The organism is Paraburkholderia sp. SECH2, from assembly GCF_030464795.1.
In the GTDB taxonomy this organism is placed as follows: Bacteria; Pseudomonadota; Gammaproteobacteria; order Burkholderiales; family Burkholderiaceae; genus Paraburkholderia; species Paraburkholderia aspalathi.
In genome coordinates this window covers 1-57,081 of sequence record NZ_JALPRH010000020.1, presented here as the reverse complement: position 1 = coordinate 57,081, position 57,081 = coordinate 1, and the positions used below count along the sequence as shown (strand labels likewise).

The window sequence follows — 57,081 nt, the reverse complement described above, 5'->3', positions numbered from 1 at the left end:
GCCGGCATCACGCTCTTCCTCGTGCCGCGCGACGCCGCGGGTGTCAGCGTGCGTGGCTATCGCAAGATCGACGGCGGCCGTGCGGCCGAGATCACGTTCGACAACGTCATGCTCGCAGACGATGCGGTGCTCGGCGCAGCTGGAGAAGGCTTTGCGACGCTCGAATACGCGATCAGTTGCGGCGTGCTTGCGTTGTGTTCCGAAGCGGTCGGCGCGATGGATGTCGCGAAAGACTACACACTCGAGTACCTGCGCACGCGCAAGCAGTTCGGCGTGCCGATCGGCAGCTTCCAGGCGTTGCAACATCGGATGGCGGATCTGCTGCTCGAGATCGAGCAGGCGCGATCGGCGGTGATCAATGCCGCGGCCGCGCTTGGCGCTGAGCGTACGGCGCGGGAACGCGCGGTGTCAGCGGCGAAATACAGCATCGGCAGGATAGGGACGATGGTCGCCGAGGAATGTATTCAGTTGCATGGCGGTATCGGCATGACGTGGGAGTTGCCGATGGCGCACTATGCGAAGCGCCTTGTGATGATCGACCATCAGTTGGGCGATGAGGATCATCATCTCGAGCGGTTTATCGCGCTTGGTAGAGGGTGAGAGCTGGTTTCCAGGCTTGCTTCGAATCGGCGCCGCTGTGGTGGTTTTCCGGCGGCGCTGCCCTCGTCCGTTTGCATCTGTCAAAATCGCAACACCTCATCCGCCTTGATGATCGCCTCGGCGACGGTTTCGATGTGTTCGCGCTTCACCATGGCTTGTGAGCGCAACAGGTCGTAGGCCTCCTGCTCGGAAAGATTGCGCGTTTCCATAAGAATGGTCTTGGCCCGCTGGATCTGTCGTTGCTCGGCGAGCTTGTCCTCAACGCGCCGCACATAGCGCTCCATTTGCAGGCGGTTGCGGTGCTGATTGAGCGTGACGGCAATCGCCGTCAGCAGGCCGAACGAGCGCACCGGTGACGGCACCACGCAATACGCGCCAAGCTGCATGACCGCCTCGATGATGATCGGATTCTCATAACTGACGACCGGAATCACCGGGGGGGCACCCTTCGCATTCATCCACGGCAGGCTAACCGAAAGTGTCTCCGGACGGACCGCGAGAAACACGACATCGGTGGCGTCCGGCAATGTGTCGAGCGCGGGCCAGGTCATCTGGACCTTGCAGCCGATACGGCACAGCTGCCCCAGCAGTTCCTCCCCGTCCTGATCCTGAGGGTGGATGGCCAGCACGCTTAGCGAGCGGATATCGCGAAGCGCCTGAGGGGTGCGGGAAGACGAGCGCTGCTTCATGAGCGCACCTCGTCTGGTCCACCGTGCGATTCCGCCTCGTCGACTAGCGAGTGCGAAATGACAAACGGATCCGCTCGCGTCCACCCGGGTGAATCGCTCAGGATATCGAACTGGCCATGCCGGTTCAGGCGCCCGATCCGAGGATGCAGATAGGTATGGTGATTGTGTTCGTCAATCCGGATACGCCCCTGCGGCGCATTCAGCTCGAGCCCCGGCAGCGTCTTGAGCAAGGCATTGGTGTCATCCCCGCCTGTGATACGCATTGCGTTGGCGAGCACATGCATCTGGAAATAAGCCGCTTCCCAGCACATATCGGTCACGACGCCACTGCCGAAGCGCTGGTGATAGTTGGCGAGGCAACGCTGATTGACGGGGTCGCTCACCGATTGAAAGTAAGTCGCCGCGGTGATGTGCCCTTCGCCCAGCGCGGCGCCCATCGCGGCGACTTCCGTTTCACTGGTTGTCAGGCTCGCGATCGGCGTCTTGTAAGGATCGAGCCCTGCCTCCGCAAACGCGCGGTACATGTGCGAGATACCGCTGCCCACCACGGTCGAGAAGACAAAGTCCGGCGCCTGCGCCGCGATCTTCTTCGCCACGCTTAGATAGCTGGACCAGCCGGCATCGAGCGGCAGATAGATCTCTTCGAGTTTCTCGCCACCCCGCTCGAACACGAGATCGCTCATGATACGGTTCGACTCGTAAGGGTAAATGTAATCTGAGCCCACCATGAACACGCGTGAACCGAAGTGGCCCAGCATGTAGTCCGCGAGCGGCAAGCTGTTCTGGTTCGGCGCGGCGCCGGTGTAGATCACGTTGCGGCTGTACTCGAAGCCTTCATAGAGCGTCGGATAGAACAGCAATGCGTTGTGCCGCTCGACGATCGGAATCACCGCCTTGCGCGTGCTCGACATATAGCAGCCCACCACAACACGGATCTGCTCCTCGACGATCAACTGTTCAATCAGTGCGGCGTAACGGGCCGGCGTCGAAGCCGGATCGCGAAACACCAGTTGCAGCTCACGACCATTGATGCCACCGGCGTGGTTGATTTCTTCGGCTGCCAGGATCGTCGCGCGCTGCTGCGACAACTCGATCGGCGCGGTCACACCGGACGAAGAGAACAACACGCCGACCTTGATCGGTTCATTGGGTAATGAGGTCATAGTTCAGCCAGAGAGTGACGGCAGGTTGAGCGGCCCACCAGCGCGCAGCGCTGTGCACGACTCCGGTTCCATGCACGGGCATTGTGCGTGTTCACCCCAGCTTGGGGAACGCACTGCGCGGCGAAGAATGAAACCGGAACGACGATCACGGCCTGCGAGCTGACGGTAATGTACTGTTCCAAAAGGCATTGCGCGCGGATTGCCTGCATGAGGCCATCAGAAATTCGCATGCACGCTGCCAATGGCACAGCTTTTGCGTTATCGCTGCTCGTGATCGAGTGTGAAGCCGAGACCTGCACCCTCGATCCTAACGAGTTTCGTTGTGCGAGACAAAGGCGTCTTGCATGACACCGGCCAAAAAAGCCCGAAAACCAGCTAATCGCTGGTTTCGGGCTTTTTTTTGTCTTTAACTTTTGTGAAGGGCGCCATGAAGAACAACAGACGTGACTTTTTGAAGACCGCGATCGCCACCGCCGCAGCTGGTGCAATTCCCGGGTCGCTGATGCTGGCCTCGCGTTCTGCTGCGGCAGCGGACCCGGTGAAGGTCGGCATCCTGCACTCGCTTACGGGGACGGTTGCGATTGCTGAAGCCCACGTCGTCGACGCCGAGAAGCTCGCGATCGACGAAATCAACGCCGCGGGTGGCGTCCTCGGCCGCCCGATCCAGGCAATCGTTGAAGACGGTGCGAGCGATTGGCCGACCTTCGCGGAGAAGGCGCAAAAGTTGATGGAAAGCGACAAGGTCGCCGCTGTGTTCGGCTGCTACACATCAGCGTCGCGCAAGGCCGTACTGCCTGTGTTCGAACGCTATAACGGCCTGCTCTACTATCCGACGTACTACGAAGGGCTCGAGATGTCGAAGAACATCATGTACACGGGTCAGGAAGCCACACAATCGGTGATCCCGGCCGTCAACTGGCTGGCCAAAAACAAGGGCAAGAAGTTCTACCTGATCGGTTCGGACTACATCTGGCCGCGCACGACCAACCGCATCGCGCACCCGACCATTGCGAAAGCAGGCGGCACTGTTGTCGGCGAAGACTACTTCCCGCTCGGCACCGTCGAGTTCTCCTCGGTCATCAACAAGATCAAGGCCGCCAAGCCCGACGTGATTCTTTCGACGATCGTGGGCGGCTCGAATGTGGCGTTCTACAAGCAACTGAACTCGGTCGGCATCACCGGCCAGAATCAGCCGATCATGGCGCTCGCGGTGACCGAAGAGGAAGCCATCGGCATCGGCCGCGACAACCTGACCGGCGTGCTCTCGTGCATGGGCTACTTCCAGAGCGTGCAGAACCCGGTGAACGCGAAGTTCGTTCCTGCGTTCAAGGCAAAGTACGGCGCCGACCGCGTGATCGGCGACACGATGGAAGCGGCCTACACGTCCGTCTATCTGTGGAAGCTGGCGGCGGAAAAGGCCAAAAGCTTCGCCGTGGAGAAGGTGGTAGCGGCGTCGTCGAATCTCAGCTGGGACGCACCGGAAGGACAGATCCATTTCCACGTCAGCAACCATCACCTGTGGAAGCACGCGCGGATCGGCGCCTTCAAACCGGACGGACAGGTCGACATTCTGTACGAATCGCCGCTCATCGAACCGAATCCGTTCCCGAAACTCGGCTGAGCGAATTCTCATGTCATACCCGGCGCCGATGGGTCGCCCCTGCCTATCGCGCCTTGTTTTCCAGGCATCCTTTCCGGCAAAAGAACTGCGATGACTCTCGATACTTTTCTGACCCAGGTCTTCAACGGCTTGTCGCTCTTCACGGTGCTGGCGCTGATGGCCATCGGTCTTGCGATCGTGTTCGGCCTGATGGGCGTCATCAACATGGCGCACGGCGAATTGATGGCGCTCGGCGCGTATATGACTTATCTCACATCGCTCGTGTTCGCCCGCTATCTGCCTTCGCTGATGGGCGCGTATTTCCTCGTCGGTATCGTGGTGGCGTTCGTGGTAACGGGGGCAGTCGGTTTCGTATTGGAACGCTCGATGATCCGCTTTCTCTACCACCGGCCACTCGACACGATGCTGGCAACCTGGGGGTTGTCGCTGGTGTTGCAGCAGCTCTACCGTCAACTATTCGGACCGATCGATGTGAGTGTGCCCACCGTGACATGGTTGCAGGGTGCATGGAATCCGACGCCTGGGATCGCGATTCCGCTCTCCCGCATCTTCATCATTGGTCTCACACTGGCGGTGGCGCTCGCGGTGTATCTCTTTCTGTTTCGCAGCCGCTGGGGGCTGCGCATCCGCTCGGTGATGCAGAACCGCGCGATGGCAGGCGCCGCCGGCATCAATACCGAGCGCGTGGACGCAGTGACCTTCGCAGTGGGCTGCGGCCTCGCCGGAATTGCAGGCAGCGCCCTCACGATGCTGGCCTCGACCGGACCGGTAACCGGGCAGCAATACATTGTCGACACCTTCATCGTTGTCGTGTTCGGCGGCGTCGAGAGTCTCGTCGGCACATTCCTCTCGGCGTTTTCGATCGGACAGTTGCAATCGATGTTCGAGCTGGTGCTGAGCGGTTCGATGGCGAAGGCGGCCATTCTGCTGCTGGTGATCGTCGCACTGTACTTCCGGCCCAATGGGCTCTTCGCACTCAAGGTTCGCCGCTAACCATGAAAGACCTCCCTATTTCATCGCCGCGTGCTTCGAGTCCCGCCGCGTCGACGCATAGCGCTGGATTGCGTGCCACGCTGCTGCTCGAACGCTATTCCGTGGTGATCCTCGCGCTGCTTCTGCTGGTCGCCATTCCGGCGGTGTCCGGCTCGTTCCGCCTCGGCCTGTTCGCGAAGTATCTGAGCTTCGCGTTCTGCGCGGCGGGGCTCGTGCTCACCTGGGGCTACGGCGGCATTCTGAGTCTCGGACAGGGCATTTTCTTCGGCCTCGGCAGCTACATGATGGCGATGTACATGAAGCTCGAGGCGACCTCCGCCGATCCGGCGGCGGCCGTGTTCGGCAATGGCGGGCCGCCTGTGCCCGACTTCATGACCTGGAACAGCATCGACAAGCTGCCCTGGTGGTGGGCGCCCTTCGAGCACGCGTGGTTTGCCCTGCCAGCCATCGTGATCCTGCCAACGCTGCTCGCCTTCATCCTGGCCTACGCGAATTTTCGGAAGCGCGTGGGCGGTGTGTATTTTTCGATCGTGACACTGGCGCTCGCATCGATCATGTCGATCGTGATCATCGGGCAACAAGGCTACACGGGTGGCATCAACGGCATCACGAATCTGCCCACCTTCATGGGTTACAGCGTGCAGAGCGACACCGCCGTCTACGTGCTGTACTACGTGAGCGCGTGCCTGTTGCTGGCCGCGATCCTTGCCGGCCGGTTCATTCTGAAAAGCCGCCTCGGCAAGGTGTTGATCGCGATCCGCGACCGCGAGGACCGCATCCGTTTCTCGGGCTATGACCCCGCCCTCTTCAAGGGCTTCATCTTCGCCGTGGCAGCGTTGTTCTCGGCGATCGGCGGCGCGATGTTCACGCTGCAGGTCGGCTTCGCGTCGCCCTCGGTATGCGGCATCGTGCCATCGATCGAAATGGTGATCTACGCAGCGGTGGGTGGACGGCTATCGCTGGTCGGCGCGGTTTATGGCGCGATCCTCGTCGGTGCCGCCAAGAGTTTCCTGTCCGAGAACTTTGTCGGCTTCTGGCTGTACCTGATCGGCGCCCTCTTTATCTTCGTGCCGATGTTCCTGCCCAAGGGACTCGCCGGCGTCATCGAATGGCTGCGCGAGCGCCAGGGAGCGGCCCAATGAGTCAGATGATCCTTTCGGTCGAGAACCTGACCGTGTCGTTCGACGGCTTCAAAGCAGTCGACGATCTGAATTTCTACGTCGAAGAAAACGAGTTGCACGTCGTGATTGGCCCAAACGGCGCCGGCAAGACGACGCTGCTCGACATGATCTGCGGCAAAACGAAACCCACCTACGGAACGATTGCGTTTAAGGGCTTGAACCTCGAACGCTTGCTCGAATATCAGATCACCCGTGCGGGCGTCGGCCGAAAATTCCAGAACCCGCTCGTCTACGAAGATCTGACCGTGGCCGAGAATCTGGAAATTTCCTACCCGAAGAAACGCGATGTGATCGGCTGCCTGTTCTTTCACCGCGACGATACCGTGCGCAACGAAATCGACCGGGTCGCGCAAATGATTTTCCTCGCCGATCAACTCGACCGCAAGGCGGCACAGTTATCGCACGGCCAGAAGCAGTGGCTCGAAATCGGCATGTTGCTGATGCAGGATCCCGAACTGCTGCTGCTCGACGAGCCTGTTGCCGGCATGAGCGCGAAGGAGCGCGAACAGACCGGCGCGCTGTTGCGCGAGATTGCAAAGGGGCGCTCAGTCGTGGTCATCGAGCACGACATGGAATTCGTCAAAGCCGTCGCACACAAGGTCACCGTTCTGCACCAGGGCAAAAAGCTCGCCGAAGGCACGATGGACCAGGTGCAGAACGACCCGCGCGTCATCGAAGTCTATCTGGGACACTGAACATGCTCGCTATCCAGAACCTCAACGTGTTCTACGGCGAAAGCCATATTCTTCACGATCTCAGTTTCGAGCTGACGGCGGGCGAAACGATCGCCGTGATGGGCCGCAACGGTATGGGCAAGACCACCTTGCTGAAGTCGCTGATCGGCATGATTCCGTCGCGCAGCGGCGAAATACGTCTGGGCGGGCGCGATCTCGCGGGCACCAAAAGCTACGAGCGGGTTGCCGCGGGCTTCGGCTATGTGCCACAGGGACGGATGATCTTCCCTTATCTCAGCGTGGAAGAAAATATCCTCACGGGCATGGACCGGATGCGCAAGCCGAAGATTCCCGAGTACATCTACGACTCGTTTCCGGTGCTCGCGGAAATGCGCAACCGGCGCGGCGGCAATCTCTCCGGTGGCCAGCAACAGCAGCTTGCGATTGCCCGCGCCCTCGTCTCCGAACCCAAGGTGCTGATCCTCGACGAGCCGACGGAAGGCATCCAGCCGTCGATCATCAAGGACATCGCCCGCGCGCTCAACCGCCTGAAGAAGGAACGCAACTTCGCCCTGATCGTATCGGAGCAGGTGTTGACCTTCACGCTCGAAATCGCCGATCGCTTCCTCATCATCGAGAAGGGGCGCTTCGTGCATGCCGACCGGCGTGAGAACGTCGACGCGGAACGGATCATGCGCTATCTGACCATCTGAGTCGACCAACTGGATTCATGACGCTCCCGCACGGGAGTTCATCCTTACCCAAAAGGAGTACTTATGTTACACGGCGACATTTCAAGCAGTCTCGACACGGTTGGCGTAGCGGTGGTCAACTACAAGATGCCCCGTCTTCACACCAGGGCGGAGGTGCTCGCGAACGCGCGCAAGATCGCCGAGATGGTCAAGGGCATGAAGATCGGCTTGCCCGGCATGGATCTCGTGATTTTCCCCGAATACAGTACGCACGGCATCATGTACGACCAGCAGGAGATGTACGACACCGCGGCGGCCGTGCCCGGCGAGGAAACGGAAATTTTCGCCGAAGCATGCCGCAGCGCCGGCGTGTGGGGCGTGTTTTCGCTCACGGGCGAGCGGCACGAGGAGCATCCGCACAAGGCCCCGTATAACACGCTGATCCTGATGAACGACAAAGGCGAGATCGTGCAGAGGTACCGCAAGATCATGCCGTGGGTGCCGATCGAGGGCTGGTATCCCGGCAACTGCACGTATGTGTCCGATGGTCCGAAGGGACTGAAAATCAGTCTGATCATCTGCGACGACGGTAACTACCCGGAGATCTGGCGCGACTGCGCGATGAAAGGCGCCGAGCTGATCGTACGCTGTCAGGGCTACATGTACCCCGCCAAGGAGCAACAGGTGCTCATGGCGAAATCGATGGCGTGGGCAAACAACGTCTACGTGGCCGTCGCCAATGCCGCCGGCTTCGATGGCGTCTACTCCTACTTCGGCCACTCGGCAATCATCGGCTTCGACGGCCGCACGCTGGGCGAATGCGGTGAGGAGGAATTCGGCATCCAGTACGGCGCGCTCTCGAAGAGCCTGATCCGCGATGCGCGCAAAAACATGCAGTCGGAGAACCATCTGTACAAGCTGCTGCATCGCGGCTACACCGGCAAGATCAATTCGCGCGAGGACGCCGACGGAGTGGCCGACTGTCCGTACGACTTCTACTCGAAGTGGATTACCGATCCGGAAGGCACCCGCAAGATGGTCGAGGCACTGACGCGCGGCACGCCGGGCACCGAGGAGTGTCCGATCCCCGGCATTCCTAACCCGTCCGATCTGGCACACCGCTAAACCGGCCGGCGGGAGCGACACGCGATGATTACCTACACGTCGATCATAGGCAGTGCGGCCGAACCGCGCATTGCCGATCTGTTGCACTCGCTCGAGCATCACGGGCGGGTGGATTATGTGACGCTCGCCGCCGACGATATCAAGCGGCATCGCCTGCGCGCGCGCACTCAGCGCGGCGATGAGTGCGGCATCGCGCTCGATCGCGATATGCATCTGTTCGACGGCGCGGTGCTGCGGCTCGACCGCGACGCGGCGCTTGTCGTGCGCACCGAGGACACGCGCTGGCTGCGGCTTGCGCCACGCGACGCGGCGGCGGCGCTCGAACTCGGCTACTTCGCGGGCAATATGCACTGGAAGGTGCGCTTCGATCGAGGCGCACTGGAAATCGCGGTGAAAGGCGCGCTCGACGACTATCTGCAAAGGCTCGCGCCGATGCTGGCGGATCAACGTATTCGCCTCGCGAACGACGTGTCTGACGGCAGGGAGCATCACCATGTCTGACCTGTCCTCCGCCCGGGCAACCGGCGCAAACCATGGCATCACGGCGTGCCCCGTCAGCCTGCTTGCCAGCTTGCAACAGTCGGACAGCTTCTTTCCGGGCGGCACGATGGCTTTCTCGTGGGGTCTCGAAGGCCTCATGCGTGACGCGCTTGTCACCGACGCTGCAACGCTGTTTGCATTCGTCGAGTCGCAGGCACTGTCGCGCTGGGCCAGTCTGGATCAGGGACTTGTGTGCGCCGCCTGGCGTGCCGGGGATTCATTCGACGCATGGCGTGAGGTCGATGCCCTCGCCGAGGCTACCGCCTTGCCGCCGGCCCTGCGCAATGGCTCGCGTCGGCTCGGGCGCACGCTCGCCGATGTGCACGCGCGGCTCGGCTCGGAAACCGCGAGCCGGATCCGCGAGGCCATCGTGGATGGCCGCACGCGTGGCCATCTCGCCGCTGTTCAAGGTGCCATATGGCGAAGCCTGCACATCACTGAGAACGAGGCGCGCGCCATCTCCGCGCACATGACCTGTACCGGCGCGGTGAGTTCAGCCGTGCGCCTCGGCATCGTCGGGCATCTCGACGCGCAGCGTGTGCTCGCGCTCCTGCGCGCGCCGCTTGCACAAGTCCTCGCTCAGCCGGCGCCGCCTCTCGACGACCTGCATGCCACCACCTTCGCGGCCGACATTGCCGCGCTGCGCAGCCAGACCCACGATGCGCGGCTCTTTGCCAACTAACAGGAAGGAAGACCGCGATGCTGCTGACCCCGACCGAATACGAGCGCCTGACACTCTTCACCGCCGCGCAACTCGCCCGCCGTCATCGCGACAAGGGCCTGAAGCTCAATCATCCGGAAGCCGTCGCGCTGATCGCCGATGAGATTCTGGAGGGCGCGCGCGAAGGCCGCAGCGTGGCCGATCTGATCGCGTACGGATCGACGCTGCTTTGCGAGGACGATGTACTGCCCGGCGTCGCCGATCTGGTACCGATGCTGCAGGTGGAAGGCTCGTTTCCCGATGGCACCAAGCTCGTCACCGTGCATCAACCGATCCGGCCCGGCATGCACGCAAGCGCCGCCGACGCCGTGGTCCCCGGCGAAATCCTCGCCGCGGAAGGCGAGATCGAACTGAACGCAGGCCGCGTTCGCACCACCGTGCGTGCCGTCAACACGGGCGACCGGCCCATTCAGGTGGGCAGTCATTTCCACTTCTTCGAAGTCAATCGTGCGCTGCGCTTCGACCGTGCCACCGCATTCGGCATGCGGCTCGATATTCCGGCGGGCACGGCCGTGCGCTTCGAGCCCGGCGATGCGAAGGACGTAACGCTGGTCGCCTTCGGTGGCACACAGGAGATTTTCGGTCTCAATGGTTTGACCGACGGTGCGCTCGACGACCCCGGCCGCCGCGAGGCTGCCATCGCACGCGCCGCACAGCGCGGCTTCGAAGGAGCCTGAATGGTTACGATGACACGCAAGGCCTACGCCGAGATGTTCGGCCCGACCACCGGCGACGCAGTGCGGCTAGGCGACACGTCGCTTCTCGCCGAGATCGAGCACGACTATGCGGTGCCGGGTGACGAATGCCTGCACGGGGGCGGCAAGACGCTGCGCGACGGCATGGGCCTGAAGGCCGGACACGACAGCGCAGACGGCGCACTCGACATGCTGATCTGCAACGCGACGATCATCGATCCGGTGCTCGGCATCGTGAAAGGCGACATCGGCGTCAAAGACGGCCGGATCGTGGCGATCGGCAAGGCGGGCAATCCACAGGTGATGGACGGCGTCGATCCGCGCCTCGTGTGCGGCGTCGCAACGACCGTCAAGGACGCCGAGGGGCTGATCGCCACCCCAGGCGGTATCGACGTCCACGTGCATTTCGATTCGGCGCAGCTCTGCGAACACGCGCTCGCCTCCGGCCTCACCACGTTGATTGGCGGTTCGCTTGGCCCCATCACGGTCGGCATCGATTGCGGCGGCGAGTGGAACGTGGGGCGCATGATGCAGGCCTCCGAGCAGTGGCCACTCAACTTCGGTTTTCTCGGGCGCGGCAACTCGAGCAAGCCGGGTTCGCTCATCGGCCAGCTGCGGGGCGGCTGCCTCGGGCTGAAGATTCACGAAGACTGGGGCGCCATGCCCGCGGTGATCGACACGTGTCTGACGGTCGCCGATGAATACGATTTTCAGGTGCAACTGCATAGCGACACGTTGAACGAGTCCGGCTTTCTCGAAGACACCGTTGCAGCGATGAAGGACCGCACGATCCACATGTACCACACCGAAGGCGCGGGCGGCGGCCATGCGCCCGACATCATCGCGGTGGCGGGACGTATGAACTGCCTGCCCTCGTCAACCAATCCGACCAATCCGTACACCGTGAACACCTTCGATGAGCACCTCGACATGATCATGGTGTGCCATCACCTGAACCCGGCGGTGCCGGAAGACGTCGCGTTCGCTGAATCGCGCATCCGCGCGCAGACGATTTCCGCCGAAGACGTATTGCACGATCTCGGGGCGATCTCGATGCTCGGTTCGGACAGCCAGGGGATGGGGCGTATCAATGAGGTGATCTGCCGGACCTGGCAGCTGGCCTCGAAGATGAAGGACCAACGCGGGCGTCTTTCAAGCGAGCGCACGGCGCGCGGCGACAACGAGCGGATCAAGCGCTACATCGCAAAGTACACGATCAACGCAGCGCGCACCTTCGGTATTGCCGACACGGTCGGATCGCTCGAAGACGGCAAGCTCGCCGACATCGTGCTGTGGCGGCCCGCGTTCTTCGGCATCAAGCCCGAGGTTGTGATCAAGGGTGGCTTTATTGCCTGGGGGGCGATGGGTGATTCGGCAGCATCGCTCATGACCTGTGAGCCGCTTGCGATGCGTCCGCAATGGGGGGCGTTCGGACGCGCGCCCGCCTCGCTCGCGGTCAACTTCGTGAATCCGCTTGCGCTCGGCGCCGATTTGCACGGCCGGCTAGGCATCACGCGCAGGCTGGTCAGCGCACATGGCACACGAAGCCTTAGCAAGCGCGACATGCTGCATAACGACGCGTGTCCGTCCATCTCCGTCAATGCGCAGACGTTCGAAGTGTCGGTGGACGGCCAGGTGATCCGCTGCGACCCCGCACGCGAAGTGCCGCTTAGCCGGCGTTACATGTTGCGTTAGCGGCATCGGACGCGATAGAGGAGGTTTTCGATGAGCACCGATTCTGATTTCTCCGGCGGCATGCAGCTTGCAACGAATCCCTTTGAGAACGCCGCGCGGTCTACTGTGCATGCCGCACGTGCGGCCCGCGTCGGCATAGGCGGTCCAGTGGGATCGGGCAAAACGCGCCTGCTCGAGCAGTTGATTCCGCGTTTCGCCGCACGCGGGATCGACCTCGCGGTGATCACCAACGATCTCGTCACGCGCGAAGACGCCGAACGCGTGCGTCGCAGCGGCCTGATCGATCCAGCACGCGTGCTGGCCGTCGAAACGGGCGCGTGCCCGCACACTGCGATCCGCGAAGACCCGACCCTCAACCTGCAGGCGGCCGACGAACTGGACGCGCGCTACCCCGGCTTGCGGCTGGTACTGATCGAATCGGGCGGTGACAATCTCGCGTCGTCGTTCTCGCTCGATCTGGTCGACTACTGGATCTTCGTCATCGACGTCGCGGCCGGTGACGACATCCCACGCAAACGCGGCCTCGGTGTGCTGTCCTGCGATCTGCTCGTGATCAACAAGTTCGACCTTGCGCCTCACGTGGGTGTCGATCTGCAACGGATGGTCCGCGAGGCGCGCGAAGTGCGCGGCGAGCGGCCCGTGCTGTTGACCAACTGCGCAACAGGCGACGGGGTCGATGCGGTGGCCGATGCCATTATCGAGAACGTGCTCTTCGATGCGCTCTGAAACACTGCCCGATCACGCCGGCGCGGGCGCTTGCACGACGGCCGGCATGGGTGCCGGCTTGTGCGCTCCTGGCGCCCTTGCAGCGGTCCACGGCCATGCGGATGCCGCGCAACTCGATCTGTGTTTCGAACGCGCACCGTCCGGAAAGACGTGGCTCTCGCGGCAACGCAGCGGTTATCCGTTCCATGTCGGCCGTATCTTGCCGGTAACACGATGTATCGATCGTGCGCCGGCCTCGGATGCGACAGCGGAAGTGATCGTGCAGTCTTCATCGGGCGGCCTGTTCGAGGGCGACCGCGTGTTTCAGCGCTTCGTGGCGATGCCGCGCGCGCAAGCTGCCATTCGCACAGCGGCAGCAACCATCGTGCATACGATGACACACGGCATCGCGCATTCGCGGGTCGCCATTGAAGCGCATCCGCAATCGCGATTCGACTATCTGCCGCAGCCGACCATCCTGTTTCCCGCCGCCCGGCTTGTGAGCACCATCGATGTCGTGTTGCATGGCGGCGCGACGGTTCTCATCGCCGATACGTGGCTCACTCACGACCCCACGCGTCGCACCGCGGGCTTCGGCATGCTGGATGCGACCATCAACATACACAACGCCGACGCACAACTGCTGGCGCGCGACCGTTTTCGCCTCGCGCCTGGCGCATCACGCGGTTCGCTCTCCGGCGTGCGCCAGATGTATGGCGCGCACGGCGGCCTGCTCGTGCTCAGGCTCGACGACGGCGATGCAGGCAGCGAAGCACTGGCGCACGCCATCAACGCAGCCCTTCAGACACTCGACATGCCCCTCTCAACGGCCTATGCCGCAGCCGGTGTGCTGCCGGGCGCATGCGGCACGTTCGTCAGGATGCTGGCCGCCGACAGCGTCGCGTTGCGCGCGATCTTTTCCACCGCCGTCGAGGCTGTCCATCGGACGCTCGACGGTGTCCACGAAGGGGCGCCGCGCGCGTCCCATTCGTCCCAGAACCGCAACCGAGAGGTATGCCCGTGACACTGCGCCGTCCGTCAAAAACCGATCTGATTGAAATCAGCCGAGCCCGTCATCTGTCTCTGACCGAAGTCGAACTCGACGAGTACTACGAACTCGTCTGCGAAAACCTGTCGCTTTACGACACGCTCGATCAGTATTCCGAACCTGCATTCGACGTCCTGCCGGCGGTGCGTGTCGCGGGCACGCGTCCGGCTCCGCACGACGATCCGCTCAACGCAGTGGTGCGCAACTGCTCGGTGCATCTGCCCGGCGCGCAGGGGCGGCTCTCCGGGAAAACCGTCGGGCTCAAGGATACGATCAGCGTCGCCGGCATTCCAATGTCGTGCGCGTCGCGCCTGCTGTACGACTACGTGCCCGAGCGTGACGCAACCATCGTGAAGCGGCTGCTCGCCGACGGCGCGCACATCAGCGCGATTCTCAACACCGACGACTTCGCGTTTTCGGGCGGCGGCCACACGAGCACTTACGGCCCTACTCTCAACGCAGCGAACCCGGCGCATCTCGCGGGCGGCTCGTCATGCGGCTCGGCCGCGGCGGTTGCCAGCGGTCTGGTCGATCTCGCGATCGGCGGCGATCAGGGTGGCTCGATCCGGATTCCGTCGTCGTGGTCGGGCACCGTCGGCCACAAACCGACGCACGGCCTCGTGCCGTATACAGGCATCGTCGGCTTCGACCTGACGATCGACCATATCGGTCCGATGACGCGTACCGTCAGCGATGCCGCCCTGCTGCTCTCGGTCATCGCCGGGCTCGACGATGCCGACGCCGACCCGCGTCAGACGAAGCCAGTTGAAAAGTGCGACTACACGCGTGCGCTGACGGGCAGCATTCATGGCCTGAAGATCGCGGTCGTGTCGGAAGGATTCGGCTCGGAGGAAGCGCTGCCTGAAGTCGACGAAGCCGTACGCGTTGCGGTGCAGGCGCTGATGCGTCTCGGCGCGACGGTCGACACAATCTCCGTGCCGGAACACCGGATGGTCGTGCCGGTGTGGAACGCGGTCGCAATCGAGGGAGGCGTCGCCAATTTCTATGCGGGGCATCACGCCTACCAGAACAAGGGGCTCTACGACCCACGCCTGATGTCGGCAATGGGACGCGGCATCAAGACTCACGGCGGCGACTTCTCGCCGACCGCAAAGATGGGTGTCCTCGTCGCCGCATACATGACGGACTACTACCAAGGCGTGTTTTATGCGCGTGCCCGCAATCTGGCGCGCCAACTGAACGCTGCGTACGAGCGCGTGTTCGGTACGTACGATCTCGTCGTCATGCCGACTACGCCGCAGACGGCGCATGCGCGGCTTGCCGGTCAGGAGACCGATCGCAAGACCTTTGTGAGGCAAGCGCTCAACATGTGCGCCAATACAGCCGCGTTCGATCTGACGGGTCATCCTTCGATTTCGGTGCCATGCAAAGCGGTGGATGGTTTGCCCGTGGGTCTGATGATCACGGGGCGGCATTTCGCCGATGCCACCGTACTACGGGCTGCGCATGCCTACGAGCAGGGGGGCGCATGACGAGACCGCAACTCGCGCCGGCCGGCGCACCGCTGGATGCGTGGCGCGTCACGCAGGAGCCGTGGTATGAACCGGTCGACCATGAACTGGCGTGGTTCGAAGCGGCTTACCATGCACGGCTGCCGATCATGCTCAAAGGACCGACCGGCTGCGGCAAGACGCGCCTGGTCGAACACATGGCGTGGCGGCTGAAACGCCCGCTCGTGACCATTGCCTGTCACGAGGACATGAACGCAGGCGATCTCGTCGGGCGCTACCTGCTCGACGGCAACGGTACCTACTGGCAAGACGGGCCGCTCACGAACGCCGTCAGGCATGGCGCGATCTGCTACCTCGATGAAGTGGTCGAAGCCCGTCAGGATACGACCGTTGTCATCCATCCGCTCACCGATTCGCGCCGCATTCTGCCGATCGACAAAAGCGGCGAGCTGATTACCGCGCATCCGGATTTCACCCTGGTGATTTCGTTCAATCCGCACTATCAGCATGTATCGAAAAATCTGAAACCGTCGACACGTCAGCGCTTTGTCGCGCTCGACCTCGGCTGGCCGGGTGCGCAGACGGAAGCCGCAATCGTCGCGCATGAAGGCAATGTGCCGCACGAAGTGGCTGAAAAGCTCGTGACAATTGCGGCGCGGACCCGCGTACTCGACGATCCCGCCTTGCCGGAAGGGGCTTCGACGCGCATGCTGATCTACGCTGCGACGTTGATTGCACACGGAATGGATGCACTGGCCGCGTGCCGGATCGGCATCATCCAGCCGCTCAGCGACGACACCGATCTGTGCGCCGCGCTGACGGCAATCGCCAGTGGCGTGTTCGGATGAACGCCGGCACGGCGGTAGCGGCCAGCCTCGGCATCGACGAGGCACCCTGTGCGATCGCAACGCGTGAGGTCTTTCCGTTCACGCGCTTCGAGCGGACGCTCGGTTTGTATCTGCGCGCGGCGTGGCAAATAAGCACTCCCGTGCAGGCGCTCGCGCGCAGCGAACAGACAGTCGCCGCACGACCATGTCCGATCGTGACGGGCACCGCGCTGATGTTGCCGCGTGAGTATGAGGCCGATGGTCCGGACGACGCGCGCCGCTTCTACCTGGCGTGTGCGGCACATGCGGCAGCCCATCTGACTTATTCGACAGTGCGTTTCGATCCCGCCAGACTGCGGCCGCTGCAGTTGACGCTGGTTGGTGTAATCGAGGACGCACGGGTCGAACGGCTCGCGATTGCGCGCTATCCGGGACTGCGGCGCTGGTGGCTGCCGTTTCATCGAACGGGCTCAGAAAGCAGCGGCACCGCGGCCGCTTTGATCGCGAGACTTGCACGCGGTCTGCTCGACCCTGGCTATGTCGATCGCGACGGTTGGGTCATAAAGGGTCGCACGCTATTCGAAGCGGCGTTCAGCAGAACCGCTGGAACGGACGCGGGTATCTCACGCCATCTGGGCAACTTGCTGGGCAACGACCTCGGGCAGATGCGGATCCAGTTCAACGCGAAGACTTACACCCCAGCCGCCATCTATCGTGACGACAACAGCGGATTGTGGGACTTGCCGCCGACAGCGGTCGCGCCGGTATCCGGCGATGTCGCGCCCGAGCGCAATGTTGCGCCACAGGAAAGCGAGGGAGTCGGCGAGATTCCACCAGATCAGCCAACGCCGCCCAGGCGGATTGCGGATAGACCCGGAGACACGCCGGCAGCCGCTGCCCCACACGATGAAGAACTGCCCACACGCGTCGTATCTTTGCACCGCTATCCGGAGTGGGACTACGTGATTCGACGCTATCGCAGCAACTGGTGCAGCGTCGAGTCATTGAGTCTGGATACCGCTTCGCCAAACTGCCCTGCCCTTCACGATTACGCCGCGCCGGCACGGCGCGTCAGGGCGGTGCTCAATACGACACGGCAGCACGCCGTCACGGGCAGGACGCGCGAGTTCGAAGGCGATCTGCTTGATCTCGATGCATGTATCGCGGGACGCATTGATGCCCTGCGCGGCGAGCGGGACCGCTTCAAAGGCTTCGTGGCGCCCCGCCGCGAGGCGCGCGGTGTGCCGCTCGCGATACTGCTCGACCTCTCGGCATCGAACGCGTTCGACGGGCGCATCGATACCGTGCTGGACGTCGCGCGCGTAGTTGGGCAAGCGCTGCGCACGGGCGATCGACCTTATGCGATGTACGGCTTTCATTCCGATGGGCGGCAACGGGTGCGCTTTCACGTGTTCAAGGATTTCGACGAGGCGTGGAGCGCGTCGACCGAGGCCTATATTGCGCGGATTCGTCCAGGGCTTTCCACCCGCTTTGGTGCTGCGCTTCGGCATGCCGGTGCGCGGGTGAGCCGCGAAGCCGCGCGTATAGGCTTGTTCAGGGCCAGCTTGTTGACCGTGTCCGATTGCGTTCCGTTTGATATCGATGTCTTCGATCCTCGCTATTTGCGCGAAGACATGCGGCGGGCATTGAACGAGCTCGCTGTGCGCGGGATCGAATGCGGGTGCCTCGCTCTTGATCCGCAGACGCTTGAGGATGCGAAAGCGCTATTCGGCCGACGCCGGGTTGCGCCTCTCAGTGACCTGCGTGGTTTGCCATCGGCGCTGGTCGCGGTTGCTTCACGATAAGAATGACCAGGCGAGCGAGTCCAGAGGAACCGTCAGGTTGTTGGTGCGGGCACGTAAGAGCCGACCGTGGTGTGAGAACAAACGTGGGGGCAAAATCCACGCCAAAACGAAAAAGGCCTTACAAGCATTGCTTGTAAGGCCTTGATTTCTTTGGTCGGGGCGAGAGGATTTGAACCTCCGACCACCTGCACCCCATGCAGGTACGCTACCAGGCTGCGCTACGCCCCGAACAGCTAAAAATTATAACAGACACTTCAATCGATTAGAACCGCTCTGCGCTAACAAAGAAAACTAGTGACCCAACAGGTCGATCACATGCAGCAATTCCTTGCGCAACTGCTCCACATCTACCGCAGCCGTTGCTGCGGCCGGAACCGCCGCGCCCTCGCCTTCCTCGACCAGGTCAGCCGGTCCACCCTGCGCACCGCCGCCATGCGAATCGAGCCGATTGCGTGCACCGTTGATCGTGAAGCCCTGCTCGTACAGCAACTCACGAATCCGCCGGATCAACAGCACCTCATGATGCTGATAGTACCGACGATTGCCGCGCCGTTTGACCGGCCTCAACTGCGTGAACTCCTGTTCCCAATAGCGCAGCACATGCGGTTTCACGCCGCATAGTTCGCTGACCTCACCAATCGTGAAGTAGCGCTTCGCCGGAATCGGAGGCAAGACGACTTTTTCGATCGTCGCTGTCATCGTCAGTTAGCCGTCGTGGTGGGTTGCGCAGGGACGCGCCAGTCGATCAGCGCGCGAAGCTCGCTTCGGCGCCGTTCTCGACCAACGCTTTCAGCTTTTGACTTGCATGGAACGTCACAACGCGGCGCGCGGCGATCGGAATCGCCTCGCCGGTTTTCGGGTTTCTGCCGGGACGCTGGGGTTTGTCGCGCAACTGGAAGTTGCCGAACCCCGACAGCTTCACGCTGTCGCCACTCTCCAGCGCATCGCGGATCACCTCGAAGAATGCTTCGACCATGTCTTTCGCTTCCCGCTTGTTGAGCCCGACATTGTCGAACAGCAACTCGGCAAGTTCAGCCTTGGTAAGCGTCGGCGTTTCGGTGGAAACGGCCGCGGGTGATGTCGGAATATCGCGAATCATGGCGCTGCGTTGCGCCGTAAGAAGGGCTTCGAAATCACTCGAGTTCATTTCATTCATATCTATCAAATGGCGCGCCAAGCAGAAACGGAGGTTGCGAAAAAATGCCGTGCAAATGTTAAATGCGGGTTATCCACGCAACCGTGCGCCATATACTCGAGCCAGACGTTCCACCAGAGTTTGAATGGCCAGATCGACCGTTTCATCCTGAAGGGTCCCGCCAGTATCTTGCAAGGTCACACGGAACGCAAGGCTTTTCTCGTGAGCAGCCAAGCCACCGGAAGTGTTTGATTTTGGACGGAATTCGTCGAAAAGCACAACCTTCTGAACAGTCTTGCAGGCCTCTTCGGACTGAGCCTTCTGGAGCTCGTCCAGCAGCGCCTGCACCTCGATTTTCTGATCGACAACCACCGCGATATCGCGACGCACCGGCGGGAATTTAGACACATCCGCCGGAGTCGGCAATACGCGCTGCATTAATGCTTCCGATTCGATTTCAAACAGAATCGGCGCATGCGGCAAATCATATTTCTGCATCCAGCGCGGATGCAATTCACCAATCCAGCCCACTGCGCGGCCATTCAGTTCAATACGCGCGCTGCGGCCCGGATGCAATGCCGGATGCTCCGCTTTCACGAAGCGCGCCACTGCCGGCGCGAGCACGGCTTCCAGATCGCCCTTCACGTCGAAGTAGTCGACTGTGCGCGTTTGCGCGCCCCACTGCTCTTCGAGCACGGGACCGTAGGCGAGGCCGCCGATCATCTTCGGCTGCGCGAAACCCTCGACGGTCAATTCACCTGCCTTGATCGACGGATCGTGCAGGAACACGCGGCCGGCTTCGAACACGCGCACGCGATCGGCCGCGCGACGGTTCAGGTTCGTGCGCAGGACCTCGATCAGGCTGCCGAACAGCGTGGTGCGCATGACCGACAACTGGCTCGCAATCGGATTCAACAGACGAACAGGCTTGTCGTTGCCGGCGAAGTCCGACTCCCACTCGGCATCCACAAAGCTGAAGTTGACTGTTTCTGCGTAATCGCGTGCGGCGAGTGCATGACGGATAACGTGAATCGAGCGCTGCGTTTCGTTGGTCGGCAGCATCTCGCTGGTCGCGACCGGCGGACGTGCAGGGATCTTTTCGAAGCCGTAGATACGCGCGACTTCTTCGATCAGGTCTTCTTCGATTTCGATATCGAAGCGGTACGACGGCGGGATCACCGAGAACGTATCGCCGTCGCGTTCGAACGTGAGGCCGAGGCGCGTGAAGATCTGCGCAATTTCGTCCACGTCGATCTTGATGCCGATGATGCGGTTCGCACGCGAGACACGCATCTTCACCGGCTCGCGCTTCGGCACGTTGACGATCTGATCGTCGACCGGTCCGGCTTCGCCACCGCAGATATCGAGGATCAGTTGCGTGATGCGTTCGATGTGTTCGACGGTGGTCGCGTAATCGACGCCGCGCTCGAAACGATGACCTGCATCAGTCGAGAAGTTGTACTTGCGCGAGCGGCCACGAATGCTATCCGGCCACCAGAACGCGGCTTCGAGATAGATGTTCGTGGTGTCGAGCGTAACGGCCGTGCTGTCGCCGCCCATGATGCCGGCGAGGCTTTCGATGTGTTGTTCATCGGCGATCACGCCGACGGTTTCATCGAGTTCGACGGTGTTGCCGTTCAGCAGCTTGAGCGTTTCGCCCTTACGGCCCCAACGCACGTCCATGCCGCCGTGGATCTTGTCCAGATCGAACACGTGCGACGGACGGCCCAGTTCGAGCATCACATAGTTCGAGATGTCGACGAGTGCGGAAATGCTGCGCTGACCCGAACGCTCGAGACGCTGCACCATCCATTGCGGGGACTTCGCGCGCGCATTCACGCCGCGAATCACGCGACCCGAGAAGCGGCCGCACAAATCGGGCGCCGAGATTTTGACGGGCAACGTTTCGTTCAACTTGACTTCGACCGGCTTGATCTCGAGCGGACGCAGCGGTGCGCCGGTGATAGCCGATGTTTCGCGCGCCACGCCGAACACCGACAGGCAGTCCGCCTTGTTCGGCGTCAGCTTGATTTCGAAAACCGTGTCGTCGAGATTGAGCGTTTCGCGGATGTCCTGGCCGATCGGCGTAGCTTCCGGCAGGATCATCAGGCCGCTATGATCTTCCGAGAGCTTCAGTTCGCGTGCCGAGCACAGCATGCCCTGGCTTTCCACGCCGCGCAGCTTCGAGAGCTTGATTGCGAACGGCGCGCCGCCCTCTTCAGCCGGCGGCAGTTGCGCGCCGACCAGCGCGACCGGCACCTTGATGCCTGGCGCGACGTTCGGCGCACCGCACACGATGTTCAGCGTCACGCCCGTGCCGGCGTCGACCTGGCACACGTTGAGCTTGTCCGCGTCCGGGTGCTTGACGACTTCCAGCACCTGGCCGACGACGATCTTCGAGGTCGGCGGCGCGGCCGGCCGCAGGTCTTCGACTTCGAGACCCGCCATCGTCAACGCGTGCGACAGCTCATCGGTCGTCAGTTGCGGATCGACAAAGGTTCTCAGCCAGGATTCCGGGAATTGCATGGTTCTGTGTACGTTCTGATCAGGTTAGGTCCAGGTCCGGCAGGCGGCCCATTGATTCACTGGGCACTGCCGGGGACGCTGCTGCGGCACTGCGTGCAGTGCCGCGCTCTATGCTTGTCGCGTTCGTACGCGCCAGTTCACGCGAATTGACGCAGGAAACGCAGGTCGTTTTCGAAGAACAGACGCAAGTCTTGCACGCCGTAGCGCAACATCGTGAGCCGCTCGAGGCCGCTGCCGAAAGCAAAACCGATGTAGCGCTCGGGGTCGAGGCCCATATTGCGGATCACCGTGGGGTGAACCTGGCCGGAACCCGAAATTTCGAGCCACTTGCCGGCGTTCTTGCCCGTTTCGAACAGCATGTCGATTTCAGCCGACGGTTCGGTGAACGGAAAGTACGACGGACGGAAGCGCACCTGAATATCGTCGCGCTCGAAGAATTTCTTGAGGAAGTCTGAGTAGACGCCCTTCAGATCCGCGAAGCTGATGTTCTCGTCGATCCACAGGCCTTCGACCTGGTTGAACATCGGCGAATGCGTTGCGTCGCTATCCACACGATACGTGCGACCCGGCACGATCACCTTGATCGGCGGCGTATTGGTACGGGCGTAGCGCACCTGCATCGGGCTGGTGTGCGTGCGCAGCAGCAGTTGACGGCCGTCGGCATCTTTGCCGTCGACGTAGAAGGTGTCCTGCATCGAACGCGCCGGATGGTTTTCCGGGCTGTTCAGCGAGGTGAAGTTGTACCAGTCGGTTTCGATTTCGGGGCCGTCGGCCACGTCGAATCCGATCGTACGGAAAATCTGTTCGACGCGTTCCCATGTGCGCATCACCGGGTGCAGACTACCTGCGCCGGTGCCGCGGCCTGGCAACGTAACGTCAATGGCTTCAGCGGCGAGGCGCTGGTTCAGCAACGCGTCGGCGAGCGCCTGACGGCGGGCCGTCAACGCGGCCTCCACTTGTTGCTTGACGAGGTTGATCCGTGCGCCTTCGGTCTTGCGCGTTTCGGGATCGAGTTTGCCAAGGCCCTTCAATAGCTCGGTCAACGCACCCGATTTGCCGAGAAAGCGCGCTTTCTCGTTCTCGAGGGTGGTGACGTCGGAGGCTTCTGCGAAGGCTTTTTGCGCGTCGGCGACAATCTGGTCCAGATCCATTGATCCCATCATTTCAACGTCAGTGTTCTATCGAAGCAAATCCGGTTCTACCAACAAAAACGGGGCTCGGTGAGGAGCCCCGTTTTTGCTGCAGCGTCACCGAGACTACCGGATGTTCGCTGCAACGAACCACGCAGTTTAATTGCCCAAAGCGCAATCAGGCTGCAACGGCGGCTTTCACCTGCTGAACGATCGCAGCAAAAGCAGCCTTGTCGAACACAGCCATGTCGGCCAGCACCTTGCGGTCGAGTTCGATCGAAGCCTTCTTCAGGCCGTTGATGAACACGCTGTACGTCATGTCGTGCTGACGCACCGCCGCGTTGATACGCGTGATCCACAATGCACGGAACACACGCTTCTTGTTGCGGCGATCGCGGTAGGCGTATTGGCCTGCGCGCATGACCGCCTGCTTGGCGATGCGATAGACGTTATTGCGACGGCCGCGGTAACCCTTGGCCAGCTTGATGATCTTCTTGTGACGGGCCCGTGCGGTAACCCCACGTTTTACTCGAGGCATGTCTTGCTCCTATGAGTGTCGGTTAAGGGTTAAGCGAACGGCAGCATTGCGCGCACGGAGTTCATATCTGCTTCATGAACTGCCGTCGAACCGCGCAAATGGCGTTTGTTCTTGGTGGTCTTCTTGGTAAGAATGTGGCGCTTGAAGGCTTGACCGCGCTTGACGGTACCGCCCGGACGCACCACGAAGCGCTTTGCAGCACTCTTCTTGGTCTTCATCTTCGGCATGACAACTCCATTATTAGATGGATATGGGTGTGCGGTCGGCCAGATGGCCATTACCCGCCCTTCGAAACCCATTCCACTTGGTATGCAGACCGCCGTTACTGCCGGCAGCCGCTTTTCAGGAAGCGACGCACATTTGCATATGCGCCGTTCCGAAACCTGCCGATGCTGCGCCGGACACCCGGCACAGCATCGTTTCAATCTTTCACAACCGGAGCGCGCACCACACGGTGCGCCGCTGCTCCAGCGGCTTACTTCTTTTTCTTCGGCGCGAGCACCATGATCATCTGGCGCCCTTCCATTTTCGGCATCTGCTCGACCTGACCAACTTCGTCGAGGTCCGTGCGCAGGCGCTCGAGCATGCGCATACCGATTTCCTGGTGAGCCATTTCGCGGCCACGGAAACGCAACGTGATTTTCGTCTTGTCGCCGTCGTCGAGGAAGCGGATGAGGTTGCGCAGCTTGACGTTGTAGTCGCCGTCATCAGTGCCCGGGCGGAATTTAACTTCCTTGACCTGGACGATCTTCTGCTTGAGCTTGGCCTCGTGTTGCTTCTTCGCTTCCGAGTACTTGAACTTGCCGTAGTCCATCAAACGGCAGACCGGAGGAACCGCTTGCGGAGCGATTTCAACCAGATCCACATCCTGCTGTTCCGACATGCGGAACGCATCAGCGAGTTTCACGATGCCGAGCGGTTCGTTCTCGACTCCGACCAGACGCACCTCGGGTGCTGTAATTTCACCGTTGATGCGGTGCGCAGACTTATCAGTAGCGATGTTACGTTTCCTCTAAAAATTAAAAAAACGAGCCGGGCTGCCAAGTGGCTCAGTTGAACGACTGCACATCCTGGCGCAGACGCTCAATGAAGGTATCGAGAGGCATCACACCCAGATCGACACCACCACGGGCACGCACGGCTACCGTTTGGGCTTCACGCTCTTTGTCGCCGACCACAAGCAGGTACGGCACCTTTTCCAGCGTGTGCTCCCGTATTTTATAGCTAATCTTCTCGTTGCGCAAATCGGCCTCTACTCTAACCCCTTGTTTTTGCAACGATTGGGCTAGCGACTGCGCATATTCGGCCTGACTTTCCGCGATATTCATCACCACAACCTGCATCGGCGCGAGCCACGACGGCATTGCACCAGCATGGTGCTCGATCAGAATGCCGAGGAAACGCTCCATTGATCCGACGATTGCCCGGTGCAGCATGATCGGGCGGCGGCGGCTGTTGTCTTCAGCGACGTATTCGGCGCCCAGACGCTCCGGCAACACCATATCGAGCTGCAACGTGCCGCACTGCCACGAGCGGCCGAGTGCGTCCTTGATGTGGTATTCGACCTTCGGGCCGTAGAACGCGCCCTCGCCCGGCAACTCTTCCCATGTCACGCCGCAGGCCGTCAGCGCCTCGCGCAGGCCCTGCTCGGCACGGTCCCATGTCTCGTCCGTGCCGGCGCGCGCGTCCGGGCGCAGCGACAGCTTGATCTCGACATTGTCGAAGCCGAAGTCCTTGTAGACGCTCATCGCCAGCGTGTTGAAGGCGATCGATTCGCTGATGAACTGGTCTTCGGTACAGAAAATGTGGGCGTCGTCCTGCACGAAGCCACGCACGCGCATCAGGCCGTGCAATGCGCCCGACGATTCATTGCGGTGGCACGAGCCGAATTCCGCGTAACGCAGCGGCAAATCGCGATACGAGCGCAAGCCGTGGTTGAACACCTGCACGTGACCAGGGCAGTTCATCGGCTTGATCGCGTAGTCGCGCTTTTCCGATTCCGTCGTGAACATGTTTTCACGATAGTTCTGCCAGTGGCCCGACGCTTCCCAGAGCGAGCGGTCCATGATCATCGGTGTCTTGATTTCGAGGTAGCCGGCATCGTTCACGCGGCGGCGCATGTACTGCTCGACCTGCTGCCAAAGCGTCCAGCCGCGCGGATGCCAGAACACCATGCCCGGCGACTCGTCCTGCATATGGAACAGGTCCAGTTGCTTGCCGAGCTTGCGGTGATCGCGCTTTTCCGCCTCTTCAAGCATGTGCAGATACGCTTCCTGGTCTTCCTTCTTCGTCCAGGCCGTGCCATAGATACGCTGCAGTTGCTCGTTTTTCGAGTCGCCGCGCCAGTAGGCGCCCGCGAGCTTCATCAGCTTGAAGACCTTCAGCTTGCCAGTAGACGGCACGTGCGGGCCGCGGCACAGATCCGTGAAGCCGCCATGCGAGTACAGCTTGATTTCGTCGGTAGCCGGAATCGATTCGATGATCTCGGCCTTGTACTTTTCGCCGATGCTCTTGAAGTAGTCCACGGCCTCGTCGCGCGAAACCACACGGCGCGAAACCGGCTCGTCTTTCTTCGCGAGCTCCTGCATGCGCTTTTCGATCTTCTCGAGATCTTCCGGCGTGAAGGGACGGCTGTACGCGAAGTCGTAGTAAAAACCGTTGTCGATCACCGGGCCGATCGTAACCTGCGCTTCCGGGAACAGATCCTTCACCGCGTACGCGAGCAAGTGCGCCGTGGAGTGACGAATGATGTCGAGGCCGTCGGCGTCTTTCTCGGTGATGATGGCAAGCGCCACGTCATGATCGATCAGCGCGGACGTATCGACGAGTTCACCGTCGATCTTGCCGCCGAGCGCAGCTTTCGCGAGGCCGGGGCCGATCGAGGCGGCCACTTCGGCGACGGTCACCGGATGCTCGTACTGTCGAACAGAACCGTCAGGCAGACGTATCGAAACCATTGCGTTCTCCGTGGTGCCGACCGGCGGCGGCACATACAACCAGGTCAAAAAGCCAAAAAAAATGCGGCCCCGCTTTCGAGGGGCCGCATTCACATTTCCTGCTAACTACAGTGGCGAAAGTGGTCCTCGACTAGCGTCGCTCCGAAGTAGTTTCGGTCAACGTTCGCGGTGCCATAACCGTATTTGCCTTTTGCGCCGAAGCGCTTACTGCAGTTTGCGAAACCCCGGTAAAACCGGAATTTCTCTTTCGTTGGTAGGCTCGATTGGACTCGAACCAACGACCCCCACCATGTCAAGGTGGTGCTCTAACCAGCTGAGCTACGAGCCTGAAGAAACGAGATTATATGGAGCCCCACACCGCTTGGCAAGTACTTTTATGCACCGACTTTAAATTTCTACTCATGCGCGCGGGCGCATCGAACCGATGCCTGCCGGGCACCTGCTGGCACCCGCCGCCTCGTCCGCGCATCAACTCTTGCGTGAAGCGCGCACCACGCCGACTACTTCACCGAGCAACGTACACGCGCGCTGAATTTGCGCGGCGCTCGACACCTCGACAGTAAATTGCATGAACGCAGCGTTGCGACGCGACTGCGTCTTCACGCCGATCACATTCATCTTCTCGCGCGCGAAAACTTCGGAGATATCGCGCAGCAGACCTTGCCTATCCGTGGCCTCGATGCTGAGGTCGACGGGATAGACCGACTGCCCGCGGCCGCTCATGACATCTGCCGACCACGCGGTTTGCAACACACGCTCCGGCGCGCGATCGGCCATGCGCATGAAGGTCGGGCAATCGCTGCGGTGAATCGACATGCCCTTGCCACGCGTGACAAAGCCGCTGATGTCGTCGGGCGGTGCGGGACGGCAACAGCGCGCGAGTTGCGTAAGCAACGCGTCGACGCCGACCACGAGCACACCCGTCGAAGCCCCACGGGCTACGCTCGCGCCGCTACTGCGCTTCTCGAACTGTTCCGGCGCTTCGACCACAGGCTCGGGCGGCGGCGCATCGTGCAGCGCCTGCTCGACGAGCCGCAGGCTGAATTCTTCCTTGCCAACCACCGAGAACAGATCGTCGGTGGTCTTGAAGCCGAGCTTGCCGGCGAGCTGATCGAGATTGACCGACGTCTTGCCCTCGCGCTGCAGGGTCTTTTCGACCATCGCACGGCCGCTCGAGATGTGCTCCTGCACTTCGACCGCGTTGAACCACGCGCGCACTTTCTGCCGCGCCCGATGGCTCTGCAGATACCCGAGTTGCGGGTTGAGCCAGTCACGCGACGGACCACCCTCTTTCACCGCGACGATCTCGACCGTCTGACCGTTCTGCAACGCCGTGTTGAGCGGCACCATCGCACCATCGACGCGCGCGCCACGGCAGCGATGCCCCAGTTCGCTATGCAGGTGATACGCGAAGTCCACCGGCGTCGCACCGTGCGGCAGCGGAATCACGCGTGCTTGCGGCGTGAGCACGTAGATGTGGTCATCGTCGAGCGTAGCCTGCCGCAATTGCTCCCACGGCTGCGCGGCGCGCTTCTCGCCGTGCTCGCCTTCGGAGACATCGTCTTTCCACGCGAGCAATTGACGCAACCACGCGATCTTCTCGTCGTACTTCTCATTGGCGCTGAACTGCCCGCCGTACCCACGCGTGCCGGCTTCCTTATAACGCCAGTGCGCCGCCACGCCATACTCGGCGAACTGATGCATTTCCTGCGTGCGGATCTGTACTTCGAACGCGCGGCCGTCGTCGCCGATCACGACCGTGTGCAGCGACTTATAGCCGTTCGGCTTCGGCCGCGAGATGTAGTCGTCGAACTCTTTCGGCACCGGTTGCCACAGGTTGTGCACGATGCCGAGCACGGTGTAGCAATCCTTGATGTCCTGCACGATCACGCGAAACGCGCGCACGTCGTACAGTTCGGCGAAATCCAGCTCCTTGCCGTGCATCTTGCGCCAGATGCTGTAAATATGTTTTGGCCGGCCGCTGACTTCAGCCTGCACATGCGCCGCCGCCAGTTCCTGCTGCAGCCGCTCGATTGCCTGCGCAACATAGCTCTCGCGCTCAACGCGCTTCTCGTCGAGCAGCTTGGCGATGCGCTTGTAAGTGACCGGCTCTTCGAAGCGGAGCGCGAGATCCTCGAGCTCCCACTTCAGTTGCCAGATGCCGAGCCGGTTGGCGAGCGGCGCGTAAATATCGAGCGTTTCACGCGCCACATCAGGCGACGGCGTGATTTTCGCCGCCGCGTAATAGCGCAGCGATTGCAAGCGCGACGCGAGCCGTATCAGCACGACGCGAATGTCCTGCGCAAACGCGAGCAGCATCTTGCGCAGCGCCTCGACCTGCGCGCGGCGCGCGGCCTGCGCATCGCGCCCGGCTTCGGGCATCGCATTCTGCGCGGCGCGCAAGCTCACCGTACCGAGGCGCAGCAACTTGCGCACGTCGCCGACCAGTTGCGCGACTTCTTCGCCGAAGTTATCGGCGATCACGCGTTCCGGGTCTTGCAGATGCGGCGTTAGCGCAAACAAGGCCGCCGCCAGCACAGCCGGCGGATCGACGTTGAGCGTGCGCATGATCGACGCCGTACCCGCCGCGTGATCCGCCAGCAACTCGCCCGACGAGAGCCGCACTTCGCCCGCATGTTCGCGCACGAACGCCATCGCTTCGTCGAAGGAAGGGATGGGGGTCGGCGTGCTCGTAACGATTTCGGTAGTCATGGTGCGACGGCCCACCGGGCCAGACGGATCAACGGATTTTCAACAACAACTGCGAGACGACGCTAAAGCCAGCCTCAGCCACGCTCAATCGCGCTGCGCCGCGACCACGACGATTTCGACGAGGCACTTCGGGTTAGCGAGCTTCGCTTCGACGGTAGCGCGCGGCGGCGTGGCGCCTTGTGCGACCCACTCGTCCCACACTGCGTTCATGCCGGCGAAGTGCACCATGTCCGAGATATAGATCTGCACGGACAGCAAGTGCGACTTGTCGCTGTTGACTTCTTCCAGCAGACGGTCGATGTGGCCGAGCACTTCGCGCGTCTGACCCGTGATGTCCTGATCCGCGTCTTCGGCGATCTGGCCGGCGAGGTACACGGTGCCGTTGTACACAGCGGTTTCCGAGAGGCGCTTGCCGACGTGGTGACGAATGACTGCCATGAAGAATCCTGAGGTTGGTTGAAAATTGATCGCAGATGCGTTCCGCATTGCACCTACGCATCGCATCCACGGGTGGCCAATAAAGGACGCCGCGCGGAACTCGATATTATGACGCGTCAGCGGCCGGCCCGATAAAGAACTGCCTCGCGATGTCGATCTGATCGGCCGACAAAAACGCCGGCGCATGCCCGACGCCCGCAATTTCGGCGCTCGTTACAGCGCGCCCGGTCTCAATCATCTTCGCGACCGTCTCGCGCGAGAGCAGATCCGATTGCTCGCCGCGCACCACTAACACAGGCCCCTGAAACGCAGCCAGCGAATGCCACAATGCGGCCTCGCCGAGTTTGGCCGCCTCCTCAGTGGTCGCGGTAAACGGCTGTGCGATCCGCGGGTCGTAGCGGAACAACCATGCGCCGTCCTGCTCGTGCAAAAGCGGCGTATTGATCTCGCGCCACTCCTCTGGCGTGAGCGGACCGAAGGTTTGAGCAAGCAACGCGGCGTAATCGATACCCTGCTGCAGCGTTTCGAAACGCACGGGCTTGCCGAGGTAATCGCCGATGCGCTGCACGGCCACCGGCTCCAGATGCGGCCCGACGTCGTTCAACAGCATTTTACGAATCGGCGTTTCCGGCAGGCCGGCCAAAGCGAGTCCGATCAAACCGCCCATCGAGGTGCCGAACCAGTCGACCGTTTCGACGTTCAGACGCGCGATCAGCGTGACCATATCGGCGGCGTACTGCGGCACGCTATAGAAGTTGGGGTTGGCGAGCCAGGAAGACAAGCCCCGCCCCGCTACATCCGGACATACCACGCGGTAAGTGCCGGCGAATTCCGCCGCAAGGCGGTCGAAATCGCGCCCCGAGCGCGTCAAACCGTGCACGCACAGCAGCACACGTGGATTAGCGGGGTCGCCCCACTCGGTGTAGGCGATCCGGTGCAGGCCACCGGCGCTCGCGCACTGCACATAACGTTGGCGCGGCGCGGGCCGCCCGGCGGTGGATGCAGACGTCTCGGTCATCTGGGTTCCTTGCAAAAGCGCCATGGGCTCGACGCAGACCAAGCGGCGGGAAATGAACGTCGACTCTTCAAACGATTGTAAACCGCTTTGCCGCGCGGCAAGGATCGGCCGAACGGCCTAAGACTGATCAGGATGCACTAGGGTATAAGCCGCAGCGCCGGCGCCCGGATCCGGACAGCGCAAAAACGACGCGAAAAGGCGCCACCAAAACAAAACGGGCGAGACTCGCGCCTCGCCCGCCTACAACCTCGCGTCAATTCAATTCGCTTCGCAAGCCACCCCAAGATCCACAAGGCAACTCGCGTTGCCACCAGCTTCCGTCACAAGGACCAAAGCAGGTGGCTCACACCACCACTCAGCTCACCGCGCTCACATCCAGCGATGCGCCCGTCTTCGTCTGGATTTCCTCGACGCTGACACCCGGCGCCAGTTCGGTCACCTTCAGACCGTCTTCCGTGATTTCGATCACGCCGAGATCGGTGATGATCTGATCGACCACGCCCACGCCCGTCAACGGCAGCGTGCATTCTTCGAGAATCTTGTGCTGGTCGCCCTTCGCGACATGCTCCATCAGCACGACCACGCGCTTGACGCCCGCGACCAGATCCATCGCGCCGCCCATGCCCTTGATCATCTTGCCCGGGATCATCCAGTTGGCCAGATCGCCCTTCTTGCTGATCTGCATCGCGCCCAGAATAGCCAGATTGATGTGGCCGCCGCGAATCATCGCGAACGAATCCGCCGACGAGAAAATCGACGAACCCGGCAACGTGGTCACCGTCTGCTTGCCGGCGTTGATCAGGTCAGCATCCACTTCTTCTTCGGTCGGCGACGGGCCGATGCCGAGCAGGCCGTTTTCCGACTGCAGCCACACTTCGACGCCGGCCGGAACGTGGTTCGCCACCAGCGTCGGCAAGCCGATGCCGAGGTTTACGTAAAAGCCGTCCTGCAATTCCTTCGCCGCGCGTGCGGCCATTTCGTCACGAGTCCATGCCATGATCAGTCTCCTTTCGCGCGGACGATGCGTTGTTCAATGCGTTTTTCCGGATTCGCATTGAGCACAATGCGCTGCACGAAAATGCCCGGCGTGTGGATCGCATCCGGATCGAGTTCGCCCACTTCAACGATTTCCTCGACTTCCGCGACCGTGATCTTGCCGGCCATCGCGCACATCGGGTTGAAGTTGCGCGCGGTGCGGCGATAGATCAGGTTGCCCGATTTATCGGCTTTCCACGCCTTGACCAACGCGACGTCGGCCGTCAGCGAATGTTCGAGCACGTAATGGTTTTCGCCGAACTGGCGGGTTTCCTTGCCTTCGGCGATCAGCGTGCCGTAGCCGGTGTTCGTGAAGAAGGCCGGGATGCCCGAGCCGCCGGCGCGCAGCTTCTCGGCGAGCGTGCCTTGCGGCGTGAATTCGAGCTCGAGTTCGCCGGCCAGATATTGGCGTTCGAACTCCTTGTTCTCGCCCACGTACGACGAAATCATCTTCTTGACCTGGCGCGTTTCGAGCAGCAGACCGAGGCCGAAACCGTCGACGCCCGCGTTGTTGCTGATGCAGGTGATGCCCTGCACCTTCGAATCGCGCAGTGCCGCGATCAGCGCCTCAGGAATGCCGCACAGCCCGAAACCGCCGACGGCGAACGTCTGCCCGTCCTTGACGATGTCTTTCAGCGCCTCGGCGGCGCCTGGATAGACCTTGTTCATCAGTATGTCCCTTCCTTTATGGAAACCCGAAAACGGAATTCGGATCGTTGCGACTTCGATATGACGCTTAGCGGGCAAGCGCCCGACACGTCATTCTAGTCATCCGCGGCCTGTTCTGCGCTCAGGTTACCCTGCCTCACGCAAATGCCTGCTGCAAACATTTCGCCGCGTTGTCATGTGCCCGAAAGAGTACGCTGGGCGCGCCATGCGGCACAATACGCAAAAATACATAAGTACTTGCCGCCAGCCCATGCCCGCACTGGATTACCAAACCGCGTTTCACCTCGCCCCGATCGGACTCGTGCTGTCACGCGAACGCATCATAGAAGACTGCAACGACGAGCTGGCGTCGATATTCGGCTGCACCCGCGAGGCGCTGCTCGGCCAGTCTTTCCAGGTGCTGTATCCGTCGACGGACGAATTCGAGCGGATCGGCGCGCGGATTCCGCCGATCATGACCGCACAAGGCAGCTACGCGGACGACCGGATCATGAAACGGGCCAATGGGGAATTGTTCTGGTGCCACGTGACGGGCCGCGCGCAGCAACGCATGGACCCGCACGCAGCGGGTGTGTGGACTTTCGAGGATTTGAGCGCGACACGGCGCGTGGCGGTCGAGCTAACGCCGCGCGAGCGGGAAATCGCCGCGCAACTGGTGACGGGCAAAACCAGCAAGCAGATCGGACGGGCGCTGGATATCAGCCCGCGCACGGTCGATGTCTACCGCGCGCGGCTGATGCGCAAATACGATACGGGGAATGCGACCGAGCTGTTGCAGCGCTTGCTCGGGCATTGAGAAGGCGCTGAGAGCGCTGGGAGCTACTAAGCCGCCTTGACCAGCGCCGCGCTCTCGATGGTCGCGCGCAGCATATCCGGAACCGGTACCGACTTGCCCGCGGCATAGTCGATCCACACGCAGCGCGCAGCACCGCGGGCGTAGACCGTGTTCGGATCGTCGGCACGCACGAGCTCGAACGCCGTGTCAAAACTGCTGCGCCCGGGCGTGGCCACGGACATCCGGCCAATCACATCGCCGGGATAGTGCAACTGCTTGAGAAACTCCATCGACGCATTGACGATCACCGGCCCCTGCCCGTCGGCGTTGCTGCCGGCCAGACCCAGTTGCTCGAACCAGGAAATCCGCACCTGCTCCATGTAGCGGAAATAGACCGTGTTGTTCACATGGCCGAATGCGTCCATATCGCCCCACCGAATCGGCATAGACATCTCAAAAACTGCGTGAAAATCGCTCATCGTACTTCTTTAACGGGTTGAAACGAGGGTGAAACCGGCACGCGGGCCGGGGCAAACATGACAAACAACGAACGGCGGCGCAAAGCTACGTTCAGGCGAGACCGAAGCCATCGTCGGCGGCAATCACCGAGCCGTTGATGAACTGCGATTCGTCGGCCGCCAGCAGCAGCAACAGCCCGTCCAGATCCTCCGGCTTGCCGACACGGTGACGCGGCAGCAACGAGACCAGCTTCTGCCCCTGCTCGGTCGACCAGTGATGATGGTTGATCTCGGTATCGATATAGCCCGGGCAGATGGCGTTCACGTTGATGCCGTGCTTGCCCCACTCCAGCGCCATGGCTTTCGTCATATGGACGACTGCGGCTTTGCTCATCGAGTACAGGCCGATCTGCGGCAACACCCGCAGGCCCGCCATCGACGCGATATTGATGATCCGGTATGACGGCTTCTGCGCGCTATTGCCGCGCATGATCATGCGCTTGGCGACTTCCTGCGCAACGAAGAAGGCGCCGCGCGTGTTAGTGTCGAACACGTATTCGAAGTCGGCCGGCGTGACTTCCGAGAGCTTCTGCGTGGTCGACACGCCTGAATTGTTCACCAGAATGTCGATCGTGCCCGCCTCGGTTTCCGCGTGGGCGACCGCCGACTTGATGCTTTGATAATCCGTGACGTCGAGTGAGACGACGTGCGCCGCGCCCCCGGAGGCTTCGATCTCGGCGCGCAACTCCTTCAGGCGCTCGGTGCGGCGGCTTGCCAACACGACCTTGGCGCCAGCCTGCGACAATACTTGAGCAAAGCGCTTCCCCAACCCGCTCGAGGCGCCGGTGATCAGCGCGACCTTGCCTTCCAGATTGATCGAACGGCCCATTGTCGTTCCTTGTTCGGTTGTTGTTACAGACGCGGTTGACAGGTGCGGTAGGACCATCACTGCGGGTCATACCGTATCACAGAAATAGAACGATCGTGCTAATCTCTGCTCATCTGGTTGCAGTGGCGGAGACCATCGCCCACAATACGATCCCGAAAAAAGCATTCTAACGGTAAGAAGAGGAGCATCAATGACCCCCGCAAGCCTCATTGAGCAATACGGTCCACGCGAGTCGATGGAATACGACGTTGTGATCGTCGGCGGCGGCCCGGCAGGCCTGTCCGCAGCGATCCGCCTGAAGCAGCTGGCGGCGGAGAAAGGCGTCGAGCTTGGCGTGTGCGTACTGGAAAAAGGCTCGGAGATCGGGGCTCATATCCTGTCGGGCGCGGTGATGGATCCGCGCGCCATCACCGAACTGATCCCGGACTGGAAGGAAAAAGGCGCGCCGCTGACGGTGGACGTGACCGAAGACAAGTTCCTGTTCCTGACGGAAACCGGTTCGAAGAGCGTGCCGACCTGGGCGCTGCCGGACAACTTCAAGAACCACGGCAACTACGTGATCAGCCTCGCGAACGTCACGCGCTGGCTGGGTCAGCAGGCTGAAGCGCTGGGCGTGGAGATTTTCCCGGGCTTTCCGGCCGCTGAGATTCTGTATAACGACGATGGCTCGGTCAAAGGCGTCGCCACTGGCAATCTGGGGATCGGCAAGGATGGCGAGCCGACCGAGAACTTCCAGCTCGGCATGGAGCTGCACGCGAAATACACACTCTTCTGCGAAGGCGCGCGTGGGCATCTCGGTCGTCAACTGAACGACAAGTTCAAGCTGCGCGAAGGCGTCGATCCGCAGGTCTACGGTATCGGTATCAAGGAATTGTGGGAAATCGATCCGGCGAAGCACAAGCCGGGTCTGGTGATGCATACCGCCGGCTGGCCGCTGGAGAACGACACGTACGGCGGCTCGTTCCTCTATCACATGGACAACAACCAGGTGGTGGTGGGCTTCGTGGTCGGTCTGGGCTACACGAATCCGTACCTGTCGCCGTTCGAGGAATTCCAGCGCTACAAGACGCATCCGGCAATCCGCGCAATTCTGGAAGGCGGCAAGCGCGTGTCGTATGGCGCGCGGGCGATCACCGCGGGCGGTCTGTTGTCGTTACCGAAGCTGGTGTTCCCGGGTGGCGCGCTGGTGGGTGACGATGCCGGCTTCCTGAACGCATCGCGGATCAAGGGTTCGCATGCGGCTATCAAGACCGGCATGCTGGCGGCTGAGGCTGCTTTTGAAGCCGTGCAGGCAGGTCGCACCAGCGATGAGCTGACGGCCTATCCGGAGTCGTTCAAGACCTCGTGGCTGCACACGGAACTGCATCGCGCGCGCAACTTCAAGCAGTGGATGAGCAAGGGCCTGTACCTCGGCACCCTGATGGTCGGCATCGAGCAGAAGCTGTTGGGCGGCAATGTGCCCTGGACGCTGCACCACCAGCATTCGGATCACGAGATGCTGAAACCGGCATCGCAGTGCAAGCAGATCACGTATCCGAAGCCGGATGGAAAGCTGACGTTCGACAGGCTGTCTTCCGTGTTCATTTCGAACACCAACCACGAAGAGAATCAGCCGGCTCACCTGACGCTGAAAGATCCTTCGGTGCCGGTGAATGTGAACTGGCAGACCTATGCCGGTCCGGAGTCACGCTACTGCCCCGCCGCGGTGTATGAGTTCGTGAAGAACGACGACGGCAGCGAGCGTCTCGTAATCAACGCGCAGAACTGCGTGCATTGCAAGACCTGCGATATCAAGGACCCGACCCAGAATATCGTCTGGGTGACGCCTGAGGGTGGCGGCGGTCCGAACTATCCGAATATGTGATTCGGTGTTTGTTTGCCGTGCGCGGAGCTTGTTTGTCCGCGCACGGCATGCTGGCAAACAGGCTCAAACTCACCGCATCATTTCAATCCGCTCCCGCACTTTAGCCAGCACCGGCGCCCACGCGCCAATCTCAGGCTGCCGAAAGAGCTCAATAGAATCGTACCAGGCCGTGGTGCCCGATTCGTCGCCCCAGAACCATGCCGACACATGATCGATCATCAAACACGTCGGCACGCCGAGCGCTCCCGCCAGATGAGCGGGTCCGCTATCAATCGTGACGACCAGATCCAGATTCGTCAGCAACGCAGCGACATCGTCGAATCCGGACTGAAAATGGTGGGTCAGATCGACAACATCGAGTCCCTTGACGCGCCACAGCGCGACCGTCTCGCTGCGCCCAGGCGACAACGCAAACCAGGTGACGCCTGGCAAGCTCAATAGCGGCTCGAGTTGCTCGACAGGCACTGATCTCCGCATATCGCGGATATGCTCAGGATTGCCGTTCCACACTAAACCGACGTTGCGATTGCCCGGCTTGCCGGCCGTGTGCGCATGAACCCGCTCGCGCCATGCCTGCACGCGCACGGGCTCGGCGCTCAGATACGGCGCACCCCACCCCGTTGCATCGAAGACGCCAAGCCGCAGCGGCAAGCTCATCAACCCGCAATGGAAATCCGGCCGCGTTTCAAAGCTCGTTTCGAGCGGCAAGTCAGCGGGTAGCATCCGTTCGAATAGATGCCGCAACGGCCCGTCGTGACCGAAAATCACCCGGCCGCCTTCGCGTCGCGCCCGCTCGGCCAGGAGCGGCAGAAAGCGCACCGCCCAAAGGCAGTCGCCGTTACCTTGCTCGCCGTAGACGACCAGCGTTTTGCCTTGCAGCGATTCGCCCTGCCAATGCGCACTGATCGCAGCGAGCGCATGCTGCGCGTTATTCAGATCGTCGCCGAACGCGACGCGTGATTCGTAATGCGCCCAGCCTTCGGCGAAACGTCCCGTCCGGATTTCAAGTTCCGACAGATCGAATAGCGCATGCATATTGTCCGGCGACAAAGCCAACACTTGCCTGAGCAATGCTTCCGCTTCCGCCAGTCGCGCCTGCTCCTTGATGCATAACGCGAGCTTGTGAAGCGCCACCGGGTTGCCGGGTACGATGCGCACCGCTTCGCGCAGTAGCCGCTCGGCCATGTCGAAGTCATTGCGCTGTTGCACGGCCGCCGCACGCCAGATCAGCGCGTTGGCGTCTTCGGCGTTTTGCGCGAGCAACAGCGTCGTGGCGGAGTCGACGAGCGACCAGTCGCGCACGATGAAGGCCGTCTGCGCGATGGTGTGTAGGAGCGTAGGTTCGCAGGAGGGATCAAGCTGGTAAGCGCGCACCAGCGCCGCGAGCGCCTCGCGCCGAAGCGACTTGTCGCGGCCGGCGCGCTCCAGCAAGAAATGTCCGAGTGCAAGGCAGTCCGCGGCGCCAGCGTGTGGCGCGGTGGCACGCGCGCGCAGGTCCGCGAGTTGGCTATCGGCCGGCTCGGTGTTCGTATCGGTCATTGAAACGAGAGGCCACGCGCACTACGAAGACGCCCAGAAAGCGCCCTTTACGGCGCGCTCGCCGCGATCTTCGGCGTGCTGACGGCGACGTCGCCGCATTGCGCACGGTGGCGCAACGCATGGTCGATCAGCACCAGCGCGAGCATGGATTCGGCGATCGGCGTGGCGCGGATGCCGACGCACGGGTCGTGACGCCCGAACGTTTCGACAACAACGGGCTGCCCCGCCTTGTCGATCGAGCGGCGCGGCGTACGGATGCTCGAAGTCGGCTTGATCGCGATCGACACCGTGATGTCCTGGCCGGTCGAAATACCGCCGAGCACACCACCCGCGTGATTGCCGACGAAGCCTTCCGGCGTCAATTCGTCGCCGTGGACCGAACCGCGTTGCGCGACGCTGGCGAAGCCCGCGCCGATTTCGACGCCCTTCACCGCATTGATGCCCATCATGGCGTGCGCAATGTCTGCGTCGAGCCGGTCGAACAGCGGCTCGCCCAGCCCAACCGGCACGCCGGAAGCCACGACGTTAATGCGTGCGCCGATCGAGTCGCCGTCTTTACGCAAGGCGTCCATATACGTTTCCAGCTCCGGCACGATCTCCGCATTCGGCACGAAGAACGGGTTCTCACGCACATGCGACCAGTCGACGAACGGCACGTCGATTTCTCCGAGCGCCGCCATGTAACCGCGGATCTCAACACCGAACTTTTCACGCAGCCATTTCTTCGCAACCGCACCGGCCGCTACCGTAGGTGCGGTCAGACGGGCCGACGAACGGCCGCCGCCGCGATAGTCGCGAATGCCGTATTTCTGCCAGTAGGTGTAGTCGGCGTGACCGGGACGGAAGGTGTCGGCGATGTTGCCGTAGTCTTTGCTGCGCTGGTCTGTATTGCGGATCAGCAACGCGATCGGCGCGCCGGTGGTCTGGCCTTCGAACACGCCCGACAGGATCTCGACCTTGTCTTCTTCCTGGCGCTGCGTGACATGGCGCGACGTGCCGGGTTTGCGGCGGTCAAGTTCGAGCTGGATGTCGGCTTCGCTAAGCGCCATACCCGGCGGGCAGCCGTCGATCACGCAGCCGATAGCGGGGCCGTGCGATTCGCCGAAGGTCGTGACAGTGAAAAGCGTACCGAGCGTGTTGCCGGACATGGGCGTCGTCCAAAGAAATGCGGGGAAAGCACCATTATGCCAGCCCTACAGGGGCTAAGTCCCGGCCGCCCTACTTCCGCGCCCCGCGCAACTCGGTGACGATCTGCTGCAGCACCTCAGGCGTCGCCTCGGCCGGATCGATCGGCTCACCCACCGCCAGCGTCAGCCGGCTCATCACGCCCTTCTGGATCGGTCGCGGCCAGCGCGCGTCGTTGGCGCGCGAAAACACGCTCCCCCACAGCCCACGCAGCGCCATCGGTATCACCGGCGCCGGCGTGCGGCGGATGATCTCAGTCACGCCATGGCGGAACGGATTCATCTCGCCGGTCTTCGTCAATTTGCCTTCAGGGAAGATGCAGACCAGATCGCCCTCGGCGAGCGCCTCTGCGCAGCGCTCATAGGCGCGCGTCAGCAGCTCCGGATCCTGATGGGCGGGCGCGATCGGAATCGCCTTCGCATGGCGGAACACCCAGCCGGCGAACGGCGACTTGAAAATCTGATGGTCCATCACGAAGCGGATCGGCCGCGGACTCTCGGCCATGATGACGATCGCGTCGACGAAGCTCACGTGGTTGCACACCAGCACGGCCGCGCCCTCTTCCGGAATCCGTTCGGCATGCACGAGGCGAATCCGGTAGAACGTATGCACCAGCACCCAGGCGATAAAGCGCAGCAAGAACTCAGGCACGAGCGAATAAATATATGTCGCGACGACAATGTTCAGCAGCGCGGTGACGAGGAAAATCGCCGGAATACTGAAGCCCGCCGCGGTCAGCCCCATCGCCATCAACGCCGAGACGATCATGAACAGCGAATTCAGAATATTGTTCGCGGCGATGATGCGCGCGCGGTGGGTCGGCTGGCTGCGGCTCTGGATCAGCGCATAGAGCGGCACGCTATAGAAGCCGCCGAACATGGCCAGCAGGAACAGATCGGCCAGTACGCGCCAATGAGCAGGCCGCACGAGAAATTCGCCGACGCTCAACAGATGCCCGGCGGCCGGCAACGCATGGCTCGCGAAGAACAGATCGATCGCGAACACGCTCATGCCGATCGAGCCGAGCGGCACGAGGCCGATTTCGATGCGCCGCTTCGAGAGCTTTTCGCACATCAGCGAACCAAGGCCGATACCGATCGAGAACGTGCCGAGCAGCACGGTCACCACGTCCGGATCGGCGGACAGCACGTTTTTCGCAAAACTGAAAAACGAAGACAGAAAAGTCGCGCCGACGAACCACAGCCAGGAAATCCCCAGCAGGCTCAGAAACACGGTCCTGTTTTCGCGCGCGAGCTTCAGGTTGCGCCACGTTTCACTGACCGGATTCCAGTTGACGCGCAGATCGGGCTGCGGCGCCGCTGTGACAGGCACAAAGTTCGACACCAGCCGCCCCACCAGCGCAATCCCGACACAGGCGCAGGCCAGCACCACCGCGCCATGCTCGACGAAACCCGCACCCACGCCGCCGATAATCGTCCCAATCAGAATCGCGACGAAGGTGCCCATCTCGACCATGCCGTTGCCGCCGACCAGTTCCGACTTCGACAGATGCTGCGGCAGATACGAATACTTGACTGGTCCGAATACGGTCGAATGGACGCCCATCAGAAACGTGCACAGATACAGCAAGGGCGCGCTGTGCATCCAGAAACCCGTGCCGCCGATCAGCATCACGACGATTTCGAAGCTCTTAACGAAGCGCGTGAGCATCGCCTTGTCGTACTTGTCCGCGATCTGGCCGGAGGTGGCCGACAGCAGCACGAACGGCAGAATGAAGATGGCCGAGATCAGGAACGCCGCGGTTTTCGGATCGACGCCGGAAAAGCGCGCCGCCTGGTACGTGACGAGCGACGTGAAGCCGATCTTGAAGACGTTGTCGTTCATCGCGCCGAGAAACTGGGTCCAGAAAAACGGCGCGAAGCGGCGCTGGCTCAGCAGGCGGAACTGGGACTCGTGCGTCTCGTGGGAGCGGGCGGCACGGCGGGCGGCAGGTATCGGACGATCGCTCATGAGGTTCGGAGAACAGGCTAATAGAGCAGCAAAGGGGAAAGGGCCGGACACAAAAAAAGCGCACGCTTTCGCGCGCGCCTTGATCGCATTTTCATACTCACAGCAACGGCGCGAGCGCCGCGGTGAGCCACCGCGCGTGAGTTAACGCGGCGCCGGTTGTTGATCCTGCGGTTCTTCCGGCCAGTCGCGGATATAGGCCTTGAGCATGCGGTTTTCGAAGCCCTGCTCTTCGACCACCGCCTTGGCGACGTCGTAGAACGAGATCACGCCCATCAGCGTGCGGCTTTCCAGCACCGGCAAATAGCGCACGTGGTGCTCGAGCATCATGCGGCGAACCTCGTTGACGTCCGTTTCAGGCGTACAGGTGAGCGGATGGTCGTCCATCAACTTGCGGATCGTGGAGGTACCGAGGCTGCCGCCGTGCTTGCTCAAGGTCAGGATAATTTCGCGAAACGTCAGCATGCCGACGAGGTCGCCGTATTCCATCACGACCAGCGAGCCGATATCGTGCTCGGCCATGGTATTGACTGCGTCGTGCAGCGTGGTATCCGGCGTGACCGTGAAAAGGGTGTTGCCTTTGACTTTAAGAATGTCGCTGACTCGCATAATCTGTCTCCGTGATACCCGCTAGGCTGATAGTGCCTGAATGACTTTCGATCCTAGCGGAAAGGTCCATAAAAGGAAAGCGGCCCGCCCACCAAGGCGCAACGGGCGTTTGCAAGGTCGGCCCGGCGCCGTTCAGCGCGCCCACATTGTCCGACCCGCGGGAAAACCGCGCTTGAAGCGATCCATGCCGGTGATAGGATGGCCGCCACTTTCACCTTTCGCGAGGCCGTCCGTGGCCTCGCCGCCCAGGATGTCCGCCAACCGTTTCGATACGCTTGCGCTGCACGCCGGCGCCGCGCCCGACCCCACCACCGGCGCGCGCGCCACGCCTATTTACCAGACTACCTCGTTTTCGTTCCGCGACTCGGACCACGCCGCGGCGCTCTTCAATATGGAGCGCGCCGGCCACGTCTATTCGCGCATCTCGAATCCGACCGTGGCCGTTTTCGAAGAGCGCGTGGCCGCGCTGGAAAACGGCGCGGGCGCGATCGGTACGGCCAGCGGCCAGGCCGCGCTACATCTGGCGATCGCCACGTTAATGGGCGCCGGCTCCCATATCGTCGCCTCCAGCGCGCTGTACGGCGGCTCGCATAACCTGCTGCACTACACGCTGCGGCGCTTCGGCATTGAGACGACCTTCGTCAAACCCGGTGACATCGACGCATGGCGCGCCGCGCTGCGCCCGAACACACGCCTGCTGTTTGGCGAGACGCTCGGCAACCCGGGCCTCGACGTGCTCGATATCGCCGCGGTGGCGCAACTCGCGCATGAGCACCGCGTGCCGCTGCTGGTCGATTCGACCTTCACGACGCCCTACCTGCTCAAGCCGTTCGAGCACGGCGCCGACTTCGTCTATCACTCGGCGACCAAATTCCTCGGCGGCCACGGCACCACGATCGGCGGCGTACTAGTGGACGGCGGCACGTTCGATTTCAACGCTTCCGGCCGTTTCCCCGAATTCACCGAGCCGTACGAGGGCTTTCACGGCATGGTGTTCGCCGAGGAAAGCACCGTCGCACCGTTCCTTCTGCGAGCACGCCGCGAGGGCTTGCGCGACTTCGGCGCGTGCCTGCATCCCCAGGCCGCCTGGCAACTGCTGCAAGGCATCGAGACGCTGCCGCTGCGCATGGAGCGGCATGTCGCGAATACGCGCAAGGTGGTCGAATTCCTGAGCGCACACCCTGCCGTCGAAGCCGTCGCCTACCCGGAACTGCCGACGCATCCGGACCATGCGCTCGCGAAGCGTCTGCTGCCGCGCGGCGCGGGCGCGGTGTTCAGCTTCAATCTGCGTGGCGACCGCGCCGCCGGGCGCAGCTTCATCGAAGCGCTTTCGCTGTTCTCGCATCTCGCGAACGTCGGCGACGCACGCTCGCTGGTCATCCATCCGGCATCGACGACGCACTTCCGCATGGACGCCGCCGCGCTCGCCGCGGCCGGCATCGCCGAAGGCACGATCCGCCTGTCGATCGGCCTTGAAGACCCCGACGATCTGATCGACGACCTCAAGCGCGCGCTGAAAGCGGCGCAGAAGGCGAGTGGGACGAGCGCGGGGAGTGGAACATCCAGTCCGTCCAGCGCGGCAAAAACCGACCCCGCCAGTTCATCCGCTGCTCCAGCAACCGGCAACCCATCCGCCTCCGCCTCGCCTGCCGATGCCGCCAAACCCCGCCCGGAGTCCGCATGATCCTCACCGTTCAAGGCAAGCCCGCCTACGCGTACACCGGCGGCAAACCCTTCGACCCCAGCCTGCCGACTGCGGTGTTCATCCACGGCGCCGAGCATGACCATAGCGTGTGGGCATTGCAAACGCGTTACTTCGCGCATCACGGCTTCAGCGTACTGGCGGTCGATCTACCCGGTCACTGCCGCAGCGCCGGCCCGGCGCTCACCACCGTGACCGCAATGGCCGACTGGCTGGCCGCCCTGCTCGACGCCGCCGGTGTGCAACGCGCCTTCGTGGCCGGCCACAGCATGGGCTCGCTGATCGCCCTCGACTTCGCCGGCCGCTATCCGGAACGCGCGACGCACCTCGCGCTGCTCGCCACCGCCGTGCCGATGGCTGTCTCCGACGCCTTGCTCGACGCCGCCCTGCATCGCGAGCCCGATGCAATCGACATGGTCAATCAATGGTCGCATTCGACGCTCGCCGCCAAGCCGTCGTGCCCCGGCCCGGGCTTCTGGCTGCACGGCATGAACCAGCGGCTGATGGAGCGTGTCTCGGCGAGTGGCGAGCCGCAGCTGTTCCACACCGACTTCACGGCCTGCAATAGCTACGCGGACGGCCTCACACGCGCCACCGAGGTCCGTTGCCCGACGCGCCTGATCGTGGGCCGACGCGATGCGATGACGCCGCCGCGTGCGGCCAAAGCGCTCGCCGCCACGCTCTCCCAGGCCGGCGTACCGGTCGACACCGTCACGCTCGAGGCCGGCCATGCCTTGATGACCGAACAGCCGGATGCCACGCTCGACGCGCTTTTCAGCTTCGCCTCGAAAGCCGCAGGCGCGGTTCCAACCGGCGTTCGATAGTCGCTGCGAGTCGTCACGATAGCCGGGCACGTGGAGACGCGCCATCGGCCGAATGGCCTAGTTGCGCGCATGGTCCGATAGCCGCACAATGGGCCAAGCCTGTCCTGTTTCGAGCGCGTTCCGAGCATGCCCGCGCGCGGCGAAGCAACCTGGGAGCGACGGGCACGGAATCGAGTAGCGTCGACATTCGGAGGCCGTGATGGCTCAAACCGCGCACACCGATCACTTCGCGAGTTTCGCGGAGTTCTACCCGTACTACCTGAGCGAGCATCGCAACACGGTATCGCGGCGGCTGCATTTCGTGGGGTCGCTCGGCGTGATCGGGTGCCTCGCCATGGCGCTCGCCACCGGTGACTGGCTATGGCTGCCGGCTGCCGTGATCTGCGGATACGGCTTTGCCTGGGTCGGGCATTTCTTCTTCGAGAAGAACCGGCCGGCTACCTTCCGGCATCCGTTTTATAGCCTGATGGGCGATTGGGTGATGTTCAAGGACATCTGCGTGGGGAAGATTTCGCTGTAGGTTTGCCGCCGCATCAGGCGGCCTGCTCATGCAGCCTGATGCGGCATTGAAGAAGTACCCTGTTCACTTTCCTGCGCGCGCGCTGCCCGCGCGGCAGCACGCGCCGCCAGCAGCACAGCGAGCGTCACTTTCAGCTTGTCGTTTTCCAGCGCCGCCAGAAGCGTCTGGCCATCCACGCGCGTAGAGTTCAGTTCAAGCTGATATTCGAGTTCCGCCCGATCGATCACGAACAGGTCGAACAGACGCTCGACGGTGATCTGCGCGGGATTTGCCAGCAGCAGGAAGTACGGACGCGTGTCGTCGTCCTGCAAGCGCGCGATCCACTCGATCTCCTCGAGTTTTAGCAGCAGCCTGACCGTGGTATCCATGTCGCGACGAAGCATTCGCGAGATCTCCGGCATCGTGTAGCCGCGCTTACCCGCATCGCGTGCTTCCGAGAGCCGCGCGAGGAGTTCAAGCGAATCGAACAGATCGCTGCCCTCGAAAGTCGGCCGGTGAAACTGGCCAATGCGGATTGCCGGTAACGCCGATGCGATCATCGCGCCGGCCAGCGCAATGAACCAGCACAGGTACATCCACAGCAGGAATAACGGCACAGCGGCAAACGCACCGTACACCGCGGTGTAGGTGGGAATGCGGCGTACGTAGTAGCCAAAGCCGCGCTTGGCGAGTTCGAAGGCGATCGCGGCAGTAATCCCGCCGATCACCGCGTCGCGCCACTCCACCCGGCAGTTCGGCAGAAATACGTAAAGCATCGTGAAGGCGAGCGCCGTCAACGGCAGCGCGGCGCCGGTCAGCGCCCAGTCGATCACCGACGGAATATGCTGGACAGCCGTGACCGCCATGGACCGGGTGAACAGATAGGAAGAAATCGACAGGCTCACGCCAATCAGAATCGGGCCGAGCGTAATGATCGCCCAGTAGACCAGGATGCGCTGCGCGATCGGCCGCGCCTTGCGCACCCGCCAGATCACGTTGAACGCGGATTCCACGGTCATCATCGTCATCACGGCGGTGACGAACAGAAAAATCATGCCGATGGTCGTAAGGCCCTTGGCCTTCGACGCGAACTGATTCAGATAATCGAAAATCTGACTGTTGAGCTGCGCAGGCATCAGATGGTCGGCGAGGAAAATCTGCAGCGACATCTGAAACGAGCTGAAAATCGGAAACGCCGTGAACAGCGCAAACGCGACCGTGGCGAGCGGCACTAGCGAGAGCATGGTGGTGAACGTGAGGCTGCCGGCCACCTGCGGAATGCGGTCTTCGCTACTGCGCTTCGCCGCAAACTGCGCGAGCCGTTTGAGCGTGTCGAGATCGAAACGCACCCTGGACAACAAACCCACCTCCTTGCTTCATAAAACGGTGTTTCAGGACCGTGCCCGAGGCCTGGCCGAATGGCTATGGATGGCCTGTGCAGCGGACCCAGCCCCTATAATACCCGTTCACCGATGAGGCCTATGAAAGACATTCTCGTGCTCTATTACAGCCGTCACGGCGCCACGCGCGAGCTTGCGCTGGCGATCGCGCACGGCGTCGACAGCGTCCCCGGCATGCAGGCGCGCGTGCGCACCGTGCCGGCGGTTTCCACCGTCTGCGAAGCAACCCAGCCGGACATTCCCGCTGAAGGGCCACCCTACGTCGAACTGCGCGACCTCGAAGAATGCGCCGGTCTCGCGCTCGGTTCGCCCACCCGCTTCGGCAACATGGCGGCGTCGCTGAAATATTTTCTCGACGGCACCACGCCGCAGTGGCTTTCTGGCGCGTTGTCCGGCAAACCGGCCTGCGTGTTCACGTCCACCGGCAGCTTGCACGGCGGCCAGGAGTCCACGCTGCTATCCATGATGCTGCCGCTTCTGCACCACGGCATGCTGATCGTCGGCATTCCGTACACCGAGAGCGCGCTCTCCACTACGCAAACCGGCGGCACGCCCTACGGCGCGTCGCACTTCGCACGCGCGGGCACGGCCGAACAGGGCATCTCCGCCGACGAAAAAACGCTTGCGATTGCCCTCGGCGCCCGCGTTGCCCGCACGGCGGCCTCCATGAGCGAGCGGCCGTGAATACAGCCGCCCTGCCGGTGCAGCAAAAACGCGCCGTCGCTTTCGGCGCCACCGCCGCCTTGCTCGCGCTGATCGTTTTGTCAGTCGCGTGGGAATGGTGGCTCGCGCCGCTGCGCCCGGGCGGCTCGGCGCTGGTGCTCAAAGCCGTGCCACTGCTGCTCGCCCTGCCCGGCGTGTGGCGGCACCGGCTTTACACGCTGCAATGGGCGTCCATGCTGATCCTGCTGTATTTTGCCGAGGGCATCGTGCGCGGCTGGAGCGACCGGGGCCTGAGCGCCCGCCTCGGCTGGCTCGAAACCGCGCTCTCCGTGGTTTTCTTCGTCTGCACGCTCGCCTATGTCGCGCCGTTCAAGCGCGCGGCAAAACGGGCAGCGAAGCTGGCGGCAAAGCAGGCCGCACAAGAAAACGCACAGCAGAACAGCGGCCAGGCCGAGGGAAGCACACGATGAGAACAGCGCTTTTCGCGTCGCTTTTTACGTCCCTTTTCGCCTCACCTCCCGCGTAATCTATCCGCCGCCGAACATCCTGACCGACCAACATGACTCAAGCCGCTTTCCTCACCGCTTGCCGCAACGCCATCGGCGCCACTCAGGTACTGACCGATCCGCACGACACCGCCCCCTACCTCACCGACTGGCGCCGCCGCTACACCGGCGCGGCCTGCGCGGTGCTCTGCCCGGCCACGCCTGACGAAGTCGCGGCGCTCGTCAAACTCGCCGTCGAGCATCGCATCGCGCTGGTGCCGCAAGGCGGCAACACCGGTCTGGCCGGCGGCGCCACGCCGGATGCAAGCGGTGCGCAGGCGGTCATCAGCCTGCGGCGTTTGAATCGCGTACGTGACATCGATCCGCACAACAACACGATCACTGTCGAAGCCGGCGTCATCCTTGCCGAAGTACAGAAGCACGCCGAAGAAGCCGGCCGCCTGTTCCCCCTGAGCCTCGCCGCAGAAGGCAGTTGCACGATCGGAGGCAATCTCGCCACCAACGCGGGCGGCACCGGCGTACTGCGCTACGGGAACACGCGCGAGCTGTGCCTGGGCCTCGAAGTCGTCACCGCGCAAGGCGAACTGTGGGAGGGCCTGCGAGGACTGCGCAAGGACAACACCGGTTACGACCTGCGCGATCTGTTCATCGGCGCGGAAGGCACGCTCGGCATCATCACCGCCGCCGTGCTCAAGCTGCATCCGCAGCCGGCCGCGCGCGTCACGGCCCTCGCCGCGCTCGCGTCGCCGCATGCGGCGCTCGATTTCCTCTCGCTCACGCAACGCGTCGCCGGGCCGCTGCTGACCGGCTTCGAACTGATGTCGGATTTCTGTCTGCGGCTAGTGGGCCGGCACTTCGAGCAGATGCGCTATCCGTTCGCCGAACCGCATGCGCAAGTCGTGCTGTTGGAGCTGTCGGACAGCGAGAGCGAGGAACACGCGCGCGGACTATTCGAGCGACTGATGGAAACCGCGCTCGAAGACGGCCTGGTCGAAGACGCGGTAGTCGCGGAAAACCTCGCGCAGTCGCGGGCATTCTGGAATCTGCGCGAACATATCCCGCTCGCGCAAGCTGAGGAAGGCCTGAACATCAAGCACGATATCGCGGTACCGATTTCGCGCATCGGCCACTTCATCGAGGAAACCGACGCGGCAATCGCGCAAGCCGTGCCGGGCGTACGCATGGTCACGTTCGGGCATCTTGGCGACGGCAATCTGCACTACAACGTGCAGGCGCCTGAGGGCGTCGACGCAAAGGCATTCCTTAACACCTGGCAAAGCCCGATCAACCAGATCGTGTACGACAGTGTGCACCGGCATCGCGGCAGCATCAGTGCGGAACACGGCCTCGGCCAGTTGAAGATCGACGAGGCGATGCACTACAAACAGGACGTCGAGGTGCAATTGATGCGCGCCGTCAAACGCGCACTGGACCCGCTGAACCTGATGAATCCGGGCAAGGTGCTACGCTAGGGTTTGAAGCCTTCGCCGTCTGGTGCGAGGCTAATTGCAGGAGTCGCTGTCGTGAAGATTCGAGTGTTGTCCGATCTGCATCTGGAGAACGACGAGCCCGAACTGGTCCCGCATGCCGAAGCGGATCTGATCGTGCTGGCCGGCGACATCCACAATCACGCGGCCGGCCCGCGCTGGGCCGCGCAGACTTTCGACGGCGCCGTGCCGGTGGTCTACGTGCCCGGCAATCACGAGTACTACGACGGCGAATTCAGCGCGCTCGACACGGCGCTGTACGACGCAGCGGCCCAGGTCGACAACGTGCACGTGCTGAACAATGCCGCGCTGGTCGACCCGCAAGGCCGCTGGCGCGTGCTCGGCACCACCTTATGGACCGACTTCGCGTTATACGGCGCGGACCCTGACACGCTCGCCGAGTCCATCGACGCATCGCGCCGGGTGATGCTCGACTTCCGCGGCCTGATCCAGATGAACTGGCCGCACGACACGCAGGACTCGCCGCGCGACTTCACCCCGGACGATTCCCTCGCGCTGCACCGGCGGGCGCGCGCCTGGCTCGAAGGCGAACTGGCGCGACCGTTCGACGGCAAGACGATCGTCGTCACCCATCACGCGCCGCATCGGCTGAGTCTGGCCGAGCGCTACGCAGAAGACCGCGTCTCGGCCGGTTTCGTCAATCATTTGCCGGAACTGGTGCGCTCGCCCGTTGCCCTGTGGATTCACGGACATACGCATACGCCGTTCGATTACACGGTGAACGGCACGCGCGTGGTCTGCAATCCGCGCGGCTATTTCGACCGGCGCACCCGCCAGTGGGAAAATCCTCAATTCGCGTGGGACAAAGTCGTCGAGATATAGCGTCGGCTTGGGGCCGATCTGGGTAGCGCGGCCAGGCGCCACGCACTACGCTGTTGTTGTCGTGGGATTCGGGTCTTCGACTCGGCCAAACCCGCCAGCCCGGTCATCTCCGGAGGTCGCTCATGTGTGGTCGAATCAGCCAGTACCGCGATCCGCATCTGTACGCACGGCAGCTCGGCCTCGCCGATCCGCTCATGCTATTCGACGACGCCGACCGCCGCCCCGGCTACAACCTCGCGCCGGGCACTCACCCGCTCGCGATCTACCCGGACCAGACGCTGCACGCGATCCACTGGGGTTATTGCCCGGATTGGGCTCGCGAGCAGCATCTGCCGCAGACCATCAACGCGCGCGCCGAAACCGCGCCGCATACGCGCTACTTCAAAGATCTGTGGAAAACCGGGCGGGTATTGGTGCCGGCGGACGGCTGGTTCGAATGGCGCATGGAAGCGGCGCCCGGAACATCGCGCGGGGATAACGCGGCGGAAGCCGACGCGACGGTCCGCCAACCCTACTTCGTGCACCTGAAAAGCGACGCGCCGATGTACCTCGCGGCGCTATCGAGCGTACGCGGCACGGAACTGCAAACGGAAGGCATGGGACTGGTGATCGTGACGGCCACCGCCGACAAGGGTCTGATCGACGTGCACGGCCGACGCCCGCTGGTGTTCGCGCCGGAGGCGGCGCGCAGATGGCTGGATCCGGCCCTGCAATTCGACGAACTCGAACAGCTCGCTCGCAGCGCCTGCCTGCCCGCTGCACGGTTCCGCTGGCACCGGGTGAGCCCGGAGGTAGACCGCACGCTCAATGACGAGCCGGGCCTGATTGAAGCGCTGCACTAAACGTGCGGAGCGCGGATCGACACTGATCGGCGGCCGGACCGCAACGGCGCGGCAACGCACGCGCAAGGCACACCGAAAAGGTACAAAAGCAAGCTCAAATGCCGCGCGCCCCGCAACCTGGCGCACCGGCCAGCTTCAACAATCGCGCTGCTGTCCTTGCAAATCAGGGCGCTCGACCTTGATCGGCACCAGTTGCGGCTGCTGGTCACGCAGGCGGCGCAGCAGATCGCGCGATGCGGCGATTCCGATCAGTCCCAGCATGACGGCCACGCCGATCATCAGATGCGTATCCATGAATCCCTCTTCCTTCGATTGTTGCGGATCTTGCGATTTGCCGAACAGCGGCTAATTGAACGCGTCCGGCAGAATGCCGGCAGCGCATGAACCACACGTTAGCAAATCGACCCCGGCGCAGAAGTAAGGAAATGTTGCGACGCGGCACTTATGTAACAGTCTGTCACGCCACCGCCGCCTGGAACCGTCAACAATGGTCAACCGCTCGCGTAGCGCCGCTTCAGCTGCGCGCGAACTGGCGCAACTCTTCCTGGTCGACGGCCAGCGTGGCGGGCAGTTCGTCGCGCAAAAATTCGACCCAGGTGCGAATTTTCGCGTCCAGATACTGCCGTGACGGATACAGCGCATACAGATTCATTTCCTGCGAGGTGTATTCCGGCAACAGCCAGACGAGGTCACCGCTGCGCAGGCCGCTAATCGCCGAGTAGATCGGAATCAGCCCGACCCCCATGCCGCTGCTCACCGCGACCGCCATCGCTTCGGCGACATTCACCTGAAAAGTGGTCGGGCCGAGGTTGATGGTTTCTTCGCCGTTCGGGCCGTCGAAGATCCATTTGTCGGTCGGGAATATCGGCGTCACCATTTGCAGACACGTGTGGTGCGCGAGGTCTGAGGGTTTTTCGGGCACGCCGTGCCGCTCCAGATAAGCCGGCGACGCGCACGCGATGCTGAACGCGCTGCACAGTCGCTGCGACACGAGCCCCGAATCCGGCAGACCGATTGCCAATGTCAGCGACACGTCAAAACCTTCGTCGAGAAGATCAGGCATGCGCTGCGCGAGCGTCAGCTCGATGCTCACATCCGGGTAGCGTTGCTGATAGCGGCCCACCGCCGGCACCACGTAGTGCTGGCCGAAGCTTGTCATCGCGTGGACCTTGAGCTTGCCGGACGGGCGCGCGTGGGCGTCGCCGGCCTCCGCTTCCGCCTGGTCCACGTACGCGAGGATCTGCTCGCAGCGCTGCAGATAGCGCTCACCCGCCTCGGTCAGCGCGATACGGCGCGTGGTGCGGTTCAACAGACGCGTGCGCAGGTGCGCTTCCAGGTCGGAAACCGCACGCGACGCGTACGCCGTGGTCGTGTTGAGGTGTTGCGCGGCACCCGTGAAACTGCCCGCTTCGACGACGCGGACAAATACGCGCATGTTTTGAAGCGTATCCATACTTTTCCCTAGTAATCCGCTGCGATTGTTACACGATTCGCAAAGGCGATTATCTCATATCGCGTAAAAATGCCTTGCATCTTTACCGGTTATTCCCCAATCAATCAAAAAATATAATGACGCACATGCTTCTATAGCCAATTTTGGAGGAAATCGTGCAGTCTCCGGTACAGAAAGGGGTCGCCGCAGCCGCGGTTCTTACGATTCTATTAACAATCGCCGGCTGTGCCAGTACCGGAGGCATCGCGCCGCAGGATCGCGGAATGGAGCCCTCCTCGCTCGACGTGGGCAACGCCATCCGGGCCGCCGACGCGGACGCCCAATGGCCTGCCGCCGACTGGTGGCGCGCCTATAACGACCCGCAGCTCAATGAGTGGATCGAAGCCGCGCAGACGAGCAACCCGAGTCTAGCTGTCGCCCAGGCGCGCGTGCGCGAGGCCATGTCGATGGCGGGTGTCGCCCGTTCGGCGTTATCGCCGCAAGTCAACGGCAGCCTGTCGATCCAGCGTCAGAAATGGGCCGACAACCTCTACTACGGCCCGGGCCCGCTCGCAGGCCAGCAGTCGTGGAACAACACCGGCACGCTGGGTCTCTCGTACAACCTCGATCTCTGGGGCAAGGACAAGAACGCCGCCGAGAGCGCGCTCGACGCCGCCCATGCAAGCGCGGCGGACTTCCGCGCCGCCCAGCTCGAACTGGAAGGCAACGTGGTGCGCACGTACATCGAGCTGTCGCTGAACTACGCGCTGCTCGATATCGCCAAGTCCACGCTGCAGCAACAGCAGCAGATCGTCGACCTGGCGAACCGCCGTCTGAAAGGCGGCATCGGCACCCAGCTCGAAGTGAGCCAAGCCGAAACGCCGATGCCGGAATACGAACGTCAGATCGACGAGATCGAGGAAAAGATCGCGCTCGGCCGCAATCAATTGGCCGCGCTGGCCGGCAAGGGTCCGGGCGCGGGCGATACGATCCAGCGCCCGACGCTCTCGCTCGACAATTCGCCCGCCGCTCTGCCGAGCGCACTGCCCGCGGATCTGATCGGCCACCGGCCCGACGTGGTTGCGGCGCGCTGGACGGTCGCGGCGCAAGCGCGCGGCATCGACGTCGCCAAGGCCAGCTTCTATCCGGACATCAACCTGTTGGCGTCGATCGGCGGCTATGCTGCAATGGGCCCGCTGTTCCAGTTCCTGAAGGACCCATCGCATAGCTGGAGCGCGGGTCCGGCGCTGTCGTTGCCGATCTTCGACGGCGGCCGTCTGCGCTCGCAGCTCGGCGCGGCGTCGGCTGGGTACGACGAGGCGGTCGATCGCTATAACCAGTCGATCGTCGGCGCGCTGAAGGACATCTCCGATCAGGTGATCCGGATCCGTTCGCTCGCCACCCAGGCGCAAGACGCAGACCGTTCGGTCGCAGCGGCGCGTAAGAACTACGACCTCGCCCGCGAAGGCTATCGGCGCGGCTTGACCGACTATCTGAACGTACTGATCGCGCAAAGCCAGTTGCTGCACGCGCAGGAAGGCGTCGCGAAGATTCAGGCCGAGCGGCTGGGCGCGCATGCGTCGCTGGTCACGGCGTTGGGTGGCGGACTCGACGAACCGGCCAATGGTCCGCAGGCGAACGAGACGCTGCCGGCGCATGGGAAGGGTAAGGGCAACGCCGCGCCAGCCAGTTCGAACACCGCGGCCAAACCGTCGGCCGCGCCGGCGCAAACCGGCTCCGCCGGCCATGCGGATAATGCCGCGGCAAGTACGAACCACGCTTCCGCCAGCGTCAACGCCGGCGCGGCTGAGTGAAGAAGCCGACCATGTCAGCGACCCCTTCTCCCTCGCGCGCGTCGTCGTTCGCCGCGCTCTACTCAGCCGCCGCCGACTGGGCCCGCACCGACGGTCTCACGTGGGTCTATCTGTTCAAAGCGCTCGCCGCCTGCTTCCTCGCGCTCGGCATCGCGATGAAACTCGACCTGCCGCAGCCGCGCACCGCGATGACCACCGTGTTCATCGTGATGCAGCCGCAAAGCGGGATGGTGTTCGCCAAGAGCTTTTACCGGATCTGCGGCACGCTGGTCGGCCTCGTCGTGATGCTCGCGTTGATCGGCCTGTTCGCGCAGCAGCCGGAACTGTTCATCGTCACCACCGCGATCTGGGTCGGCATCTGCACTGCAGGCGCTGCGCGTAATCGCAACTTCAAGTCGTACGGTTTCGTGCTGGCCGGCTACACCGCTGCACTGATCGGCATTCCCGCTTCACAGCATCCGGATGGCGCGTTTCTCAGCGCGCTCACGCGGGTGGCTGAAGTGGTAGTCGGCATCATCTGCGCGGGTGCCGTCAGCGGCCTCGTGTTTCCGCAGTTCGCCGGCTTGCAGATGCGCAGCACCGTGCGTGCGCGTTTCTCGGCGTTCGTCGAGTATGTGTCGGCCTCGTTGGCCGGCCGCAACGATCGCGCGCAGATCGAAGCGACCAATGCGAGATTTGTCGCCGACATCGTCGGTTTCGAAGCCGCGCGCAGTGTCGCCGTGTTCGAAGGTCCCGATTCACGAATGCGCGGCGGGCGTCTCGCGCGTCTGAACAGCGAGTTCATGACCGCCTCGACGCGCTTTCACGCACTGCATCAGTTGATGAACCGGCTGCGCGACTCGCAGACTAGCGGCGCGATGGTCGCGGTCGAAGCGTTCGAACCGTACTTCAAGGAAATCGCCCCGTTGCTCGCGAAATCCGGCGAACCGGTATTGAGCGCCACGGATGCCGCCCACGCCGCCGCGCAGCTCGACGCGTACAAAGCAGAGCTGCCCAAGCGGGTGCGCGAGACACGCGCAGCACTGGAAACGCAGCCGGACGCACCGCTGCTCGACTTCGACACCGGCGCCGAACTGCTGTATCGCTTCATCGACGATCTGCACGCGTACGCGGCCACCTATGCATCGCTTGCCGTCGACACGCACGAGCGCGAGCGCTGGATCGAGCGTTACGAACCGAAGACGAATGGAATTGCAGCGGGCGTCGCCGGATTGCGCGCGGCCATCGTCATGGTGGTGCTCGGCGCGTTCTGGATCGCGACCGCGTGGCCGAGCGGCTCGACCTTGACGCTGGACGCCGCGGCGGTCTGCGCGCTGGCGTCAGCGTCGCCGGATCCGAAGCGCACCGCGTTCCAGATGGCCGCCGGCACGCTGGTCGCCTCAGTGATGGGGATGATCGCGGTGTACGGCGTGTATCCGCACATCGACGGTTTTCCGCTGCTGTGCGCCGCGCTCACGCCGTTCCTGCTGCTTGGCGTATTCATGACGACGCGGCCCGCGCTGGCCGGCTACGGCGTCGGCTACTGCATCTTCTTCTGTTTCCTGGCCGGCCCGGACAACCTGATTCACTACGACCCGAGCGGCACCATTAACGATGCGATTGCGCTGGTGCTGTCGATGCTGGTGTGTGCGGTGGCCTTTGCCGTGCTGCTGCCGCCCTCGACGCCCTGGCTGCGCAACCGCCTCTTGATCGACTTGCGCCGTCAGGTGGCGCTGGCGAGCCGCGTGGGCATGCGCCGGGTGCGTTCACGCTTCGAGAGCGGCGCACGCGATCTGATGTCCCAGATCAACGCGCTCGCGCAGAACGAACCCGAGGTCAAACGCGACACCTTGCGCTGGCTCTTCGCGGTGCTTGAAGTGGGCAACGCGATGATCGACCTGCGCGGCGAAGTGGCGGCGCTGCCCCGCGACGCGCGCTACGCGAAGTCGATGCCGTGGCGCGTCACATTGCGTGCGATGCGCGATGCGGTGACCGCGCTGTTCGAGCGACCGCGTGCGGACCGCTTCGACCGCGCGCTCGCCGCCACCACCGATGCGATTGCCGCAGTCCAACTGATGCTCGCCACCTTCACGCCGCCGCGTGAGGATCGGCATCGGCTGCAACGCATTCTGAGTCAACTGCATTTCATTCGTACCGCGCTGCTCGATCCGCAATCGCCGCTTGAACCGCTGATGAGCGGACGTGCCGACGCGTCAGAAGGAGTTCGTCATGCCACGTGATATCGCCGTTTTCGACGCCTACGTGCCGGCCATTGTGCTGCTGTTTGTCGCGGGCGCCGCGCTTACCTGGGTGCTGGACCGCGTGATCGCCTATACGGGCCTGTATCGCGTGGTGTGGCATCCGTCCTTGTTCCGGGCCAGCTTGCTCGTGTGTGTGTGCGGCGTGCTGGGTCTCGCCGTTTATCGTTGATCAGAGTCGAAACATGACCATCCGAAATGTTGTGGGCTTCGTCGCGACAGCCGTTATTTTTATTGTCGCGATTTTGATTGGGCGCGTGTTGTGGGTTCATTACATGGATGAACCGTGGACACGTGATGGGCGCGTGCGCGCTGAAATTGTGAATGTGGCGCCTGATGTTTCTGGCGCTGTTGTGGATTTGCCTGTTAAAGACAATCAACTGGTTAAGAAGGGGGATCTGTTGATGCAGGTCGATCCTTCGCATTATCAGATTGCTGTTGAGCAGGCTGAGGCTGCTGTTGCTGCGCGTAAGGCTGAGTTGCAGATGCGGCGGGATGATGCGCAGCGGCGGGCTGATATGGATGCTTTGGTTGTCTCCAAAGAGAGTCGCGAGAATGCGACTCATACTGCTTCGGCTGCTGAGGCTTCTTATCAGCAGGCTTTGGCTGCGCTTGATGCGGCTAAGCTGAATCTTGAACGCACTCGGGTTGTTGCGCCGGTGGACGGTTATGTCACTAACCTGAATGTGTTTCGTGGGGATTATGCTACTGCTGGGTCAGCTAAGTTGGCTATTGTTGATAGTCATTCTTTTTGGGTTTATGGCTACTTCGAAGAGACTAAGTTGCCTCATGTGCGTGTTGGGGATAAGGCTGAAGTTCGGTTGATGAGTGGGGGTACCCTGCAGGGGCATGTCGAGAGCATCTCTCGTGGGATCTATGATCGGGATAATCCGGAAAGCCGTGAGCTGCTCGCTGATGTTAATCCGACTTTTAATTGGGTTCGGCTTGCACAGCGTGTGCCTGTGCGGGTGAGGATTGATTCTGTGCCTGATGGGGTTGTGCTTGCTGCGGGGATTACTTGTACTGTTGTTGTTAAGCCAAGCTAAGGTTTTTTTGCCTTCGCGGCGCTTGTTGTCTGTGTTCTTAGGGCTTTGGCCTTTCCTTGATTTGTTAGTGGTCTATTAGTGTTGCCCCTGTGCGG

Annotated in this window: 54 protein-coding genes and 2 tRNA genes (1 of these 56 only partly in view); 30 read left to right on the top strand and 26 right to left on the bottom strand. The window is 62.3% G+C overall.

Features of this window, described 5'->3' with window-relative positions:
* On the top strand, nt 1–600 hold the 3' portion of the coding sequence (locus M0D66_RS27150; protein WP_211702370.1) for an acyl-CoA dehydrogenase family protein. It extends 531 nt beyond the left edge of the window; 600 of the gene's 1,131 nt are visible here — the last part of the coding sequence; its start codon lies beyond the left edge, outside the window; its stop codon occupies nt 598–600.
* Between the two features lie 80 nt (nt 601–680).
* Here the strand turns inward: M0D66_RS27150 and M0D66_RS27145 are convergent, their stop codons facing one another.
* Nucleotides 681–1,289: an ANTAR domain-containing response regulator gene (locus M0D66_RS27145; protein ID WP_093643238.1), complete on the bottom strand. Its 609-nt coding sequence runs from the start codon at nt 1,287–1,289 to the stop codon at nt 681–683.
* Nucleotides 1,286–2,452 carry a transporter substrate-binding domain-containing protein gene (locus M0D66_RS27140; RefSeq protein WP_266212102.1) on the bottom strand — a complete coding sequence of 389 codons (1,167 nt, stop codon included), beginning with the start codon at nt 2,450–2,452 and terminating at the stop codon, nt 1,286–1,288. The genes M0D66_RS27145 and M0D66_RS27140 overlap by 4 nt, the downstream gene beginning before the upstream one ends.
* A gap of 427 nt (nt 2,453–2,879) precedes the next feature.
* Here M0D66_RS27140 and urtA point away from each other — a divergent pair, with 427 nt between their 5' ends.
* The 15 genes from urtA (at nt 2,880) to M0D66_RS27065 (ending at nt 18,246) form a co-directional block, all read left to right on the top strand.
* Nucleotides 2,880–4,073 (top strand): urea ABC transporter substrate-binding protein, encoded by a 1,194-nt coding sequence (gene urtA, locus M0D66_RS27135; RefSeq protein ID WP_211702368.1) that lies wholly within the window; start codon nt 2,880–2,882, stop codon nt 4,071–4,073.
* 90 nt (nt 4,074–4,163) lie between these two features.
* Nucleotides 4,164–5,066: an urea ABC transporter permease subunit UrtB gene (gene urtB / locus M0D66_RS27130; protein ID WP_211702366.1), complete on the top strand. Its 903-nt coding sequence runs from the start codon at nt 4,164–4,166 to the stop codon at nt 5,064–5,066.
* Between the two features lie 2 nt (nt 5,067–5,068).
* A complete protein-coding gene (gene urtC, locus M0D66_RS27125) occupies nt 5,069–6,208 on the top strand; it encodes an urea ABC transporter permease subunit UrtC (RefSeq protein ID WP_200618914.1) in 1,140 nt (379 codons plus the stop codon).
* Nucleotides 6,205–6,942: an urea ABC transporter ATP-binding protein UrtD gene (gene urtD / locus M0D66_RS27120; protein WP_093643251.1), complete on the top strand. Its 738-nt coding sequence runs from the start codon at nt 6,205–6,207 to the stop codon at nt 6,940–6,942. Before urtC ends, urtD begins: the two co-directional genes overlap by 4 nt.
* Before the next feature lie 2 nt (nt 6,943–6,944).
* Entirely contained in the window at nt 6,945–7,634 is a 690-nt protein-coding gene (gene urtE / locus M0D66_RS27115; RefSeq protein WP_093643254.1) for an urea ABC transporter ATP-binding subunit UrtE, read from the top strand.
* Nucleotides 7,635–7,697: 63 nt separating this feature from the next.
* A complete protein-coding gene (locus M0D66_RS27110; protein ID WP_211708337.1) occupies nt 7,698–8,738 on the top strand; it encodes an aliphatic amidase in 1,041 nt (346 codons plus the stop codon).
* A gap of 24 nt (nt 8,739–8,762) precedes the next feature.
* Complete coding sequence (gene ureE, locus M0D66_RS27105; RefSeq protein WP_211702360.1) at nt 8,763–9,239, top strand: urease accessory protein UreE; 477 nt, start codon at nt 8,763–8,765, stop codon at nt 9,237–9,239.
* Nucleotides 9,232–9,960, top strand: coding sequence for an urease accessory protein UreF (locus tag M0D66_RS27100; protein WP_200618916.1), 729 nt, complete (start codon nt 9,232–9,234; stop codon nt 9,958–9,960). The genes ureE and M0D66_RS27100 overlap by 8 nt, the downstream gene beginning before the upstream one ends.
* Before the next feature lie 17 nt (nt 9,961–9,977).
* The gene (gene ureB / locus M0D66_RS27095; RefSeq protein ID WP_093643268.1) at nt 9,978–10,676 is read left to right on the top strand and encodes an urease subunit beta; all 699 of its coding nucleotides are present in this window, start codon (nt 9,978–9,980) and stop codon (nt 10,674–10,676) included.
* A 9-nt stretch (nt 10,677–10,685) separates the two neighbouring features.
* On the top strand, nt 10,686–12,389 hold the full coding sequence (ureC, locus tag M0D66_RS27090) for an urease subunit alpha (protein WP_301773122.1): 1,704 nt from the start codon (nt 10,686–10,688) through the stop codon (nt 12,387–12,389).
* Between the two features lie 30 nt (nt 12,390–12,419).
* Entirely contained in the window at nt 12,420–13,115 is a 696-nt protein-coding gene (ureG, locus tag M0D66_RS27085; RefSeq protein WP_266212101.1) for an urease accessory protein UreG, read from the top strand.
* Nucleotides 13,105–14,118, top strand: a complete 1,014-nt coding sequence (locus tag M0D66_RS27080; protein WP_266212100.1) for an urease accessory protein UreD — start codon at nt 13,105–13,107, stop codon at nt 14,116–14,118. The genes ureG and M0D66_RS27080 overlap by 11 nt, the downstream gene beginning before the upstream one ends.
* A complete protein-coding gene (locus M0D66_RS27075) occupies nt 14,109–15,635 on the top strand; it encodes an amidase (protein ID WP_266212099.1) in 1,527 nt (508 codons plus the stop codon). Before M0D66_RS27080 ends, M0D66_RS27075 begins: the two co-directional genes overlap by 10 nt.
* Nucleotides 15,632–16,462 carry a CbbQ/NirQ/NorQ/GpvN family protein gene (locus M0D66_RS27070; RefSeq protein ID WP_266212098.1) on the top strand — a complete coding sequence of 277 codons (831 nt, stop codon included), beginning with the start codon at nt 15,632–15,634 and terminating at the stop codon, nt 16,460–16,462. The genes M0D66_RS27075 and M0D66_RS27070 overlap by 4 nt, the downstream gene beginning before the upstream one ends.
* Nucleotides 16,459–18,246, top strand: coding sequence for a nitric oxide reductase activation protein NorD (locus M0D66_RS27065; protein WP_266212096.1), 1,788 nt, complete (start codon nt 16,459–16,461; stop codon nt 18,244–18,246). The genes M0D66_RS27070 and M0D66_RS27065 overlap by 4 nt, the downstream gene beginning before the upstream one ends.
* Before the next feature lie 151 nt (nt 18,247–18,397).
* Here M0D66_RS27065 and M0D66_RS27060 read toward each other — a convergent pair.
* The 15 genes from M0D66_RS27060 to M0D66_RS26990 form a co-directional block, all read right to left on the bottom strand.
* Nucleotides 18,398–18,474: transfer RNA gene (locus M0D66_RS27060), tRNA-Pro, on the bottom strand.
* A 63-nt stretch (nt 18,475–18,537) separates the two neighbouring features.
* Nucleotides 18,538–18,945 carry a MerR family transcriptional regulator gene (locus M0D66_RS27055; RefSeq protein WP_093643284.1) on the bottom strand — a complete coding sequence of 136 codons (408 nt, stop codon included), beginning with the start codon at nt 18,943–18,945 and terminating at the stop codon, nt 18,538–18,540.
* A 46-nt stretch (nt 18,946–18,991) separates the two neighbouring features.
* Nucleotides 18,992–19,402 (bottom strand): integration host factor subunit alpha, encoded by a 411-nt coding sequence (locus tag M0D66_RS27050; protein WP_054040433.1) that lies wholly within the window; start codon nt 19,400–19,402, stop codon nt 18,992–18,994.
* A 69-nt stretch (nt 19,403–19,471) separates the two neighbouring features.
* Nucleotides 19,472–21,907 (bottom strand): phenylalanine--tRNA ligase subunit beta, encoded by a 2,436-nt coding sequence (gene pheT, locus M0D66_RS27045; RefSeq protein ID WP_266212095.1) that lies wholly within the window; start codon nt 21,905–21,907, stop codon nt 19,472–19,474.
* A gap of 137 nt (nt 21,908–22,044) precedes the next feature.
* Entirely contained in the window at nt 22,045–23,058 is a 1,014-nt protein-coding gene (gene pheS / locus M0D66_RS27040) for a phenylalanine--tRNA ligase subunit alpha (RefSeq protein WP_028200200.1), read from the bottom strand.
* Nucleotides 23,059–23,215: 157 nt separating this feature from the next.
* Complete coding sequence (rplT, locus tag M0D66_RS27035) at nt 23,216–23,575, bottom strand: 50S ribosomal protein L20 (RefSeq protein ID WP_006052502.1); 360 nt, start codon at nt 23,573–23,575, stop codon at nt 23,216–23,218.
* Nucleotides 23,576–23,604: 29 nt separating this feature from the next.
* Nucleotides 23,605–23,802 (bottom strand): 50S ribosomal protein L35, encoded by a 198-nt coding sequence (gene rpmI / locus M0D66_RS27030; protein WP_028200199.1) that lies wholly within the window; start codon nt 23,800–23,802, stop codon nt 23,605–23,607.
* A 248-nt stretch (nt 23,803–24,050) separates the two neighbouring features.
* A complete protein-coding gene (gene infC / locus M0D66_RS27025) occupies nt 24,051–24,575 on the bottom strand; it encodes a translation initiation factor IF-3 (RefSeq protein ID WP_074263967.1) in 525 nt (174 codons plus the stop codon).
* A 49-nt stretch (nt 24,576–24,624) separates the two neighbouring features.
* Complete coding sequence (thrS, locus tag M0D66_RS27020) at nt 24,625–26,532, bottom strand: threonine--tRNA ligase (RefSeq protein ID WP_211702349.1); 1,908 nt, start codon at nt 26,530–26,532, stop codon at nt 24,625–24,627.
* A gap of 251 nt (nt 26,533–26,783) precedes the next feature.
* A tRNA-Val gene (locus tag M0D66_RS27015) sits at nt 26,784–26,860 on the bottom strand.
* A 140-nt stretch (nt 26,861–27,000) separates the two neighbouring features.
* Nucleotides 27,001–29,244 carry a bifunctional (p)ppGpp synthetase/guanosine-3',5'-bis(diphosphate) 3'-pyrophosphohydrolase gene (locus M0D66_RS27010; RefSeq protein WP_266212094.1) on the bottom strand — a complete coding sequence of 748 codons (2,244 nt, stop codon included), beginning with the start codon at nt 29,242–29,244 and terminating at the stop codon, nt 27,001–27,003.
* A gap of 84 nt (nt 29,245–29,328) precedes the next feature.
* On the bottom strand, nt 29,329–29,682 hold the full coding sequence (locus tag M0D66_RS27005) for a RidA family protein (protein WP_028200195.1): 354 nt from the start codon (nt 29,680–29,682) through the stop codon (nt 29,329–29,331).
* A gap of 106 nt (nt 29,683–29,788) precedes the next feature.
* Nucleotides 29,789–30,700 (bottom strand): alpha/beta fold hydrolase, encoded by a 912-nt coding sequence (locus tag M0D66_RS27000; RefSeq protein ID WP_266212093.1) that lies wholly within the window; start codon nt 30,698–30,700, stop codon nt 29,789–29,791.
* Between the two features lie 355 nt (nt 30,701–31,055).
* A complete protein-coding gene (locus tag M0D66_RS26995) occupies nt 31,056–31,697 on the bottom strand; it encodes a CoA transferase subunit B (RefSeq protein ID WP_054040430.1) in 642 nt (213 codons plus the stop codon).
* Between the two features lie 2 nt (nt 31,698–31,699).
* Entirely contained in the window at nt 31,700–32,404 is a 705-nt protein-coding gene (locus M0D66_RS26990) for a CoA transferase subunit A (protein WP_054040428.1), read from the bottom strand.
* Nucleotides 32,405–32,654: 250 nt separating this feature from the next.
* Between M0D66_RS26990 and M0D66_RS26985 the strand changes: the two genes are divergently transcribed.
* Complete coding sequence (locus M0D66_RS26985; protein ID WP_054040426.1) at nt 32,655–33,200, top strand: LuxR C-terminal-related transcriptional regulator; 546 nt, start codon at nt 32,655–32,657, stop codon at nt 33,198–33,200.
* A gap of 26 nt (nt 33,201–33,226) precedes the next feature.
* Here the strand turns inward: M0D66_RS26985 and M0D66_RS26980 are convergent, their stop codons facing one another.
* Together M0D66_RS26980 and M0D66_RS26975 are read right to left on the bottom strand one after the other, a co-directional pair.
* A complete protein-coding gene (locus M0D66_RS26980) occupies nt 33,227–33,658 on the bottom strand; it encodes a thioesterase family protein (RefSeq protein WP_097389915.1) in 432 nt (143 codons plus the stop codon).
* A gap of 91 nt (nt 33,659–33,749) precedes the next feature.
* Nucleotides 33,750–34,526 carry an SDR family oxidoreductase gene (locus tag M0D66_RS26975; protein ID WP_093643305.1) on the bottom strand — a complete coding sequence of 259 codons (777 nt, stop codon included), beginning with the start codon at nt 34,524–34,526 and terminating at the stop codon, nt 33,750–33,752.
* 190 nt (nt 34,527–34,716) lie between these two features.
* Here M0D66_RS26975 and M0D66_RS26970 point away from each other — a divergent pair, with 190 nt between their 5' ends.
* Complete coding sequence (locus M0D66_RS26970) at nt 34,717–36,390, top strand: electron transfer flavoprotein-ubiquinone oxidoreductase (RefSeq protein ID WP_093643308.1); 1,674 nt, start codon at nt 34,717–34,719, stop codon at nt 36,388–36,390.
* Between the two features lie 69 nt (nt 36,391–36,459).
* Here the strand turns inward: M0D66_RS26970 and M0D66_RS26965 are convergent, their stop codons facing one another.
* The 4 genes from M0D66_RS26965 to M0D66_RS26950 form a co-directional block, all read right to left on the bottom strand.
* Nucleotides 36,460–37,929, bottom strand: coding sequence for a tetratricopeptide repeat protein (locus M0D66_RS26965; RefSeq protein ID WP_266212092.1), 1,470 nt, complete (start codon nt 37,927–37,929; stop codon nt 36,460–36,462).
* A gap of 47 nt (nt 37,930–37,976) precedes the next feature.
* The gene (aroC, locus tag M0D66_RS26960; RefSeq protein WP_093643314.1) at nt 37,977–39,077 is read right to left on the bottom strand and encodes a chorismate synthase; all 1,101 of its coding nucleotides are present in this window, start codon (nt 39,075–39,077) and stop codon (nt 37,977–37,979) included.
* Between the two features lie 70 nt (nt 39,078–39,147).
* Nucleotides 39,148–41,085 carry an MFS transporter gene (locus M0D66_RS26955; RefSeq protein WP_093643317.1) on the bottom strand — a complete coding sequence of 646 codons (1,938 nt, stop codon included), beginning with the start codon at nt 41,083–41,085 and terminating at the stop codon, nt 39,148–39,150.
* A 141-nt stretch (nt 41,086–41,226) separates the two neighbouring features.
* Nucleotides 41,227–41,691, bottom strand: a complete 465-nt coding sequence (locus tag M0D66_RS26950) for a CBS domain-containing protein (RefSeq protein WP_054042287.1) — start codon at nt 41,689–41,691, stop codon at nt 41,227–41,229.
* A 250-nt stretch (nt 41,692–41,941) separates the two neighbouring features.
* Between M0D66_RS26950 and M0D66_RS26945 the strand changes: the two genes are divergently transcribed.
* The 3 genes from M0D66_RS26945 (at nt 41,942) to M0D66_RS26935 (ending at nt 44,737) form a co-directional block, all read left to right on the top strand.
* A complete protein-coding gene (locus tag M0D66_RS26945; protein ID WP_200618929.1) occupies nt 41,942–43,375 on the top strand; it encodes an O-acetylhomoserine aminocarboxypropyltransferase in 1,434 nt (477 codons plus the stop codon).
* Nucleotides 43,372–44,217, top strand: a complete 846-nt coding sequence (locus tag M0D66_RS26940; protein ID WP_266212091.1) for an alpha/beta fold hydrolase — start codon at nt 43,372–43,374, stop codon at nt 44,215–44,217. The genes M0D66_RS26945 and M0D66_RS26940 overlap by 4 nt, the downstream gene beginning before the upstream one ends.
* A 199-nt stretch (nt 44,218–44,416) precedes the next feature.
* Entirely contained in the window at nt 44,417–44,737 is a 321-nt protein-coding gene (locus M0D66_RS26935; protein ID WP_093643326.1) for an Mpo1-like protein, read from the top strand.
* 26 nt (nt 44,738–44,763) lie between these two features.
* Here M0D66_RS26935 and M0D66_RS26930 read toward each other — a convergent pair whose 3' ends face one another.
* Nucleotides 44,764–46,077, bottom strand: coding sequence for a YihY family inner membrane protein (locus M0D66_RS26930; RefSeq protein ID WP_200651064.1), 1,314 nt, complete (start codon nt 46,075–46,077; stop codon nt 44,764–44,766).
* 120 nt (nt 46,078–46,197) lie between these two features.
* Between M0D66_RS26930 and wrbA the strand changes: the two genes are divergently transcribed.
* The 5 genes from wrbA (at nt 46,198) to M0D66_RS26905 (ending at nt 50,457) form a co-directional block, all read left to right on the top strand.
* Nucleotides 46,198–46,800 (top strand): NAD(P)H:quinone oxidoreductase, encoded by a 603-nt coding sequence (wrbA, locus tag M0D66_RS26925; protein ID WP_115780521.1) that lies wholly within the window; start codon nt 46,198–46,200, stop codon nt 46,798–46,800.
* Between the two features lie 11 nt (nt 46,801–46,811).
* The gene (locus tag M0D66_RS26920) at nt 46,812–47,249 is read left to right on the top strand and encodes a DUF2069 domain-containing protein (RefSeq protein WP_266212141.1); all 438 of its coding nucleotides are present in this window, start codon (nt 46,812–46,814) and stop codon (nt 47,247–47,249) included.
* Nucleotides 47,250–47,338: 89 nt separating this feature from the next.
* Entirely contained in the window at nt 47,339–48,757 is a 1,419-nt protein-coding gene (locus M0D66_RS26915; RefSeq protein WP_266212089.1) for an FAD-binding oxidoreductase, read from the top strand.
* A 51-nt stretch (nt 48,758–48,808) separates the two neighbouring features.
* Entirely contained in the window at nt 48,809–49,615 is an 807-nt protein-coding gene (locus M0D66_RS26910; protein ID WP_054042275.1) for a metallophosphoesterase, read from the top strand.
* A gap of 122 nt (nt 49,616–49,737) precedes the next feature.
* Complete coding sequence (locus M0D66_RS26905; RefSeq protein ID WP_054042273.1) at nt 49,738–50,457, top strand: SOS response-associated peptidase; 720 nt, start codon at nt 49,738–49,740, stop codon at nt 50,455–50,457.
* Nucleotides 50,458–50,592: 135 nt separating this feature from the next.
* Here M0D66_RS26905 and M0D66_RS26900 read toward each other — a convergent pair whose 3' ends face one another.
* Together M0D66_RS26900 and M0D66_RS26895 are read right to left on the bottom strand one after the other, a co-directional pair.
* A complete protein-coding gene (locus tag M0D66_RS26900) occupies nt 50,593–50,751 on the bottom strand; it encodes a hypothetical protein (protein ID WP_266212088.1) in 159 nt (52 codons plus the stop codon).
* 220 nt (nt 50,752–50,971) lie between these two features.
* Entirely contained in the window at nt 50,972–51,910 is a 939-nt protein-coding gene (locus tag M0D66_RS26895; protein WP_093643346.1) for a LysR family transcriptional regulator, read from the bottom strand.
* A gap of 155 nt (nt 51,911–52,065) precedes the next feature.
* Here M0D66_RS26895 and M0D66_RS26890 point away from each other — a divergent pair, with 155 nt between their 5' ends.
* Genes M0D66_RS26890 through M0D66_RS26875 form a run of 4 tightly spaced genes read left to right on the top strand, consistent with a single transcriptional unit; the run spans nt 52,066 to nt 56,986 of the window.
* Nucleotides 52,066–53,703 (top strand): efflux transporter outer membrane subunit, encoded by a 1,638-nt coding sequence (locus M0D66_RS26890; protein WP_266212087.1) that lies wholly within the window; start codon nt 52,066–52,068, stop codon nt 53,701–53,703.
* Between the two features lie 11 nt (nt 53,704–53,714).
* Nucleotides 53,715–55,922 carry an FUSC family protein gene (locus M0D66_RS26885; RefSeq protein WP_266212086.1) on the top strand — a complete coding sequence of 736 codons (2,208 nt, stop codon included), beginning with the start codon at nt 53,715–53,717 and terminating at the stop codon, nt 55,920–55,922.
* Entirely contained in the window at nt 55,912–56,112 is a 201-nt protein-coding gene (locus M0D66_RS26880) for a DUF1656 domain-containing protein (RefSeq protein WP_054042269.1), read from the top strand. Before M0D66_RS26885 ends, M0D66_RS26880 begins: the two co-directional genes overlap by 11 nt.
* Nucleotides 56,113–56,125: 13 nt before the next feature.
* A complete protein-coding gene (locus M0D66_RS26875; protein WP_256455373.1) occupies nt 56,126–56,986 on the top strand; it encodes an HlyD family secretion protein in 861 nt (286 codons plus the stop codon).
* Nucleotides 56,987–57,081 lie beyond the last annotated feature (95 nt).

Coding starts and splice junctions, on each gene's coding strand:
- M0D66_RS26985 (WP_054040426.1), top strand. CDS start 32,655: ATGCCCGCACTGGATTACCAAACCGCGTTTCACCTCGCCCCGATCGGA.
- M0D66_RS26975 (WP_093643305.1), bottom strand. CDS start 34,526: ATGGGCCGTTCGATCAATCTGGAAGGCAAGGTCGCGCTGATCACCGGC.
- M0D66_RS26885 (WP_266212086.1), top strand. CDS start 53,715: ATGTCAGCGACCCCTTCTCCCTCGCGCGCGTCGTCGTTCGCCGCGCTC.
- M0D66_RS26915 (WP_266212089.1), top strand. CDS start 47,339: ATGACTCAAGCCGCTTTCCTCACCGCTTGCCGCAACGCCATCGGCGCC.
- M0D66_RS26900 (WP_266212088.1), bottom strand. CDS start 50,751: ATGGATACGCATCTGATGATCGGCGTGGCCGTCATGCTGGGACTGATC.
- M0D66_RS27110 (WP_211708337.1), top strand. CDS start 7,698: ATGTTACACGGCGACATTTCAAGCAGTCTCGACACGGTTGGCGTAGCG.
- M0D66_RS26980 (WP_097389915.1), bottom strand. CDS start 33,658: ATGAGCGATTTTCACGCAGTTTTTGAGATGTCTATGCCGATTCGGTGG.
- M0D66_RS26940 (WP_266212091.1), top strand. CDS start 43,372: ATGATCCTCACCGTTCAAGGCAAGCCCGCCTACGCGTACACCGGCGGC.
- urtD (WP_093643251.1), top strand. CDS start 6,205: ATGAGTCAGATGATCCTTTCGGTCGAGAACCTGACCGTGTCGTTCGAC.
- M0D66_RS27050 (WP_054040433.1), bottom strand. CDS start 19,402: ATGAATGAAATGAACTCGAGTGATTTCGAAGCCCTTCTTACGGCGCAA.
- M0D66_RS26995 (WP_054040430.1), bottom strand. CDS start 31,697: ATGGCATGGACTCGTGACGAAATGGCCGCACGCGCGGCGAAGGAATTG.
- M0D66_RS27055 (WP_093643284.1), bottom strand. CDS start 18,945: ATGACAGCGACGATCGAAAAAGTCGTCTTGCCTCCGATTCCGGCGAAG.
- rplT (WP_006052502.1), bottom strand. CDS start 23,575: ATGCCTCGAGTAAAACGTGGGGTTACCGCACGGGCCCGTCACAAGAAG.
- rpmI (WP_028200199.1), bottom strand. CDS start 23,802: ATGCCGAAGATGAAGACCAAGAAGAGTGCTGCAAAGCGCTTCGTGGTG.
- M0D66_RS26935 (WP_093643326.1), top strand. CDS start 44,417: ATGGCTCAAACCGCGCACACCGATCACTTCGCGAGTTTCGCGGAGTTC.
- M0D66_RS26970 (WP_093643308.1), top strand. CDS start 34,717: ATGACCCCCGCAAGCCTCATTGAGCAATACGGTCCACGCGAGTCGATG.
- ureG (WP_266212101.1), top strand. CDS start 12,420: ATGAGCACCGATTCTGATTTCTCCGGCGGCATGCAGCTTGCAACGAAT.
- M0D66_RS27010 (WP_266212094.1), bottom strand. CDS start 29,244: ATGACTACCGAAATCGTTACGAGCACGCCGACCCCCATCCCTTCCTTC.
- aroC (WP_093643314.1), bottom strand. CDS start 39,077: ATGTCCGGCAACACGCTCGGTACGCTTTTCACTGTCACGACCTTCGGC.
- M0D66_RS27140 (WP_266212102.1), bottom strand. CDS start 2,452: ATGACCTCATTACCCAATGAACCGATCAAGGTCGGCGTGTTGTTCTCT.
- M0D66_RS26965 (WP_266212092.1), bottom strand. CDS start 37,929: ATGACCGATACGAACACCGAGCCGGCCGATAGCCAACTCGCGGACCTG.
- M0D66_RS27075 (WP_266212099.1), top strand. CDS start 14,109: ATGCCCGTGACACTGCGCCGTCCGTCAAAAACCGATCTGATTGAAATC.
- thrS (WP_211702349.1), bottom strand. CDS start 26,532: ATGGTTTCGATACGTCTGCCTGACGGTTCTGTTCGACAGTACGAGCAT.
- ureC (WP_301773122.1), top strand. CDS start 10,686: ATGACACGCAAGGCCTACGCCGAGATGTTCGGCCCGACCACCGGCGAC.
- wrbA (WP_115780521.1), top strand. CDS start 46,198: ATGAAAGACATTCTCGTGCTCTATTACAGCCGTCACGGCGCCACGCGC.
- M0D66_RS26905 (WP_054042273.1), top strand. CDS start 49,738: ATGTGTGGTCGAATCAGCCAGTACCGCGATCCGCATCTGTACGCACGG.
- M0D66_RS26880 (WP_054042269.1), top strand. CDS start 55,912: ATGCCACGTGATATCGCCGTTTTCGACGCCTACGTGCCGGCCATTGTG.
- M0D66_RS27080 (WP_266212100.1), top strand. CDS start 13,105: ATGCGCTCTGAAACACTGCCCGATCACGCCGGCGCGGGCGCTTGCACG.
- urtE (WP_093643254.1), top strand. CDS start 6,945: ATGCTCGCTATCCAGAACCTCAACGTGTTCTACGGCGAAAGCCATATT.
- M0D66_RS27065 (WP_266212096.1), top strand. CDS start 16,459: ATGAACGCCGGCACGGCGGTAGCGGCCAGCCTCGGCATCGACGAGGCA.
- M0D66_RS27005 (WP_028200195.1), bottom strand. CDS start 29,682: ATGGCAGTCATTCGTCACCACGTCGGCAAGCGCCTCTCGGAAACCGCT.
- M0D66_RS26990 (WP_054040428.1), bottom strand. CDS start 32,404: ATGAACAAGGTCTATCCAGGCGCCGCCGAGGCGCTGAAAGACATCGTC.
- M0D66_RS26950 (WP_054042287.1), bottom strand. CDS start 41,691: ATGCGAGTCAGCGACATTCTTAAAGTCAAAGGCAACACCCTTTTCACG.
- M0D66_RS26945 (WP_200618929.1), top strand. CDS start 41,942: ATGTCCGCCAACCGTTTCGATACGCTTGCGCTGCACGCCGGCGCCGCG.
- urtC (WP_200618914.1), top strand. CDS start 5,069: ATGAAAGACCTCCCTATTTCATCGCCGCGTGCTTCGAGTCCCGCCGCG.
- M0D66_RS26895 (WP_093643346.1), bottom strand. CDS start 51,910: ATGGATACGCTTCAAAACATGCGCGTATTTGTCCGCGTCGTCGAAGCG.
- ureE (WP_211702360.1), top strand. CDS start 8,763: ATGATTACCTACACGTCGATCATAGGCAGTGCGGCCGAACCGCGCATT.
- M0D66_RS27000 (WP_266212093.1), bottom strand. CDS start 30,700: ATGACCGAGACGTCTGCATCCACCGCCGGGCGGCCCGCGCCGCGCCAA.
- M0D66_RS27070 (WP_266212098.1), top strand. CDS start 15,632: ATGACGAGACCGCAACTCGCGCCGGCCGGCGCACCGCTGGATGCGTGG.
- ureB (WP_093643268.1), top strand. CDS start 9,978: ATGCTGCTGACCCCGACCGAATACGAGCGCCTGACACTCTTCACCGCC.
- M0D66_RS26875 (WP_256455373.1), top strand. CDS start 56,126: ATGACCATCCGAAATGTTGTGGGCTTCGTCGCGACAGCCGTTATTTTT.
- M0D66_RS27145 (WP_093643238.1), bottom strand. CDS start 1,289: ATGAAGCAGCGCTCGTCTTCCCGCACCCCTCAGGCGCTTCGCGATATC.
- M0D66_RS26955 (WP_093643317.1), bottom strand. CDS start 41,085: ATGAGCGATCGTCCGATACCTGCCGCCCGCCGTGCCGCCCGCTCCCAC.
- M0D66_RS27100 (WP_200618916.1), top strand. CDS start 9,232: ATGTCTGACCTGTCCTCCGCCCGGGCAACCGGCGCAAACCATGGCATC.
- urtA (WP_211702368.1), top strand. CDS start 2,880: ATGAAGAACAACAGACGTGACTTTTTGAAGACCGCGATCGCCACCGCC.
- pheT (WP_266212095.1), bottom strand. CDS start 21,907: ATGCAATTCCCGGAATCCTGGCTGAGAACCTTTGTCGATCCGCAACTG.
- pheS (WP_028200200.1), bottom strand. CDS start 23,058: ATGGATCTGGACCAGATTGTCGCCGACGCGCAAAAAGCCTTCGCAGAA.
- urtB (WP_211702366.1), top strand. CDS start 4,164: ATGACTCTCGATACTTTTCTGACCCAGGTCTTCAACGGCTTGTCGCTC.